We start from the raw sequence: 57671 nt of genomic DNA on the forward strand, positions 1-57671 counted from the left end.
TCGGTGGCACCCGGGGTTTTCGACTTCAGCGTGGCGAGCCTGCGGTCGGCCTGGTCGTAGGTGTAGGTCGTGCGCACCCCGTTACCGGCCTGCTGCAGCACCTTCTGGCCGAACTTGTCGTAGTCGAGGCGACCGAGGTAGAGGTAGTCGGTGCCGTTCTTGGCCCCGCTGGCCCGGGTGACCTGGCCGCCGGTGTCGTAGTCGTAGCGGAGGACCTCGCCGTCGGGGTAGGTCATCTGCAGGACACGGTTGAACGCGTCGAAGCGCCATCCGGTGGTGTAACCGCGGTCCGCCTGCCCGGCGATCTTGATGGTGCGGGTTTCCCGGGTGGTCTCACCCAACGGGCCATAGCCGCGGGTGACGGTGCCCGCCGCGTCGCGGATCTCGGTGATCCGGCCGGCGGCGTTATCCGGCGCACCGGGCGCGCCGTGGGTGTAGGTGACGTTGTTGGCCGGGAAGGCCGGGTAACGGACCGCGGTGAGACGGTTGTGGTCGTAGTCGTACTCGACCTGCCTGCCCGTTGCCTTCAAGTTCGCGGTGATCTTCACCGTCGGATTCCCCGCCAGGTCGTAACGCGTTTCGGTGCGGCCCGCGTCGGGGCTGTCGAGCACGGTGCGGCGGCCGAGGGTGTCGTAGTCGGAGCGGGTGGTGTTGTTCTTGTCGTCCACCACGGTGGTGAGCTGCCCCAGCGGGTCGTAGGCGTAGCTGGTCCAGATCACCGGCTGCCCGCCCGCCGGGTTGAACTCCTTGATCGCGGTGGTCTTCTGCCGCAGGTCGGTGTAGCTGCGCTTCTGCTTGCCGTTGCCGTCGGTCGCGGTGGTTTCGAACCGGGTGACACCGGCACGGTCGGGACCGAACCCGTACGCCATGGTGGTCGTGACCTCGTCCGGCTGGACCGTCTTGACCGGACGGTCCAGCGCGTCGAACGAGACGCGAGTCGGGGTCACCGTATCGAAAGCGGCGTTGAACGTGGTGTTGCCGTCGCCCTTGGGCTCGGTCACCGGCTGGTACTGCTCCACCGCACGGCCGAGGAAGTCGAACTCGGCGCGACCGGACACGGTCATGACCTGTTCGGGGGTGTCCCCGGCACTGTCCGCGACCGACGCGTCCTTCTTCGTCTGCAGCACGCGTTTGAGGCCGTCGGAGAAGGTGACGGTGTCGATCGTGTCCTCACGGACACCGGTGGCGTCGCGATCGAGGTGCCGCGTGGTGGCGTAGGGAACGGTGGCTTCGGGGTGATAGTCGAAGTCGATCGTGACCTTCCACGAGCCGATCTCATACGGTCCGGTGACGGTGTCCAGCCGCCCGACGCTGTCGTAACCGCGTAGCACCTGCTGGCCGTTCTGGTCGGTGGTGCGCTCCGGCTGCCCGTACTTAAGGTTGTGCGCCGCACTCGAGCGCAGTCCGAAGCTGTCCACCATAGACTCGATGTGCACGCCGACGACGGTGTCGTAGCCGTAGTCCAGCCGGTACCGCTGGCCGGTCTTGTTGGCCGGTTTGGTCACCGACTTCAGGTTCCCGTCCGGGAAGTACTCCAGATCGACATTCGACGAAACGGTGTCGGTGAGGTATTGGCGGACCTGCCGCACCGTCCCCGTCTTGCAGTCCACTGTGGATTCCCGGTGCCGCGAAACGGCACCGTCGGCGGCGCCGCGCTGCCTCACCAGATTGGCGGTACCGACAATGTTGCGGTCACGGCAAGCCGGGTCGGACGCGCTGTAGCCGTAGGTGGTCTCCACATCGTCGGCCGTGCCCTCGTCGGCGGCGTCGAACGAGCGGATCAGGTTACCGAAATCGTCATAAACCATTTCGGTGTAAGTGGACTTGCCAGGTTTCTCCGCACCTTCGTAGAAGCGTTTGTCCACTCGGGACAGAGCGGCGAACGCACTGCCCGGCGCGGTGTCGCGGAGCTGATAGCTGTTGACGGTTTCAGTGAGCGGCCGCCCGGCGTTGTCGGCGGTCAGGGTGCGGGCGACCAAGCCGGTCGTGTACAGGCTGTCGGTACGGTACTCGTCGGTGGTCGAGCGGTACAGCGCGTCGGCCGCGCCAGGGTCGCGCTGTTCGGTGACGACCTTGCCGAAGCCGCGGAATTCGCGTTCGAGCCGGTCGTATGCGCCCTGTTCGTAGCGGTAGGTGGCGAGCTGGGTGTCGGCTCCGTCTCCGCGATGGCCGTCGGACACAGCGGTGCGGGAGAGCACCCATCGGGATTCGGGCATGGCTTGGGTGTTGCCGGTGCGGGTGTAGTCCAGCTCGACCCGTCCGCCCATCGGACGGGTCATCGCACGGAGCAGGTTCGTCCGGCCGGTCTGGTTGGCCGCGACCATCAGCTCGTTGTCGCGGGTGGATTTGACGTGGTCGGCGAGGCCGTCGCCGTTGACGTCACGCAGGCCGATCTCGGCACGGCCGATGCCGGTGGAGACATTGGCGCCGGGGTTGAACACGAACGTGCCGACCGGAGTGGGGACAGGGAATGTGAAGTAGACGCCCGCGCCGAGAGTGGCGTTCTTGTCCACGGCGATGTCGGCGAAGCTGCCGCGGAACGGAGTGGGAGCGGTGAAGCCGGTGCCGGTGTTGATGGCCACCTTGATCGGATTGGCGCCATCGGTGAAGACGCGGTCGGTGAGACCGTCGCCGTTGACGTCGAGCATGCTCGCGTTGGTGAAAGAGGTGCCGAGTTCGGCGGAGAGACCACCCGCGAAGCCGTAGTTGTCGACGTTGAACCCGAGGTTGACGCCGAGGTTGCGAGTGGAGGCGTCGTTGATCGGTCCCGCTGACCAGGGTTCCCTGGCAGCGAAGCTATAGCCGAGGTTGAGCTGGGCGTCGCCGTTGGCGAAGACCTTGTCCGGAAGGCCGTCACCGTTGATGTCGATGAGGTCGACCCGGGTATCGGACTCACCACCGCCGAGGCTGCCACCGATCCCCAGCGCCGGTTGGACCGGGCCGTTGGTGGCGGTGTTGTTGCTGCTGCCGGCTTCGGGCGCGGCCAGGCCCAGTGCGCTGGCCAGTGTCGCGGCCTCGCTGCCCGCGGAGTACGACACGTTGCCGGACAGGTTGTCGGTTTCGCGGACGTTGCCGCCGAGCGTCCCCCGTCGGGAGCCGAGCGCGCCGTTCATGTCCGTGAACTGGATCTCCTTGGCGCCGACCACATCCGGGAACCGGTCACCGTTGAGGTCGACGTAGTCCACCGACCCGGCGGTGATGCCACCGACGACGGTGCCCCCGAACGGACCAGCGGACAGCGTGCCGGACACCTGACCGGTGACCCCACGGCGCATCACCGTGCGGTCGCCTGCGACATCGGCATCGGTGACCACGTCGATGGTGTCCGCGCCGAGCCGGGAACTGGTGGCCATGGTGGCGGTGAACCAGGACGACTCGTCCTGCGCGGCCCAGCCGCCCTTGGCCGGGTTCGGAGCGAAGATCGCGAGCCGGGGCATGGGGATCCGCGGGTTCGCGGCGAACCCCGCGATGTCGGCTTTCTTGGGTTCCCGGGGAAGGGCGTCCTTGAAGCTCTGGTCGATCGCGAGTTCGGCCTGTTTGATGGGCTGGGTGGCGCGGTCGCGGTTGGCCTGGTAGCCGATCACGCCCCAGCCGCGGTAGGGCTGCGGGAACGCACCCTGCTGAGCGGAGCCGTGCATCGCGCTCGGCGCCGGGCTGAACGTCGGCCATGGGGACGAGAGGTCGTAGGTGACCTTCGCGGACTGTTCGGCGACCAAGCCGAACAGGTTGGGATCCGTTGTGGAGTGGTCGAAATACAGCTCGTCGCCTTCGGTGACCGGGACGACCACGTCGAGGTCCTGGCCGGGCGAGCCGTACTGCCCGTTGACGATGTCGACGACCCGCTTGCCCAGCAGCTGCCCGCCGCGTTTCTTGACGGTGAACGCGATCTTGCTCCCTGCGGTCAAGCCGAAGTCGAGTTTCACGCCCGGCCGGACCCGCAGCTTGCCGGTCTTGGTCACCTTGTAGGTCTGCTGCGGCGTGGTGAGGGTGTCGGCGGGGTACATGTCCACGTCGAACGGCGGGCTGATCACCAGGGTCGGCTGGCCCTTGTCGTCGACCAGCGACTCCACCCCCGGCGCCTCCGTGTAGTGCGCCTTCGGTACCCAGGACACCGCGGAAACGTCGATCGGGGAGTCGGTTCTGATGTGCCATGACATCTTCTCGAACTGGCTGACCGGGAGGCTCATGTCGATCTTGGTGGTCCCGGTCGACGCAGCAGGCAGAACCTTGCGGAGCACCTCCGCCGGAGCGTGCACCCCGTTGCCCTTCGTGATCACCACGGTCACGTCGTCCGAGGTCACCTTGCTCTTGACCACATCGCCGGTCAGCTGAAGCTTGCCGGTCACCGGCACCATCACCTGCGACGAACGGCCGCCGAGCGTGAAGTCCGCCGACGCACGGAACACGGTGCTCGCCAGCCCGTTCACGTCCGTGCCCGCCGCCAGGTCGGTGTAGCTGATCGCCGGATCCCACGCCACCGTGTCGTACTTGCCGTCCAGAATGGACTGCGTGCGAAAGTAGAGCGCGTCGCCCTTCTTCACCGCGATGGCCGACACATTGGCCGGGGTGAACTCGGTGTGGTCGTCCGGGCCGATCCGTTGCGCCCAGAGTTCGGTGTCCTTGGCCTGGATGGTGACCCGCACACCGTCGGCTTTGGTGTACGCGGCGCGCGCGGGCGAGGGGTCCACGGTCAGTTGCACCCGGCCGTCGACGCGGACGGTGCCGTCGAACGGCGCGACCCACCGGCGCACCGAGTCCAGCAGCGGCGAGTTGTCGACCTGCTGGTTGAACTGCGCGGTCTGGTCACCGACGATCTCGCCGGTCACCGCTCCACCGCCGACGGGCACCGGGGTGCGGGTGGAGTCCGCGCTGTAGGCGGGCTGCCCGTTGGCATCCAGGTAGCCGAACAACACGCCACCGTTGTCGACCAGGTCCGTGATGCCGTCACCATTGACGTCGCTGAAGAACCGATCCGACGTGGTCGTGGTCCCCACGAAGTCCAGCTGCGCGGCTACAGCGAGGACGAACGCCTCGACACCGATCGTGCCCGACAACGTCCGCTCGGTCGAGATCCCCGGGAGGTCGCGCAACCTGACCGGCGGGTCACCGAACTTCGGCTCACCCCCCGGAGTGCTCGAATTGGGGCGGTAATACACGTCGTTGTTCTTGCGGAACACCTTGTCCGGCAGGTTGTCACCGTTCACGTCCACCAGCGCCGACAGGCCATCGGACTGGACGGCGTTGAACCCGACCTTCAGCCCGACGCCACCCTGCTTGACCGGCCACCCCTGCACGTTGTAGCCAGCGAACAAGTGCGCACCGAACCCGACGGAAGTGCTCGCCGAGATCGCACTCGCCTCACCTTCACGGATGTTCACGCCCAGATCGTCATCCGGGACCGACCAACCCGCCGCCTTCCCGAACCCGGTGTAGTTGCCGTCCTTGTCCCGGACATCGTCGAAGTAGTCGAACGAGTGGGTGTTGAACAGCTTGTTGTCCTCACCGAACTGAGACACCGACGCCAGCAACGTCTTCGCGAACGCGCCTGCCCGGTAGTTCAGCTCGTAAGCGCGCACCAGCTGGTCGTCCAGCTTGACCTCCACCCGGCGCAGCAGGTCCGCGGTCACCTTCTTGAAGCCGCCCCGGGCATCGATCTGCACATCACCGCGACGGGGTTCGCCCCGGTCCCGGTCACGCAGGAACGTCACCGAGTACTTGCCCTCGACGTCGCCGTGGCCGGTGTAGGTGATCCGCTGCGGATACAGATTGCTGCCCGGCACCGTCGACTTCTCGGTACCGCCGTCGTCCACCCTCGCATACCGGTAACGCATGACATTGTCGTTGGTGTCACGGACTTCGCGGACCGCCCAGGTGGCGATGCTGCCCGCCTTGTCGGCGAGCGTCGTATCGGGTGCCCCGCCGAACACCATGCGGGTGCCCGCCTTGTCGGTGACCTCCCACCAATAGCCCGCCGGTCTGTCCCCGTGCCGGACGATCCGGTCGAACCGGCTCTCCGCCCGGACGTGGAAGACCTTTTCCGCAGTCCGGGCCTGCAGCTCACCCCGATGGGCCACCGGGGTGAGCTGCTCACCGTTCAGCAGATAGGTCTCGGTCTCCAACCCCGCGTCATACCTCGGCACACCCCACCGGGTGTCCACCGTGATGGACGGCAGGGCGACGTCCCACCCCACACCCAGCCAGCCGTTCGCCCCCGAGGAGTTGTAGGCCACCGACAGCTTCGGCTCCAGACCTGCCCGCCCTTGGGGGACTTCCAGCGGGTAGGACAATCGCGCGTCGCCCCGGTTGTTCGCCGACGGCAGTCCGATCAGGTTCACCCCGGCCCCCGGATCGGCCGCCTTGATGTCCTTGATCTGGTTCGGATCGAAGGACGTCCCCTCCGGATGTTCCGGCGCCGCGACTGCTCCATCCGCGCCCGATCCTTGCGCCGCCCAGCGCACCGAAGGCGGTGCCGCGCCCGGGACCGTCACCGCCACCAACGCCAAGATCAGCGCGACCACCACGGCCCGGCGGTGCTGACGAACCGGACGAGTCCATGCGAAGGCAGCCATGCCCCCGACCCCCTTTGGATCGATGAATTAGGCCAAATGGTCCCGTCCGGCGACAATGACCGTCGCGCACGGGATCGAACGGTGATGCGGGAGCGAAGCACGCAGCGGACAACCGTGACCAGATAGCGCATCCGGGCGAGTATCGATCTCGGCGACGGTATCGACCGTCGATGAAATCCCGATGAAACACCACTTCCGTGAACTTCTCTTGCTACGGGTGGGTGTTCCCTTCACCGGGACATACGGGGATCCGGGCCAGTTCCGCCGGGCACGGGCCGGGGTGTACCACGCCGAGCCGCCGTGTCGCGCGGGTCATCGCCACATAGAGATCGTTGTGGCCCAAGGGTCCGGCGGCCATGACCGCCGCCGGGTCGACGATCAGCACCGAGTCGAACTCCACTCCCTTGGCCTCGCCGGGAGTGAGCAGGACGACCGGCTCCGTGAGGTCCGGCGGGACCGTGGCCGGCAGCGCCACCGCGAGCCGATCCCGGTGCACCGGCGGCGCGATCACCGCCAGGCTGCCCTCGTCGTGGCGCGCGACGAGGCGAGCGACGACGTCGGCCAGCTCGGCGGCCGTGGTGCGCGACCGCCACGGCCGCTCCCCGGTCGAGCGGACCGACCGGAGAGGCCGCGACCCCGGGTGACGCGCGCTGAGCAGGTCCTCGGTGGCGGCCATGATCTCCGCCGGGGTGCGGTAGTTGACGGTCAGCCGGGCCAGCCGCCACCGCTAGGGCCTGTTTTCGATGTGCTGACCAGGGATGTTCTTGAGTTGCGTTGTCAGCATGGCGTGTCATAGATCGCATAGACGAGGTCTCCGGTAGACCGATCAACGACCAAGCTGATCCAGAACACCGGAGACCTCGTGTCCAGCCTAGCGGCGACGGGGCGAGCCGACCTGACCGACGCGCAGTGGGCGATCCTGGAGCCGCTGCTGCCCGTCGGTAAGAAACCCGGCCGCCCACCCTTGTGGACCAAACGCCAGCTCTTGGACGGTATCCGCTGGCGGGTTCGTGTCGGTTCCCCGTGGCGTGACGTCCCACCGATGTATGGCTGCCGGCAAACCGTCTATGGCCTTTTCCGGCGCTGGCAGCGTGCTGGTGTGCGGGCGCTGATCTTGGCGGCGCTGCAGACCCGGGCCGACGCCGCCGGGCTGATCACCCGGGAGGTGAGCGTGGATTCCACGATCAACCGGGCGCACCAGCACGCAGCAGGAGCCCGCATCGACAGCGAACTGCAGAAAGAACCGCCAGGTGGTATCGGCGAGCCCGAACCCGCCGACCACGCGTTGGGCCGGTCGCGGGGAGGCTGGACGACCAAGCCGCATCTGGCCACCGAGCAAAACCAGAAACCGTTGTCGTTGCCGGTGACCGCCGGTCAATGTGGTGATTCGCCGCAGTTCGAGGCGGTGCTGGCCAGGGTCCGGGTCGCGCGTGCTGATGGTGGGCGAGCCCGGACCCGGCCGGATCGTGTCCTGGCGGACAAGGCCTACAGTTCCCGCGCGAACCGGGCCTATCTGCGGCGGCGCGGGATCGCGTGCACGATCCCGCAACCCTCTGACCAGGTCCGGCATCGCCGCAACCGCGGCCGGGCTGGTGGCCGGCCACCAGTGTTCGACCCACAGATCCACAAGCAGCGGCATGCGGTCGAGTGCGGCATCAACCGGCTCAAACGCAACCGAAGCGTGGCCACACGATTCGACAAACTCGCCGTCCGCTACGAAGCAACCATCCACATCGCAGCCATCAACGAATGGCTACGCCATTGAAACACGCCCTAGGTCGAACCCATGCGTGTGCTGCTTAACGCCGGAGCCATACCTGGTCACCGTGCCGAGTGGGTAGACGACGACGCCCAGGAGGGCGGTCACCGGAAAATAGCCAATACGTCGTGAGTCGAAACTGAGCCTGGTGTTGTCCCCGAGCAGAAGCAGCTGCCGCGGGGGTACCGTGGCATCGGTGGTCGGGTACACCTGTGGGGGCACGGGGTCGCCGCTGACGGCGGCGACGCGTTTGACCAGCCATGCCGGGTCACCTGGTACCTGCGGATCGGGCATGGCTATCACCGCGACCCGGCCTCTGGTCACGGTGCGGCAGCGGCGCACCAGAAGACGCTGGCCTGGAGGGTACGTAGGTCGCATGCTGTCGCCCTCGACAGTGACCACTATGAAGGTCCTGCGCAGCACCAGCAGCAGTAGCGTAGAGACGAGCACGAACGTCCTCATGGCAGCGCCCCCCGGTAGCCTTCGGCCTGAAGCTGGAACAGTCGTGCGTAGACACCACCACCAGTTCGTAGGCTGTCGTGAGTGCCTTGTTCGACGATGTGACCGTCCGCGAGCACCACGATGTGGTCCGCATCGCGCACAGTCCCGAGACGATGGGAAATCAGAACGCTCGTCGCGCCCGTGCGATAGGTCCGCAGGCTCCGGTGGATCTCGTGCTCAGCGAGAGCATCAAGGCCGGAACTCGGCTCGTCCAGAATGAGCAAGTCCCGGTCACCGCGGAGATACGCGCGCGCGAGCGCGATCCGCTGCCACTGGCCACCGGACAGCAGCACTCCGTCGGTGCCCGTACTCACGTGGCTGGCATCGGCATCAGCCTCCGGGTCGGCAAATGATCTGGACAGCAACGTGCGGTAGCCGCGCGGCAGGGCCTCGATCATCGAGTCGACACCCGCGCGGCCTGCTGCGGAGTGGATGGCGGCATCATCGGCGAGCAGGGCGAGGTCGCCGACACCGATGTTCTCCCCCGCCGTCAATTCGTAGCTCACGTAGTCCTGGAAGACGACACTGAGCCGGGCCCGCAGGTCCTCTGGCCGGAACTCACGGATATCTACACCGTCCCACAGGATACGGCCCCGATCTGGATCGTAGAAGCGACACAACAGCTTCACCAACGTGCTCTTTCCCGCGCCGTTGAGACCGACGAGTGCCGTTGCGGTGCCGTGGCGCAGCACCAGGTTCATCCCGCGAAGCACCCAGTCGGTGTTCTCCCCGTAGCGGAACCAGACATCGCGCACCTCGATACTGTGCCGCAGTCGCGGCAGTGGGCGAGGATCAGGGGCCAGTGGCAAGTCTGGTTCCGCGTCGACAATGGCGAGGTAGTGCCTGTAGACCAGGAGGGCATGGTGCGCGTCGACCAGGCCGCCGACCACGGTGGACAAACCCGCTTGGAGTCCGGCGAGTGCCGCGACGAACGCTGACACGTCGCCGATCGAGAGCTTGCCGGCTACCGCCGCGCCCACTGCCCACCAGAGCCCCGCCCCAGCGGTGGCCGCCGACAGCGCCCCCAGCGTCAGCTGGATGCGTAATTCTCGGCCGTCAAGCCTGCGAGCGGCACTGTCGATCACGCTCAGTTCGCTGAGCATTCGCTTCCGGAAAAGGCTTCCCAGCCCGAGCAGGCGCAGCTCTTTGGCCGCCGGCAAATTCGTGAGCAAGTCGGCGTAGAAGAACTCCTTGCGCTGTCGGGGGCTGAGCTGCCATTCGGTCTGACTGCGGGAACGGGATAGCGTCAGTTCCGCAATCATCGCCGGTACCACGCTGAGCAGCGCGACGAACGCCATCCCGGGATTCACGGCTGACAACACCGCGAGGAATCCCCCGAGGGTAACGCAGGTGCTGACTACCGTGACCGAGCTATTGACCACAGCACCCGGTGCGGAGCCACCCGACAACTGCGCGAGGTGCAGGTGGTCGCGGAACCGGGGGTCCTCCAGTCTGCGGAGTCCGGCGAGCCGATCGGTAGCGACATACAAAGCCGCTTGCGCGGTGCGGCTGAGCTGCCGGTCGAACTGCCCGCGGACGTAGCGCCCGAACAGCGGTATGACCGCGGTCCCCAAACCCGCCAGCACAAGCCCAGCGACAGGCCAGACAAGCTCGTTACCCGCCTGGATCCGGTCGAGGACTGTTTTGAGAAGCACGACCGAGACGACAGGGAATGTGGCCGCTGCGACTGTCGTGACGAGATGCGCGCTCAGCCAGCCCGGCGCGGCACTGACGGTGAACCTCAGCGCACGCGTCAGCCTCCGCAGGCCTCCCTCGGGCGGCTCGGAGGTCACGCGGTGGCCGTGTTCGCCACGTCGGAGACAGCGGCAAGAGCGCTTCCACTGACGTGCAACGCCCCACCGGCGTCCAGCACGGCGAAAGCGGGGAATCCCCGCACGCCGAACGCGGACGTCAGCACGCCACCATCGTCTTCTCGCACGACACGTGCGACCGGCATGAGCGCCTCGACGATCGGCACGGCCGCTGCATCGTCGCTCGACACGACGACCGCCAGCACTTGTCGCCGACCACCCGACCATCCCTCCGCGAAGGCAGTGAAGTCCGGCAGCTGTTCCCGGCAGGATGGGCAGGTCGGCGTGAAGAATCCCACCAGTGTTCGCTTGGTGACGAGATCACGCCCGACCTGGTCACCATCCACAGTGGTAACGGTGAAGTCATCGGTGAATTCGCCCGCGGCGCGCATCACGAGCATCGGTTCACTGCCGACACCGCGCGCAAGCAGTGTCGTGTGCTCCCGCAGTCGCCGGATGACACCGAAGGTGAACAACAGGTTCGTCACTCCGATCAGCCCGACGAGAATCAGGCCAGCGGTGAGGTAGGGCATGTCAGTTCTCCGAAGATGAGCGCCCGACCGTCGGGCTGGTGACGAACAGGTCGACTAGGTTGTCGAGGTGCACAGCGACCAAGCCGCCCAGGGCACCGACGCCGGCGGCAAGCAGGCCGTCGCCGGATGACATCCCCGATGTCCCGACCAAGCCCGCCAGCGCCACCACGATCAGCACGCCATTACGGATCAGGTGCCGGAGACGCAACGGCCGCTCCTCGTCGCCGAAACAGCGGCAGGACCCACCCGTTCCGCGTCGCATCGACAACGCCATCCCCCCGGTGAATCCTGTAAGCAGGACCACGCTGCCCGTCAGGGCGATGGTGCCGACCACCCCTGATCGCCCCATGGCACTGGTGGCTGTTGTGAACATCAGGCAGAGGACGACGACACACTCGGCGGCAGTGACAACGAATGCCACGGGAACCACAAGAGGTTCCGGCAACACGCGCCACTGCCGCAACGACGCGACGAATGCGCGACGGGTGGCGGAACTCCGAGTTCTCGTGATCACCGACGTGCCGAATACGACGGCAAGTAGTGCGGTGGCCCCGATCGGCACGGCGGTCATCGCATGCCTAGCAGAAGCTGCCGGACGAGAAACACGTGCTGCTGCAGGTCGTGGTCTGACAGTTGCAGCTGGTCCAGCACTGCTGAAGCATCCGCATTCCGGTAGCCGGGTTACACGGCATGGACGGGCACGTCCGCACATAGCTGTCACCGCAGGGACACGCCCCCGCTCGAACCTTCGGGAGGACCAGAGTCACCATGCGGTCGGCAAGGGCTGCGAACATCGTGGACATGTATCACTCCTGGGGGGGTCGTCGGATAGAGGGATGGCAATGACGTGTCAGCAGGACGCGAAGCTCAACCATGCTCACCTCGACACATTGCCATGGGGAAAGATGGCTAGCCGCCAGAAACTCGCAGCATCAAGATAAGCAAGCTAGCCGCCAGAATGGCGATTGACCAGTCATTCGCGGCACGCCGGTCCGCTTCAACGGCACCGCAGCACAGCCTGCAGCACGACTGGGTAAACCCCGTTCCCCGCCTCGGACGGAAAGAAAATTATGCAGACCGAGCGACTCAAACACGACCTGACCAGCGGTTATGCCGCGCTTTGCACGATGCGGACGTGTCATCGAGCACGCCCCTATTGGCGTGGCGCACAAGCGGCTGGAGCGATACGCGAAGCAACATTACGCAGATTCGAAATCGCATCACCGCCGGTCTGGCCAGACCGGGACACGAGTTCATATCGCAGTGATACCTCGCCCGGCGCCGTTGTATTCAGGTGCCGGGCTCAAAGCCACCACGCAACTACGGCTGCTCCAGGCTCAACCGCCCACCGCCGAGACCACACCATTTCAAGTGAGATCGTCGCGGCACGCCGGCAGCGCTGCCATCTCCGCACTCCGCGCCGCTGTCCGAACAAGCTTCTGTCCAGCCTGGCAATATTCCCCACAGAGGACGCGGCGGCGCTGCCGGACTCGGGTACCCGCCAGAGGCGGCGACCAGTTCCTCGCTCAGTATCGGATTCCTCCCAGGCCGCTCACCGGTTTCCCGTCCGAGAACCGCTAGTGGATCCGGGCCACCTACACCGGCCGCGGGCGAGAGGGCCGGCACAGGACGGCCGGCTCGTTCGAGCCGACAACACCGCTTCCCTTCGACGGATAGGTTGTATACATTGCATGCATGGACGTTTACGAGGCGGTCCGTCATTTGATCGTGCTGGGCACGTATCCCGCCGGGCAGCCGGTCGCCGAAGTGGAGCTGTGCGAACGGCTCGGCGTCAGCCGCACGCCAGTTCGGGAAGCGTTGCGGCGACTGGAGAGTGACGGCCTGGTGCAGGCCGCGCGGCGCGGTGTCACCGTGGTTGAGCTGGACGCCAAGGCACTGCGGGACGCCTACCTCGTGCGCGCCTGCATGGAGGAGTTGACCGCGGAGTTGGCCGCATGCCGGCAGCGGGACGGTGAGCTGTCTCCAGCGAGCCTTCTCCGGCTCGTCGAACACGCTGATCTGGCTGGTCAAGCCACACAACGCGGAGACCTGGCCGCAGGTGTCCGACACAATCAGGCGTTCCATCAGTGCATCGCGACGCTCGCGGACAACCCGACAGCGTCAGCGGTTCTGGACCGAATCTGGGATCAGATCACCATTTCAACACGAGCCTCGCTGACCTCGCCTGCCAGGCCGGTCCGTGTAGACGACGAGCACCGTTGGTTGATCGAAGCGATCACGGCCGGTGATCCGCAGCAGGCTGCCGCTCACGCCCGTGAACACGTCCTCTCCACGATGTCCGTTCTTACCAAGCAAGGAGAAAAAGCGTGAGCAGGCAACACGACTATCGGGTCACAGTGCGCTGGACCGGCGACACCGGGGCTGGCTACCGCGATTACGAGCGGGGCCATGACGTGGTGGCGGAGGGCAAGCCGGTGTTGAAAGGCAGCGCCGACCCTTCGTTCCGTGGCACGCCCGAGCGGTGGAATCCGGAGGAGTTGCTGGTCGCCTCTCTGTCGGAGTGCCACATGCTCACTTTCCTGGCATTGTGCGCTCAGGCCGGCATCGGGGTGACCGGCTACATCGACGCCGCCAGCGGTGTGATGCGGGAAACGCCAGGCAACGGCGGCCGGTTCACCGAGGTCGTGCTGCGGCCGGTGGTAACCGTCGCCGACGCAGCTGCGATCGAGCGGGCCGAGGGGTTGCACAAGCAGGCGCACGACACGTGCTTCATCGCGAATTCGGTGAACTTTCCAGTCCGCCATGAGCCGACAACAGCGTGTGCCAGGCTGTCGCCGACCACGTCCTGAGTCACGCCATCGCGACGAGCACCTGCCGTGGGCCGGTATAGGCGGCCCGGCCGTGCATCGTGAGCCAGTTGTCGATGACGAGGACGTCACCGGGCTGCCAGCGAACCGGCCGGGCCAGCTCGTGGCAGACGCGGCGGATCCCGTCCAGATCCGCGGGATCGATGGCACTCCCGTCCCCGAACGACGCGTTGATGGGCAGATCGTCCTCTGCGAACACATTCAACATCGCCGCCCGGCTGGATTCGTCCAAATTGGACCAGTGCCACTGGTCGGCCTAGTTGAACCAGACCGGCTCCCCGGTGACCGGATGCGCCGCGACGGCGTTCCGGATATGCGTCACCCGCAACCCCCGTCGGGCTTCCACACGAACTCGGCCCCGCCTTCTCGCAGGAGTCGCATAACCTGTTCGGCGTCTTCCGTCTCGAAGGTGTCCTGCCACGACTTCCCGAACCCGGCACCATCGGGCAGGTTCTGCGTGTACCTGATGGTTCGTGCCAGGAAACAGGTTCTCACCTGCCTGGTCACCTCCTCGAGTAGACGTCGTCCGTCCGCCATGAGGGTTTCCCCGCCGACGGCGGCGGGAACGAGGCAGCAGAACATGAGGTAAGAAGGTGGAGACTTGGTGTAGGACAATTCGTTGTGCAACGTGATGGGGTACTCACTCGGATATTCGGTCGAGGTGTACACCCGGTCGGTCACCCGGCGCCGAGGAGAGTTTCCGTGCACATAGGAGACAAGCTCGGGCATGAAGGCGCGAGCGACGGCGTGGAACCGCGCCGCCGACCCGACCTCGAATCCGCGAAACAACACAGCACCCCGTTCGACGACGAGATCACGCACACCGAGCCGATGCCGATCCAGGTGCTCCATCAGATCGGGCGGCCGGACGTCGTCCGCCAGGATCACGGCCGGGCCAGTCGACGGCATCTGCCCGGCTACGCCACCCCGCCCATTGTCTGCCCTACGTCGGGAAGCGCCGGGTCCACCAGCTCGCCGACCACGATCGCGAACTCGGCATCCCTACTGGACCAAGAACTACCTGACCAGCGTAGACAGGGACAACGTCGCCAACGCCGACGAAGCCCTGCAACAGCGCTACCCCGACTACGACCCGATCTCCACCCTCCCCGAAACCGGCCGGCGATGGGTGGCACGACCAGCCCGCCAGGCGGGTCCCGGAGGGAACGTTCAGGCTCACGTGCGAGCTTGAAGCACCCCCTCCGCCGTACCGGCCGTTCGTGCCGGTCAGGACCGGTTGCCGGAAACGGCCCAGAAATTCCGAGTGGACAGTCAGGCTGCCCGGAAGCCAATCGGAGTGGGTCATTCGAACGGCATGCCTCTCGTCTGCATCCGGACCCATTCGCGTTGCACGCATCACGCGCCTCGGTGATCGGAAGTCGCGATCATCACTCGAAGGACGTGTGCCGTATAGCCCATGGCGGAACTCCAGCCAGCGTCAAGGACATCTGGACACCACCGCGCCGGCCACCCGTTGCCGTGGACCTCTTCCACCTTCATGCCGCGCTGGTGACCACGACCGGCGGCACGACGACCGTCTGGCTTGGTGTCGAACTCGGTGGTCTTGCCACCACTGGAGATTTCGCGGAGATGGTGGCGACACAGGGCGCGCGGCCGCAAGAGGTCCCCGGCGAGTTGAGCACCAGGTGCGTGGATACCGATGTATCGGGGCCGCTACCCGGGGAACACCTCGGGCACCAGGTCCAGTGCTCGTTGCCGCTCCTGCGGATCGCCCGCCGGAGCGGCGATCAAATCGGTCACACCCGCGTCGGCGTACCGGCGCAGTTCGGCGGCCACGGCCTCCTCGTCCCCGGCGACCACCGTGTCCCCCGGTCCGGACAGCCCGCCGCGATCGAGTGCCGCGCGATAGGCGGGCAACTCGTTGACGATGGCGAGGTCACGGGCGAAGTTCTCGCGCACGCCGTCGGGATCGGTGGTGACCGAAACGGGCACCGACATCACCACTCGTGCACCGTCACCGAGCCGCGGCACCAGGTAGTCGGCGACCAGGCGCGGCTGGAGCCACAGGCCGATGGTGCCGTCAGCCAGTTCGCGGGTCACCTCCAGCATGCGCGGGCCGAGCGCGGCGACCAGCACCGGCGGCTCGGGTGCGGTGATCGCCAGTTGCGTGTCGATGGTGAAGAACCGGCCCGAGTACTTGACATGCTCACCACGCAGCAGCGGGCGCAGGACCTCCAGGTACTCACGGGTGTGACGTGCGGGCGCCTCGTAGGGCAGTCCGAACTGGCCGGTCATCACCCATTCGTGGCTGGGGCCAATCCCCAGGGTGAACCTGCCGCCGGTGAGCGCCTGCGCGGTCAGCGCCTCGGTGGCCATCACCACCGGGTGGCGCGGGTAGGTCGGCACCACCGCGGTGCCCAGTTCCGGCGGGGAGTCCGGCATGGCGGCCAGCACGGCGATGGGGTCCCAGCCGCCGGGCTGCTGATTGGTCCACGCGCTGTGGTAACCGCGGGCCTTGGCCTTCGCGGCTTCCGCGGTGAGGTCGGCGGCGGTGAACGCGCCGGAGGTGACGAGGAGTTGTCCGATCCGCATACGCCCAGTCCAGCGTGAAACCCGCGGTCGAGCGAGATCCACTTCGCCCGTGCAGCGATAACATGTGGTGATCGATGGGGAGGGATGATGGAGCTGCGGGCGTTGCGGTACTTCGTCGCGGTCGCCGAGGAACTGCACTTCGGGCGCGCGGCCGAACGGCTGAGGATCGTGCAGCCCGCGGTCAGCCAGCAGGTCGCCCGGCTCGAACGGGAGCTGGGCACGCGGCTGTTCGACCGCACTTCGCGCACGGTCCGGCTGACCGAGTCCGGGCGTCGCGTGCTCGCCGCCGCCAGGGAAACCCTCGCCGCGGCCGAACACGTGCGCGCGGTGGTGCACGAGCCGAGCGACCTCGTGCGGATCGGCACCGCGGCCGGCCTCACCGCCCGGCTCGAACGCGGCATCGATGCGCTGCGCGAGCTGAACCCGGGGTTCGACCTGGTGCTGGTGGACCTTCCGGTGATCGAGCGTGTCCACGCCCTGCGGCGCGGCGAACTGGATCTGGCGCTGGTGCGGGGCCCGGTGTCGGCGCCCGGGGTGCGGGTGCTGCCGGTGTGGTCGGAGCCGCTGCACGCGGTGGTCTCCGCCCGGCACCCGGTCGCGGAGCGCGGCAGCGTCACCGTCGCCGAACTGGCCGATCACGTGCTGCGAGCCCCTTCGGACCCGCCACTGCACGAAGCCGTCACCGCGGCGCTGGGCAGCACTGGCACCCGCTTCGGCCGACCGGTGGGCACCGCACAGGACACCATCGTGGAAGTCGGCTCGGATCCGGGGAGTTGGGCGCTGATGCCCGCCACCGAGGTAGCCGCCATCGGCTCCACGCGCGTCCGCTCTCTGCCGCTGCTCCCGCCGATCACCATCACCGGCAACATCCTCACCCCGGACGACGACATACCACGCCAGTGCACACACGCCATCACGGCCGCCTTCGAAGACGCCTGACCCACTCGCGTCGTCAATGACAACAGCCACCTGAGGAAACAAGTTCGCGTGCTGACAAACGAGAACACCGAGCTGCAGAACAAACTCACTGCGGCACGAGACAACGTCAGGCACGCCGACGAACGCTTCGCCGCTCTCGAAGCCGAGCACGCGGCTACGGTGCTGACCTGATGCACGACCAGGACCACGGCCACTTCCACCCCGTCCGCTTCCACGCTGACGCCGTCTTCGTCGGCATGACCCCATCGACGGTCCTGAGTGGACAACTATGCTCGGCGAGGGGGCCGCGCTGCTCGGCAACGTCGTCAACGCGGCGGACCTGCGGGACGCGGTGGCGCCGCTGCTGAATGATCCGCAGCGGCGCAACGCCATGGCCGAGTGTGCGCTCGGGCTCGGGCGCCGGGACGCCGCTGATCGGCTCGTTGACGACGTCCTCGACGTCGCCGGGGAGCGCTGAGCGCTGGCGCCAGGATTTGTGGTCGCCCGGCACCGACTGCGCACCGGGGTAGCGAGCATGCTGCTGACCGCCGCCGAGGACATGTCACGGAAATGGGGTTGTGTACGACCGGAACTGACCACGACACGCACACGCAATGCCGCCCAGCACTTCCACCGGACGCTCGGCTACCACGAACCTGGGGCCGCTCTGGTTTCTCGACTCCGCGGTACTACTGCCGCTCATCCGTGACCGCCTGGCACCGGGTGGAAAGCTGGTGTTCTCCCATGCTCCCCCGGTTCCCGGAGCCTACGGAATTCATGGAATGTACGGCGCCGCGTTCGCCGAGGAACCCGTATGGATTTTCCGGTGGTCGCTCGAGCCCGACATGTGGTCCGAGCTGTTGCGCCGCAACGGCTTCGGAAACATCCGCACACGCCTCGAGACCGCTCTGAAATCTGGCGAGCCAGCAACGCTTATCGTCGAAGCCGAGCTGCGAGCCGGCTCGGCGAGAGTCGTCGCCGATGGCTGAGGGACATCGGCGTGGCTGAGCCGGCGGTACTGCGTCATGAACTGCTGCGTCGCGCCGAGATAGTCCGGGCCGCCGCCAGAAGCTGGTTCCCCGGTCTCCCACGCCGTAGCAGTGGAAGCGGATGAATGAGGCCGACGCGGACAACACCGACTTTCTGGAGGCTGTCCTCGACCGTCTCGGCTGGTCCGGCACAGACCTGGTGGGCTCGGCGGCCGCGCATGCGGCGTGGTTGATCGCCCAGCACGCTCCCGCCGAGTTTCGTACCCGCTGTGTTCCACTGCTCGCCGCCGCCGTCGACGCCGGGGCCATGCCCGGGCCCGTTTGCGTCGCGAAGGCTTCACACATGGCGCTGACCGGGCCGCTGGGCGCCCGATGTCGTCGGACACGATGGCGGCCATGACGTGTTCGACGTCCGATGACGTCTCCTCGATCGATGTCGTCTGCTACCCCCGATCGTCCAAGACAGGTATTCCACTCTCCGGAGACATGGATACCCCGGCCTCGGGTCAAGGCTATTTGCCGCCGATACCGTTCGCCGACGTCGGCACTCGGATCGGGCGTGTCCTGGAATGCTGGAGTGAATCGCCGGCCGTGAAAATCGAGCTGCGGAAAGAAGATCCGGTGATGGGGCCTATTCTGGCCCCGCCGGAATTCCGTTTCGCCGCCGGTCAGGTGTAGTACCCGGCCAACGGCACACGGGCCTCGTGAGACATAACCGTGAGTTCGGAGGTCCCTCGTCGGGGACGCGAGGCTCCGATCCGCCCAGGACCAGGGCATCCCCACTCCTTTGGGTGCCATCTGCCGTTCTGACCCGACTTCAGCTTCCGTGAACCGATCGGCGCCGCGCCGTCCGAGTTCCGCGCCTCTGCCGCGTCGTTGTAAACCACGCTGCCCAGCACCCATTCCCGACCCTCGTCGTTCGCGGAGCCGGCCCCTGCCCACCGAGGCCGGGGTTGCGGTGACCTCACGTGGGGTGGATCAGGCGGCTTTCATAGGCGAAGATCACGGCCTGGATCCGGTCGCGGAGTTCGAGTTTTTGCAGGATCCGTCCCAGGTGCGACTTCACGGTCGCCTCCGCGAGGTACAGGGTCGCCGCGATTTCGGAGTTGGACAGACCGGCGCCCACTTGGACGAGCACCTCGTGCTCACGAGCGCTGAGCCGGCTCAGCCGCTCGTCGCGTTCGGTGCCACCCTCCGGAATGTGCGGGCGGAACTTCACCAGCAGACGATGGGTGATCCGCGGAGAGATTACCGCGTCGCCCACGGCAATGTGGCGGATCGCGGTGAGCAGTTCCTCGGGCCGGGTGTTCTTCAGCAGGAAACCCGAGGCTCCCGCCTTGAGCCCGGCGAAGGCGTACTCGTCGAGGTCGAAGGTGGTGAGGATCAGCACCCGGGTTCGCGGGCAGCTCCTGACGATCCGCCGGGTCGCCTCGATCCCGTCGGTCCCGGGCATCCGGACGTCCATGAGAACTATGTCGGGACGCAGTTCCCGGGCGAGGCGGATGGCTTGGGCGCCGTCTTCGGCTTCGCCGACCGCCGCCATGTCTGGCTGGGCTTCCAGAACCGTGCTGAAGGCCAAGCGGAGCAGCGCTTCGTCGTCGGCGATCAGGACGCGGATCGTCACGCGGACACCGCCTCGCTGCCGACGAGGAACAGGCGGGTGTGGACGCCCCAGCCACCGTCCGGGAGCGGCCCGGCCCGCAACGTCCCCCCGTAGGCGGCCGCGCGCTCTCGCATGCCGGTGATGCCGTGGCCGGACCGGCCGGCGGCGAGGGATGGCGGGCGGGGTCCAGTGTCGGTGACGTCCACGGTGAGGGACTCGGTCGAGCACTCGATCCGGACCTTCGCCTGAGTGCCGGCGGGGGTGTGCTTGAGGGTGTTGGTCACGGCTTCCTGGACCAGGCGGTAGACGGCCAGTTGCGCGGTGGCGGGTACGTGGGCGTGACCGCCGTGGATGTCGATACGGGTCGGCAGTCCGGCGGCGCACATCTGGTCGGCAAGGGTCGTCAGCTGGGCGATCCCGGGCAACGGGTGGCGCAGCGCGTCCGGCTCGCCGGCGCGCAGAACGCCCAGGGAACGCCGCATGTCGGTCAAGGCCTGCCTGCCCGTCTCGGAGATCCGGAGCATCGCGGTGGTCGCCTTGCCGGGCGACCGGTGCTGTGCGTAGACGGCGGCGTCGGTGAGCGCGACCATGACCGACAGGTTGTGGGTGACGATGTCGTGCATCTCCCGGGTGATCCGGGTCCGCTCTTCGGCGACAGCCACCCGCGCCTGCTGATCGTGGTCCCGCTCCAAGCGCACGGCGCGTTCCTCGACGGCCGCGAGGTAGGCACGGTTGATCCGCACATGCACACCGAGGACACCAACCGCGACGATCATCGCGGTGACCGCGACGAACGGGGTGAGGAACGCGCCGTCGGTGGCCCAGCGCAGGCAAGCCAGCAGCCCCCCGACCTCCAGAACTGCCCCGGCCACCAAGGTATCGCGCAGGCCCGCGCGCACGGCCACCGTGTACAGCGCCACCAGCAGGGCGATGTCCGCCGGTAGCTGGACGTCCAGTAGCCACTGGACCGAGGCCGCGGCCGCCACGGTGGCGAACACCGTACGTGGAGCCCGGTGCCGCCACATCAGGGGCAGCAGGAGAACGACGGTCAAGGTCACGGCCACCGGCAGTTCCCGCAGCGGCCGGGTGGTCACGACGTTGAGCAGGAGCAGCGACGGCAGCAGCGAACTCCGCACCGCCGGCGGCAGCAGGGAAGCTCGGCGCCAGGCGGATTTCGCCAGTTGCACCGGCCAGAAGGCTGTTCTCGCGGAGCGCACCGGGTGATCGTAGGCCGCGGGCACCGCCACGCACATGAGCCCGGCGTCTGACCGCGTCCGGCCGGATTGCGACCTGAGGAGGAGTTCCACTACCTCCTGCGGTCGCAACCGAGCCGTCGATCCACCTACCTTGCTTGCCACTCCCGTCGCACAGCACGTGCTGCGGATTGCGCTCCCGGTAGCCCGTGCTGACGACCCGGGAGCGATGTGGTCGTGCCCACCCGGCAACGACGATGGCCGGGTGACCGAGATCATCACGGGACTGGACCTGTCCCTCCTGGAAATCCTTGCCTTGCTCGGTGCCGTCGCGCTGGTGATGGCGCGCTGGCTTCCGCCGGCCGCCCGCTCCCGTGCCACGACCGCGGCGGGGGCGGTACTCCTGGCGTCCGCGATCACGCTGACCGCGACGGGGATCCGCTGGCAGATGCTGCCGGTACTGGCAGGCGCCGTCCTCGCGGCGCCGTTCGCCTTCTCCTCCTCGTTGCGACGTCGTACCGGCCGGCCGGTACGACGGACCCGCTGGTGGCTCGCTTTGCCGGGATCGATGGCCTGTGCCGGGCTGATCACCGCGGGCGCCGTGGCCGCCTGGGCCTTTCCCGTCCCCGTGTTCCCCGTTCCCTCGGGGGCATTCGCGGTCGGTACCCGCATGCTGCAGTGGACCGACTCGCTCCGCCCCGAGACCTTCACCGCCGATCCGCTCGACCGGCGCACTGTCGTGGTCCAGCTTTGGTACCCCGCCCAGAAGAGTCCCACTAACACACCGCAGGCCCCGTACCTCGGACGCACGGAGGACGAAGCACGCACCGTCTCCGAAGCCCTCGCCCGCGCAACCGGCCTGCCAGGGTTTCTCTTGGACGACATTCCGCGTGCCCGCACCCGTTCGGTCTTCGGCGCCCCGGTCGCCCGTGAAGGAGGACGGTTCCCGATCGTGCTGTTCTCCCCCGGATCCAGCGGAGTTCGCACCCAGAACACGGCGTGGGCAGAGGAGCTGGCCAGCCACGGCTACGTGGTCGCCGCCCTCGACCACCCGTACGACTCCGCCGCCGTCGTCCTCGCCGACGGCCGGACGATCACCACCGAGACCGTCTCCAGCGGCGACCGGGAAAGGGACGAGGAACTCGCGGCCGGCTGGACCGCGGTGCGGGCCGCAGACCTCATCTCCGTCCTCACCCGGCTGGCCGATCTGGACCGGGCTGACGGCGCCGACCCGCTGACCGGACGCCTGGACACCGGCCGGGTCGCCGCGGCCGGTCACTCCCTGGGGGGCGCCGCTGCCTTGCAGGCCGTCCGGCAGGACCGCCGGTTCACGGCCGTCATCGATCTGGACGGCTACCCGCACGGCCCGGTATCGCCCGCCCTGGACCGGCCCGCGCTCGCGCTCACCCAGGCCATCACCCCGGACACCGACCCGCGCTACTTGCCCCGCCTCACCGAGGTGCTCGAGCGCAGTATGGCGACGAGCTATCGGCTCACCATCCCCGGCGCGGCCCACCTCACGTTCACGGACGGACCACTGTACCTGCCGCCGGTGCCGTCGATAGTCGGTTCCCTGGGCCGCACCGAAAGCTCACGTGTCGTCACCGCGGCCACTCTCGCCTTCCTCAACACCGTTCTCCGAGGCGTCTCCACCGACCTGTCCAGCGTGTTCGAGGCCTACGGCGACCTCAACATCCACCACCCGAACACCACCCGATGACCGGCGCCGGTCATCATCCCCGGCCCCGCCGTCGCCGTGCCACCTGACCAGTGGCGCGATGGCCTGGTGATCAGCATCGAGAAGACCAGTGACGTACCTGACCTCGAAGTCTTTCTCCCACAACGAGGCTGGGCACAATGGACTCCCGGGTGAGCACGGTCGACCGGATGCTCGACCGCGGCTGTGGCCTCCTCGATCTGATCGAGTTCCTCCGGGCACGCGAAACGTTTCAGCTGTCTCCGCTGTGAGCTTCCCCCGGTTGTCCGGACACCTCACCTGAGGTGACCGCCGGTCGCCAGGGAGAATGTTCTGGTGCCTGCACCACACCCGCCTGAGTTTCGTCAGCGTGCCGTCGAGCTGGCCCGTCTGGGCGACAAATCGGTCGCCGGGTCCGGGCGTGACGCGCAGGGGCGCGACACCGAGCGCCGCCAGGGTGGAGGCGGTGGCGTCGTCGGCGTCCTCGATGCAGGCGTAGGCGGCGACGGCGTGGTGCCACGGCCCGGCGGCGTCGAGCAGCGCGGTCATCCGGGTGCGCAGGGCTCGTCGCTTGGGCCGGAACCCCACCACGTTTTCCAGGTCGACCAGCACGACCCGATCTGTCGGCAACATGCTCGGATCACTTCCGCTTCGGCTTGCGTTTTTCTTTCCCTGCTTGGGTTTCGCGCCTACCGACGGCGTTCGGCGGCCGCCGATGAGATCCCGCCCGCCATTCAGATACGAGCTGAGCGTGCCCTGCCAGCAGTTCGACAGCTCGTAGGCCAGCCTGGTGCCGTGCTCGCACGCGACGCGACGGAGCGCCAGGTGCTGCAGAGCCGAGCTCGACCGAAATCCGGTGCGGGCACGAGCTGCTCACCTTCACCCAGGGCGACACGCGGGTGTGACCATCGAGTTGGCCGGTTGCTGCCGAGTTGCGGATAGGAGTGCGGGCATGCACTAGCGTGCGTCTGCATGGCTATGGCGGAAGGCGCGTCGGGCGAGGTTAAGCGAATTCAGGTGTACGCCGGGCCGACCGGCTTGCTGCTCGTGCTGTTGTTGTTCCTGGTGCTGCCCATGGCCACGGCGTCGTGTTCGGTGCCTGTGAGCCGTCCGGGGCAAACGGGGGCCATCAATGTGTCGGTGACGGGTGCTGATCTGGTCCTCGGCGATGATCCCGGCTACTCGGCCAGTGGAATTTTCGAGCTGTCTCCCGCGGGGAATGCGGGCATGGCGCGCGAGGCGTCGCCACGGTCCGTGGTGCGAGTGTTCGGCATCGCAACGGTAGTCGTCATGAGTCTTGGTCTGCTGATCGCGCTCATCCAGGTTCGGCGCCTGCGGGCGCTTGTCACGGCGGTGGTCGCGTCGGTGGCGGCCGTGCTGTTGGCGGTCACTGAGTTCGCGCTGGTCAGCCAGTGGGTGTCGCTGGCGGAAGAGACCGCGGAATCCGCGCAATACCTTCCCCAGGCACAGGGCATCGACGTGGTGGGCAGAGCGGACGAAGTGGTCGCCGCCGGGTGGGGCTTCTGGCTGACACTCGCGGGGCTGGCGCTGGTGGCGGGCATCAATGTGTTCCTGCTCGTACGCCCGGGAACCAGGCGACGACCGTCCGGATGACGACGCCCCGGTCGGCTCAACTGGTGTGCCGTTGAGCAACGAAATCCGGCGGAGTGCTCTCCCGGCGCAGCATCGCCCAATCGCGGACGTCGCTCCATGCAGCTGAGCAGGAGCTGGCGGCGTCACGCGACGAGCTGGCGGGCGTCACAGTGTTGATCTTCCTGGCCCCTGATGTCCTGGTCAGGATGGCGCCGCAGTGGTAAGTGGTCTCGCTGTTCGGCTTCACCGGAGTGATCCTGACCGATTTCTGGGCAGGCACTTGAAACGGAGAGCTACCAAGAAATCCAGCACCGTCCGATGAGTGGGGACGATGCTCTCCTCGGAGGTGGTTTGGGCCGCCGGCGGCCCAGGCAAGCCCGCCGAACAGCACCGCGGCGCCCGCCAGGGCCAGTGCCCACTTGGCAGCGCGACGCGACACGTGGCTCACGCATTGGCATGTACCTGTGCGCTGCCATGCCGTCATCCTGCCGAAGCGCCCTCGCGTTAGCGATAGAGCCCACGTTCACGATCGACCGGTCAGCGGCATGAGTGCGCGGTTCGTGGGATCGTTCGCCTCGCGCTGTTTTTTGCGACTCGTGGCTGGTCTACGACGTGACCACAACACCGCCGATGCCGCTACGACCGGCCGGTGAACCCACTAGTTCGACATTCACACCGGATCGGACGGATTCACCGAATACGGCCACGATCGCGTCGGTCACTCCGGACACCAGCCGAGCGACGATGTCCTCCGCGTCCGGCCGGCTGAACGCGGCCTCCTTGATACCGAACAACACACTCGGCGCCGGCGACGGCGCCGGCTTGCCGCCGATGCCCCATCGACTCGCCGGCAGACCGATCAAGCGCACGACCACGATGTCCCGCGCCCAGTCCCCGTACACCGCGACGACCGCGTCAGTCAGTGCCTCGATCAACTCGGCCTCTCGACCGACCAGGTCGTCTTCAAGGACGTGCACGGTCAGATGCGGCATGATGCCCCCAGAATCACATTTGAAGGCAAATAACCTTTGCGAACAAAGGTAGTAGGCGAGGTTGGAGCATGTCAACGCCCGATGCCACGGACGACGCCGTTCGGGAACTGTTGCTGCTGATGCCACGGCTGGTCGGCCGGGTCAAGCGACTGCCGGTGCCCGGGCAGCTGCGGTCGTTCGACCTGGCCCCCAGGCATCTCTCGTTGCTTTCCCTGCTGCTGCTCGACGGTCCGCTGACCGTCTCCCAGCTGGCCGGGAAACTGGACGTCGCCCCGACCACCGTGAGCCTGATCGTGAGTGACCTGAGTCGCAAAGGGGTCCTGGAACGGCGTGAGGACGAGGCCGACCGGCGCCGGCGCATCGTCGACATCAGCCCCGGTAGCCGCCCGGCCATCTCCGAGTGGCTCTCACCCGGTGCGCACGCCTGGCGCCGAGCCCTCTCGCCACTGACACCCGCACAACGACGAACCTTCGTCGACACCCTGCTCGCCTACGAAACCGCCTTCTCCGACGCGTCCGACCGAGCCGCAACAACCGGAGAACCCGCCGACGTCGACCGGATGCTCCCACCAGTCACATGACGAGAACCGCCCCTTCACCACATCGCTGCTCGAGCAAGCAGGACCCCGACTCGATACCAGAAGATGCCACCCGACCACGGAGCGCGTACTCACGTCGGCATGAGGGGACGTTCGCGGGGTTTGACTCACCGGCTTCACCAGCAAGGCGATGTTCGAACGAGGACGTTTGGGCACGGTCATCCGTACACGACTGAGCAAACAACTCAGGACGTCGACAACTGCGACAGCTTGTCTGTTTACCTAACCAGCGGCGGGCATCTCGCCGTCGCGGCCGGCCTGCGGTTGCGGGCGTTCTCGAACCGGAGATTCCGCCGTTGCCCGCTCGTCGGACCGAGCTGCCGATTCCGTTCCCGGTGCCGGAGGGAGTGGCTGAAGGTGGCAAGCCACTTACGACGTGGATCAGCTATGACGCTCTGGCCGAGCCGCACCAGTACTTGCGGCTGGAGTGGCCGGCGTTCACCGACGGATCGGACTGGCGTCCGGGAGGCCGCGAGGGTGCGCTGCTGGTCACCGAAGTCGATTCGCGCGGAGGGCGGGTCAACGGCCGCCGCGTGAGATGGGCGGGGCTCACTCCGGCCGAACGGCGCCGGCTGGTCGCTCCTGGGGCGGCAGCCAACTGCCGTTGCAGTACTGGAAGGACGATGATCACAACCCCGTCCGGCCAAGACTGACGTAGGCCGTCCTGGACGTCGAGGGACGACGTCACGGCAGGCCACTGCTCTCTGACTCCGTCGCGGCGAGGTGCAGGATCGGGTCGAGCAGATCCGGGAAGCGGTCACGCAGCTCGTCGGCGCGGACCCGGATCCGGCGATGCCTGCCGTCCACGGTCATGGTGATCAGCCCCGCCTCGCGCAGGATCCGCCAGTGGTTGGACAGCGTCGACATCGGCACCGCCAAACCGTCGGCGAGAGCGGCGCAGGTCGACTCGGGATCGGCGACGGCCCGCCGTACCAACTCCAGGCGCACCTGATCGCCGAGCGCGTGCAAAACCGGCGCGAGCGTCAATGACTCGCGCGCGGGCTGGGGTAACGGTCGCATGGCTTCACGATACCGTACTATTCGACAATTCGGGATTATCGAACTATCTTGAGGCAATATTCGCGTCTTGCTCGGGAAGGAACGGCGTTGACCACACACGACGATGTGACGAAGGCCGGCTCGGCGGTGCCAGGAGGGAAGCAGGCGAGCGGGGCGGCGTTGCTCACGGTGACCTGTCTGGGGCAGTTCATGGTGCTGCTCGACAGCACCATCGTCGGTGCGGCGTTGCCCGACATGCAGCAGCGGTTACACACCCAGCTGACCGGTCTGCAATGGATCGTCGACGCCTACGTGCTGCTGGTCGCCATGCTGTTGTTGTCCGGCGGCGTCTTCGCCGACCGCCTCGGCCGCAAGCGGGTGTTCCTGGCCGGGGTCGCGGTGTTCACCATCGCGTCCGTGCTGTGCGCTGTCGCGCCCTCGATCGGCTGGCTGATCTCCGGCCGGGTGCTGCAGGGCATCGGGGCCGCGGCACTGAGCCCCGCCTCGCTGGCGCTGCTCGTCGCCGCGTATCCCGTTCCGCAGGAACGAGTAAAGGCGATCGGGCTGTGGGCCGGATTCAGCGGAATCGGCCTTGCCGCCGGGCCGGTGGCAGGCGGCCTGCTGGTGGATGCTTTCGGGTGGCCAGCCATCTTTTTCGTCAATGCGCCCATCGGCGCGGTCCTGTTGCTGGCCGGCCTGCGCATCCTGGGTGAGTCCCGTAACCCCAGCGCACCGACGATCGACACACCTGGAACGGTGCTGTCGGTCCTTGGCGTGGGGGCGCTGACCTACGGGCTGATCGAGGGCGGTTCTCTCGGCTGGACCTCCCCGGTGATCCTCGGCAGCTTCGCCGCCGCTGTGGTGGTGGGCACCGTCTTCGTCGCCGTCGAAGGACGTCGTTCGACGCCGATGCTGCCGTTGCGGCTGTTCCGGCAGCGACTGTTCACGGTGTCCAACACGGCCATGGTCGTGGTGGGATTCGGCTTGATGGGTTCAGCCTTCTTCTTCTCCCAATTCTTCGTTTACGTCCAGGGCAGTTCGATTCTGCGCGCGGGCCTGCAAACCCTGCCGGTCTCTCTCGCCATGGTCGTGGTCAGCCCGTTCGCGGGCCGGCTCGCCGCCAGGTACGGATTCCGGATCGTGGTCACCGTCGGCCTGGCGCTGGCCGGGATAGGGCTGCTGGCGCTGGGCTTCACGCATGCCGGCACCGCCTACGAAAACGTGTGGTGGCGGCTGACCACCGTCGGGATCGGCTTCGCCCTGACCATGTCGCCGCTGACCGGCGCCGCCATCCAGGCGGTCAGCCCGCAGGAGGGGGGCCTCGCCTCGGGCATCAGCAGCACCACCCGGCAGATCGGCGCGGTGCTCGGCGTGGCTGTGCTCGGAGCCATCGTCCGCGCACGGGAATCCGGTGGCGCGTCCTTCGAGGCTGGTCTCACCAGCGCCTTTGTCGCGGCCGGCGCCGTCACCATGGCCTGCGCCGTGTTCACCGGGCTGTGGCTGGTGAAGTCCGAGCCAGGGGAAGGCGCCCGGCCGCGGGCCCAGCCCACCGACTCACCCACGGGCACGACACATTCCTGAGCCGCCCTCCCCGTCCGGGCTCTGGGAGCGCGACAATCGAGAGAGCATTGCCAGGGTCGGCACTACTTCTTAAGCAAATTCTCGCTGGCGGGAGCCAGGGTGCTGCACCCAGACAGCCCAGCGGCTGTCCCCGAGGCCCGAGCGAGACAATCTGCGCCGGATAGAATCTCATCGCGACGTCGCATACGACGTGCGTACGACAAGATTACGAAATCAGTGCAGATACTCAGCCCCACCCGACATGTCGATCTTGAATGACCTGCGGTTTCTCGGTTGTCTCACGGCGACGTCACTCAACATCAGTCTCGAACTCGTGGCATTTCTCGCGCGCGATCGTCTGGTGCGACCGAGTACGTCATGATGAGCCGTCGTGAATCGACGCCGGACGCAGGGTGTTGGGTACGCCGCAGTGGCGGTGGTTCGGCCTGCTCGGCGCCGGAACGCACAAACGCCATGTGCGCTGCGGGAAGTCAGACTTCCATCTCCTCCAGCGACCTCCGGGCGCGGACCGCGGCCACCCGTCACCAAGCGGACCGCGGCCGGGGTGGGCGTAGTCGACGTTGTTCGTCGCCACCGTCACCACCCCTGCCGCCTCCGCCATCGCGGCCAGGGTGTCGTTGTAGGTCGAATCCAGAGGCAGGGAGTGATCGACCAGCTCCACCGCCACGTTGTCCCGCCCGAACTTGTCCACTAGGGACACCAGCTCCGACATCGCCCCAACCTTGTCGCCCGCGGCTTGGGGGCTATCGCCGGTTGTGCCGGGTGATCTCCCGCGCGTAGCTGGTTATGGTGCCGCATCGGTCACGCGGGGTGTGCCGTTGCAAGGCCAAGGTGGATCAGGGACGCGGCCAGGTTGTGACCGCGTCGCCGGTTTGCTCGTCCTCCTCTACGGCCGGACACCGGCCCGGATCGCCGGCCTCACCGTCGACGGCGTCACGCGAGGACACGTTCTGGGCCTGAACACCGGATCGGCGATGGTCTTCATCAGGGCTTCCCGGCGGCCGGGACGTCGTGGCCGCCGGGAAGCTGCAGCAGGTTGGGGGTCGTCGGCGTCGGGTGTTCAGCGTCTAGCGCACCGTCACCTAGTGTCGTGGTGATCTTCACGATCCCCGCCACGGGACCGTTTTGTCAGCGGATGCGCTACGGCAGCGCAGTGCCCGCGCGGGAGCGCAGTATCCGGCGGCGGATCAGGAAAACAGCGAAGGTCGCCGCCCAGGCGGCAAGGCCCAGGAAGAGCTGTGACCGGGTTTCCGCGCCGAGCCCGATCAGCACCAAGATCATCGTGATCGCGACGACGGTCAGGATCGAAAGCCAGGGGAAGAACCACATCTTCAGGGTCAGATCCTTCTCCGGTGTTCGGCGGCGGAGGATGATCTGCGAGATGCACATCAGGAGGTAGACGAAAAGAATCAGGGCGCCGGAGGAGTTCAGCAGAAAGAGGAAGACTGTGTCCGGCGAGATCGCGGCGGCGATGACCGACAGGAACCCGACGAACGTGGAGACCAGGATCGCCCGCGCCGGAACCTTGCGCTTGTTCAGCTTGACCAGCCAGGACGGGGCCTCGTTCCGGCGAGCGAGCACGAACAACATCCTGGACGAGGTGAAGATGGCGGAATTCATGCAGGAGAGCACGGCGACGAGAATGAGGCCGTTCATGACATTCGCCGCGTAGGGGATTCCGAGCACGTTCATCGCGGCGACAAACGGAGATTCGCCTGGCTTGATCGAATTCCAAGGCACAATGACCGCGAGCAGGAAGATGGCTCCAACGTAGAACACGATGAGCCGGTAGATCACGGATTTGGTCGCTTTGCTCACCGAGAAGACCGGGTCCGTGGACTCGGCGGCTGCGATGGTCGCGATCTCTGGGCCCATCATGGCGAACATGACCACGACGATTGCGCTGAACAGCGACGGCACACCGTTCGGCAGGAAGCCGCCGTGGCTGGTGAGGTTGCTGAAGTCGAGCGAATGCCCTGGCCACAGTCCCACAGCGAAGGCCCCGGCAAGTACGATGAACACGGCGATCGCGGCGACCTTGATTCCGGCGAACCAGAATTCGAATTCCCCGAATGACGTGACGGAAACCAGGTTCGAAATCGTCAGGGCGCTCATGAGCACTAGACTGAGCACCCAGAGCGGCAGGTCGATCCAATACTGCACGATCGCCGCGCCGGCGACCGCCTCGAATCCGACGACGATCACCCAGACATACCAGTACAGCCAGCCGGAACAGAAACCTGCCCATTCGCCGAGGGCTTTACGGGAGTAGTCGACGAACGAACCGGTAGACGGGTTCGCCACCGCCATTTCGCCCAGCATGCGCATCGCCAGTACGACGACGAGGCCGGCGAGGAGATACGAGATGAAGGCTGCGGGGCCCGCCGCGGCGATCACCGATCCCGAGCCGACGAACAGGCCGGCGCCGATGATGCCGCCCAACGCAATCATGGTGACGTGCCGGTTGCGCAGGCCCTGCTTGAGACCGTAGTCCGTATTGGTCATCTGTTTGCCCTTTCCTTTCGCGGTGACCACAGCGCCGATGCTGTGGCAACCCCGTGGCACGGGACAGGACACCACGTGGCAGTATCCCAGTCAATATCCCAAGTGAGATCCAAGAAGAGACATCTTGCTGAGTCCTCTGAAAACTGCAGGTCAGCAGGCTTCTGTGCAGCCGGGGCCGCAGCCGGGCTCTGCCTGTGCGGCGCGAGCTGGGCCGGCGTTGTCATCGGCGATGCACTCGGGCGGAGGGTGCCGCAAGGAACCGTGTGAGCAGGCCGTAGACCGCCGCCCCGTCGGGCCATTGGGTTACGATCCGGCCGGTTTTGGCGGACTTGAAGTAGTTGTCGCCGGCTGCCCAGGAGCTTTTCGCCAGCCGGTTCTGCAGCCATTCGTTGAAGGCGATGAAAAACGACTCACGGCATTCGATCGCGGTTCCGCGCTCCTTGACCATTTTTCGCAGTGTGCGCACTGCGAACTTTGCTTGGGACTCGAATCCGTGTACTAGGGCGTAGAAATTCGTGTTCGGTCCGTAGAGCATGAAGAAGTTCGGGAAATTCGGCACCGTGACGCCGAGGAAGGCCCGGGGTTCCCCGTCCCAGTAGTCGCGCAGGGCGAGCCGGTTCCGGCCGATGACGTCGAGGCGGGCCAGATAGTTGCTCGGCTGGAACCCTGTCGCCATGATGACGATGTCGGCTTCGTGTGGTTCGTGGGCGTCGTCGACCACAGCGGTATGCGTCATCGCCTGCGCCGCGCGGGGAATAAGGGTGACGTTGTCGCGGACCAGTGCTTCGAGAAAGCCGCTGGCGTGCACCGGACGGCGTCCCTGGTATGGGATGTCGGGTGTCATCGCGGCGATGAGATCGGGCCGGTCCTTGAGCGTGGCGTGAATGTAGTCGCGACTGATCTGCAGGGAACGCTCGTCTGCCTTCGTGCCAGGACGGATCAGCCGTCCGCCGAACCACAGTTTCTCGCCCTGGTAGAAGGTGCGCAGCCGTTCGAGGAGATGCACCGGCCGAACGGCGAGCGCGGCGCGGCGCTTTCGCGAGTACGGCTCGTTCGCCTTCGGGTCGACCCAGGACGGCTGGCGCTGGAACACCGTCAGGCTCTTCGCGGCCCCGGCTACCGCCGGTACCAGTTGAGCCGCGGTGGACCCGGTGCCGATGATGGCGACATTCTTCCCTGTCAGGTCGACGGCAGGGTCCCACTGTGAGGAGTGGAATATCTTGCCGGTGAAGGAGTCCATCCCGGTCAGCTGCGGGATGCGCGGTTCGTTGAGCATGCCGACGCAGCTGATCACCGCGTTGAAATGGCGTACTTCGCCGTCGCTCGTGCTGACCTGGTACTGCTGCCGATCCTCATCCCACGTCGCCCGGTCGACTTCGGTTCCCAGGCGCAGATGCCGTCCGAGGCCGTGGTCAGCGATCGTCTCGTGGAGGTAGGAACGCAACTCCGCGTGCCCGGCGTAGGGTCGTGACCAGTCGTAGGTCTTGAACGAGTACGAGTACAGATGCGAAGGCGTGTCGACTTCCCCGCCGGGGTAGCGGGTGTGCCACCACGTCCCGCCCGGCCCGGCGGAGCTTTCGTAGATCACGAAGTCGCGGCAGCCGGCTTCACGCAGGTATACGCCGGCGGCGATGCCGGAGAAACCCGCGCCCACCACGGCGACCGAAACGTCACGCAAAGAGACTTGCCTGCTCAAACCACACATATTGTCCTCGAATCGGGAAGAGTGCCGCACTGCTCAAGCGGTCGACAGCATAGAATCCTATTTGGAATATTACGCAGGATACGACGCTGTGCCGCTCAGACGCCGGCTCCATCTGATACTTGGGGCGAGGTGCGAGACCAACGACTACTGGGCGATCCACCCTCCGTCGACACTGAGGCAGTGTCCGGTGATGAAGCTGGCCTCCTCCGAGGCGAGCCAGTGCACCGCGTGCGCGACGTCGTCGAGAGAGGCGAAGCGGCCGGTCGGGGAACTGGCGTAGTACCAGTCCCGCACCGCTGCGCCACGCCGTGCGAACGACGCGTCGAGCATGTCCGATTGGACCGGTCCGGGACTGACCGCGTTCACCCGGATACCGTGGGGCGCGTATTCGATCGCGGCGGTTTTGGTCAGGCCGACGACGCCGTGCTTGGCGGCGGCATACGCGGCGGCGTTGCGGTAACCGATGTGTCCGGCGATCGAAGCGGTGTTGATGATTGCGCCAGTGCCCTGCTGCAGCAGCACCGGGAGTTGATATTTCATGCACAGCCAGACGCCGGTGAGATCGACGTCGAGCGTGTGCTGCCAGGCCTTCAAGTCAAGCTCGTGGGTGTTCGGCCCGGAGCTGGTGACGCCGGCGTTGTTGTGCGCCGCGTCGAGCCTGCCGAACTCCTCGACAGTGGCCGCGACCGCTGCCCGCACGCTCTGTTCATCCCTCACGTCGGCGACCACCTCGATGACGCGTTCGCCCGTGGGATCGGCCTTCTTGCGCGCTGCGTGCAGTCGGTCGGCGTCGAGGTCGACCATCGCCACGCGATAGCCGCCCCGAAGAAACCTCGCCACGACGGCTTCGCCGATGCCGTTGGCCGCCCCGGTGACAAAGGCGGCAGGTGAGGCAGAGGAGGAAGAACCCATGCTGATGCTCCGATCGTGTGCGGCTATGCCCTGCGGAGGCGGGACGGCCGTGATGCGTAGGGTTCCGGCATGCCGCAACCCTCGTAGTACACCAAGTGATATCCTATGAGCGTCCGGGAAGCCACCCAAGGAGCCTTCATGCCGTCGAACCCCGTGCTTGCGGATCGTGCCTACCAGGCACTGCGCGATGCGATCGTGCGCGGCGAATTCCGCCCCAACCAGCGGCTGGTCGAGTCCGAGGTGTGCGAGTCCATCGGAATCGGCCGCACCCCCGTGCGCGGCGCGCTGCAAATGCTCGAGGACCAGGGAATGCTGGTCAAACAGCGACAGAGCTGGACCGTGCGGGAATTCAGCGCCGCGGACATCCGGGACGTTTACGAAACGAGGATGGCACTGGAAGGCTACGCGGCAAGACTGGCCGCGCACCGGGCCGGCGACGCCGAACTCGCAGCGGTCATGGCAGTTCTGGACGAACACGCGCACCTGGAACTGCTCCCCCCGGAGGAACAGGTGACCTTGAACAGCACATTCCACGACGCGATCGCGCGGGCCTCGGGCAACGACCATCTGATTCGGTTGATCGGACGCAACCGACAGTTCTCCTTCGACTTCAACGCGGCCAGGAGATGGTCGATCGAGGACTACCGCGCCGGACACCAAGAACACCGCGACATCGCCGAGGCTCTGCTACGGCGCGACGCCGACGGCGTGGAAGACCTCGTCCGCGAGCACTACCGCGTCGCCATGGAAGCTTTCGTGTCACAGCTAGGCCGACCCTAACGCGCCAGCTAGCCACCGACTCAACGCCGACCGACACGAAGGCTTCGTGCGCGGACATCCTGCAACCGCTGCACACCTACACGGACAACACTCGAGGGCATTCGACAAGTTCGCATATTTCGGCCTGCCAACACCCGGTCAGGGCAACCGGGAACGCCGCATCGGCGCGCTGCTGCTCGGTGCCCACGACACGAAGGCCCGCCTGGTCTACATCGGTGACGTCAGGACTGGCGCCGCCCTTGAGGACCTGGCCACGAAACTCGGGCCGCTGGAACGGAAAACGAGTCCGTTTCCCGCCGGGGAAGCGCCGTTGGAACACCTTCACTCTGGGTTCGAACCCCACCGCGAACGTGGAGACATCCCCGTCTCCATCCCAACGTCAAGAGGCTCGTCAGCCAGATAGTCGCCCTGCTGGATGTCACGGCACGGATCAGCGGCGGATTTGCTCCACTAGGTCGCCCCAACGCTGGGCGTTCATGGCGGCGTCGAAAGCCGGCTGCAGGTCAGGTGTGAGCACCTCGATCATGAGCCGGTTCTCGACCGCTTGGCGAGCCGCTGGCAGTAGCCGAAGCCGATCCACGGCACGCACCGCAGACAGGTGATCCAGTAGCTTCCCTCGAGAGATCCCGGTTGACGACATGGGTCTCGCTGGGAACCCAGGGAATTCCCGGTCGAACGTTTCCAGCGCGCGCAGATAACGCAACACGGGACCGTCCGCGTCGCCGGTGCTCTCGCCGGGCATGAGCACCGGGATTCCCGGTGGGGTGGTGACGACCTGCGTCGCGACGGTACGTCCGGCGATGTCGACGAGGCGCACCGGTTCCGTTCCACCGCGGATGAGGCGTTGGTAGGTCTGCGCCGGGGTGAGCACGGCCGGGGTCGGATGGGTGAACGCCTCGTCGAGCAACGCGGTCAGCTCGCTCTTGCTGAGCTGTGTGTGCATCTGTGCGCAGAGCCCGGACAACGTGAGGTCCTGATACCGGTCGGGATGGGCTTTCACGAGATCCGGCAGGACGTCGGTCCGCACCCCGGACACCGGCGGCCTGACCGCGGTGGAGGAACGCCTGCGCGCGTGGCCATTCGACGTCCGCAGGCCCTCCCCCTATCACCTCGTGGTCCGGGGCGCCCCGCCCGAGCAGATAGGGAGCTTCTGCTTCCAGCAGGGGGTCCGCGTGCACAAGCTGGAGACGAAAAAGACCTCGTTGGAGAACGTCCACATGTCACTCACTGCGGGCGCCGCGGAGTACGCGGCACCGGTGGTCCCCGGCGGTACTGAGGAGGTGCGGGTGTGAGCAGCGCGGCCGTTACCGACCACCCGCGCGGGCCTGCTCGGGACTGTCCGTTCCGAGTGGACGAAACTGCGCACTGTGCCGTCCACCTTCTGGTCTGAGAACCTGTTTGCGCTCCTGTTCATCGCTGAGGCGGTGGTGTCAGGTCCGACGTGCAGTGAAAACTCCGTGCTTGTGTGTCCGCGTGCTCCTAGAATTGGATCTTGTGCTCTCCCGTCCTTCCTTCATCAGTGACGAAGCGATCGCGCATGCCGTCGCTGCGCATTGGATGCCCGAGATTGCCGATGTCAGCTACCTACCGTGGGGTTTCGGCGCGCACCACTGGCGCGCGGCCGATGGTGCTACCACTCTGTTCGTGACGTTGGATCAGTTGGAGCCTCGGCACACCGCCATGTCCCTAGAGGCTGCCTACGCTGGGGCTGCCGCACTGGCCTCCTCTGGTCTGGACGTGGTGTGTGCGCCGGTGCCCACCCGGTCCGGGCGGTTCACCGTCGACGTCGGGGCCGGAGCGCTCAGCGTGACGCCTTGGTTGGAGGGCCGGAGCCCGACCGAGGCGGAGACCCGCGAGCCCCGGCATGTCCGTGAGGTCGTTCTCGCGCTGGCCGCGCTGCATCACGCTGCCCCACCCGACGGCCTGCGGGCTTGGACTCCGCAGGTCGGCCCCGAGTTCGCCGATGAGTTGCGAGCTCGCACCGCCAAGCCCTGGACGAGCGGCCCACTGGCGGAGCAGGCACGGGTCGCCCTTGCCGCACACGACGATGCGATCGAGTGCTGGACGGGCCGCTACCTGGAACTGGCGGAAACAGCATTCTCCCGCCGGGACACATGGGTACCGACACACGGCGAGCCGCACAACGACAACCAGGTCATGACCGCCCACGGGATGAGGCTGGTCGATTGGGAGTCGCTGGCTCTCGCACCGCCCGAACGGGACTACGCCGACCTGCTCGCTGCGGCGGACGACCTCTTGCTCCCCGACCCCGAGATGGTCGAACTGTTCGCGCTGGACTGGCGCCTTTCCGAGATCGCCGAGTACGCGCGCTGGTTCACCGCTCCGCACACCGGTACCGACGACGACCACACCGCCCTGGAAGGGTTGCACGAGGAATTGGCAGGAGGCGTGGAATAAGCCCGCGCTCCCTGCACCACCGAATGGCTACGGCCTCGAGCTTCACCAACTCTGGTGCTCTGCGGCCCCCACTTCGGCGAGCAGGACGCCAAAATGTCTCGTCGGTGAACAGCGTGCGGCTCCAGCCAAGGTGTTGGTGCTGGCTCAGTGGCATCGGGTTGGCCGTGCTGACACGCGGGACCGGTCCCCGTCAGGCTGTGGCATCCTTCCCCGGCGTCACGTCGACGGCACCGCCCTTCCCTCGACGACGAGAAAGGTGGACAAAGTGCGCAGGCTGCGAAGTACCGCATGCGCGATCTGCGTGATCGTAGCCGCCGCCCTCACGACGGCGTGCGGTAGCGCCGAGCCGTCACAAGTGCCCTGCCCCGCCGGCGACCGTGCGTGGGAGACGACTCAGTGGACCGGCGGTGAAACCGTTGTCGGTCGCCAGGCATCCCCCTACGCTGGACCAGGTCCGCACGCCCTGCTGGTGGTCTACGAAGCCGAGCGTGAAAACACCCAGAAAGTCGTGCGGACGCCGGGCGAAGACAGCGACCTCGCACTCCCCGACGGCTGGTCCACCGCGAACACCGGCGCACAACTGGTCCTGTGCCGGTACTTCATCGAGCGCCAGAGCGGTCCTGCCGTCGGCAGTTGTGAATTCCTTGGTTCAGAGGGCGGAAGAGTCACCGCGCCGGCCGTGCCGACCATGTGGGCGTTCCGTCTGTGGGAGGCGAAAACGGCGCGCTTCGTCACCGGTTTCGAACTACCCGGCGAATACGCCCGCTGCCCGCAGCTGAACAGCATCGAGAACGGCCGAGCGAGTGATCTGTTGTCGGTGCCCTCCGACAAGAGGGTGACAGACCGCCTGCGGCCGTGGGTGGAAAAGCTTCTCCCGTGACACCGAAAGCACGAGAACTGCAGTGGCGACAGCGGTCGACGTGCCGAGTGGCCACAGGTCATTGACCTAGTCGAGCTCCGGCCCGCACGGGACTGGTGATCACGACGAGTGGGTTCGCCGCGCGCTGTGCACACATCCGCCGAAGGGCACTGGGGCCATGAATCAGCCGAAGCACCGCGGTTCCGTACCTCAGGTCGGTGTAACGGATCGACCGCTTAACCTGGCATGCGCGGCACCGTGTCCCGCCCGAAGGCGGCAGGGACTCCGTGAAGATGTTGGCGTGTGGATGAGAGGGACTTCGGCCCGATTTGTCCTACAAGCCGGGGTATACCGTGTGGATTTCGCCGTCGAACAGGCTCCAGTAGAAGGCGTTCATCTTCGCGGCGGCGGGTGCGTGGCGGGTCAGGATCGCGGACGCGACTGGCGGCACGTCGTCCGGGATATGACCGGTGGCGCACTGGAGTACGTACTCGTTGCGGGCGGCCGGGCCGCCGGTGGCCGGCACCGGCACGCCGCAGACGTCAGTGACCAGCCAGTTGACCAGTCGCATGGCGGCATAGCCCTCGTCATGCGTGGCATGACGTTCGGCGAAGTCGCGCTCGGCAGCTGACAGGTCAAAACGTGGCGAGGTAGCCAGCCCGAAGTCGGTGAGATGGATCCGCTCCCCGTCAATGCGCATGTTGCCGAAGTGTCCGTCCATGTGCAGCAGCTGCCGGCTGCGCAGGAACTTCACGATATGCGAGAACTGCCGCTCGACGGTGGCGGCCTTGTCCGCCGGGTTCTCACGCAGCCAGTCCAGTGCCGGGTGCGGGATGTATTCGCAGAACAGCACGAGGCTGCACGATGCGGCGGCCAGCGCTTCGAGACGGGCACGCACGGCCGGACTGCCACCAAGGGCGGCGACAACCGTGTCGATGTCGGCGTGTTCGGCCTCGACCGGGGAACAGCCGGGCAGTACGCGCCAGTGATAGAGCATCGAGAACGCCTGTGTCTCGCCGGCCAGCACGGCGTCGGTGACGATGCTGATGCCTCGGGATCCGCTCGCCACTGAATACCTGGAACAGGCCGAACCGGACGGTCGGCAATGCGTAGATTTCCGCACTCGACCGGCGTCTCCCCCGCGCACAGTCTCCAGCTACGAATACCACGCATTCCTGTTCAGCTCATCAACCTGTTCCCATATCACGTCCAGATCATTCAGCGCCCTTCAAGGGCGGGCTGATGCAATACCTCGCACTTTGATAATCATGTGTATATCGATGCGCGACAGCAGCGGAATTCCGGCGCGGCGACATGGCCCGCTGACCAAGCCCCGTCCGCCCCCGCAACCGGCACCCGCAACGGCTTCGGCGAAGCCAGCTCGGCGATGATCGGCCTGTGCACCGACTTCGACCCGGCCCGCAACGCCGCCCCGCCCTACGCCGCACACCCACCACGGCACTGCCCGGGCAGGCAGCCCGGTCCAGAACCTGAACACGATCAGTTCGACGGCTTCTGACACAGTTCAGCGAGTACTCGCAAGAAGATCACCGCCGTGCTACGCTCCAATTCTCCACCCGAATCGGCCATCTGATTAACCGATGCCTGTGGCGAGGTAAGCCCTCGCGACCGAGAGGAGGGGTCGATGAACAACCGTGAGTACTGATCGTTCCGGCAAGTTCGAATCAAACAACTCTGTTCACGCACTGGGGGTTACACAATGAGAAAATTGATTTTCCTGGCGGTCGCACTGCTGTCGCTCGTGCTGGGGGCGCCGGTGGCCGGCGCCGCCTCCGATAACGGAGCCGGAATCACCTCGGCCAGTGGTTGCCTTGATGCCCACGGCCCAGGCACCTGGAACAAGCACTGTATCGTGGTCGAAGGTTCCGGTCTCGACGTCGCGTCCGTGGAGGGGCACCTCAATGCGACCGTCGCACCTTACTTTCCCGCGGACATCTGCGGGGTCCACGTGAAGGTCTGGGGCACCGAACTGGGTGGCTATTACTTCGAGCGCAGCCAGCCCAACAACGGCTGCGCCCTCGGCACACTCGGCGTGCGGTGGAACCTGAACATGAAGTTCCAGCCCGGTTCCCAGCTCTGCGCGCAGACTTCCTACGCCGGCCGGGTTCCCGGCCCGGTGTGCGTGCAGATCCGATACTGAGCGCGGTCAGGTTCATGACAACCGAACGGCGAGGCCTCCGGTCTCGCCGTTCGGTTGTCGCAGCGTTTCGCGTCGCTGCTGCAGGTCACCACGCAGCGGGTGATGCTGCGGCGAGGGCAGCTGCTGATCGCCGATCAGCGCCGTGTCGCGCACGGCCGCACCGCCCTCGGCTCGCAGGACACGGTCGCGCCACCGGCGCGGCGGCTGTGGTGCCAGGCCAAGGCCCGGTTCGACGCGGGAGCACCGGTGCACCAGGTCCTGCGGCCGCGGAGCGCGGCATCACCGGCCACATGGTCGACGTTGCCCGTAGCGGCCTTGAAACTCGGTATCTGTCAGCTCCGGGTCAAGGGGTGCCGGCGGGCGCCTCGGGGTTCCTGGCCGATGGTTCAATCGGTGTCGGGAGATCCAGTGCGCGGGCGAGGGCTGCGGCGACCGGGGCGGCGTGGCGAGGCAGGTTCTGGGTGGCCCAGTCGGCTACCAGCGCGAGAAAGCCGGCGAGGTCGTACTCGGCTTCGGCGAGGAGGCGCCGGAGATCGATGGCGGGCAACTCGATCACCGGACTTCGTTCTGCTGAGGTGTTGACCGACGGCGACACAGTCCACCCGGACTCGGTCACGGCAACGACACCCATGTCGCCTTCGCCGCCCTTGACGGTACGGGTTCCGCCGACGTTCCAGGTGCCGATGCGGTTCTGGTTCCCGCTCTGCCCGTAGGTGGGCTGGTTGGCGTCGTTCGTGCAGTGACCGGTGGTCAGGAAGTGCTTGCCCCCGCTGCTGTCCGTCGCGGGGAACCCGACCGAGCAATTCCACTCACCCTGCGGCCACCAGGGGTTGCCTGGCCGAACCTCCCCGCTTTGCTGCCGTGGCTCTCTGCCGAACTGCTCCCCCCGGACACCGTCGATCGTCGACACCACCTCGATGAACCGCCGTGTGGCCGTGTTCATCCGCGTCCGATTCACCGTGACCTCGTTGGCGCGCTGATCGATGCGAAGGGTGGTGAACGCGACCTCCGGGGTGACCATTGCGCGAACACGATCTCGCAGCGCCGCCAAAGCGCTCGCGTCACGGGCCACCACGACAGCTTCCGCACCGCTTGCCCGCGCGGTGGCCGCGTCAATCTCACTGGTCACCGCCACGGTAAGCATGCCGCTCGCCGCGTCGAACCAGGTACCTGCCGGATTCAGTGACTCGGGAAGCGCCGCCAGCGCCCGGTGGGCGTGTTCTTGCCACTCAAGGCGCTTGCGCGCAGCCGATTGGCTGATTCCGAGACCTTCCGCGAGGGCGGACGCACCAGGATCGACCGCCTCAGCGGCCGATATCCCACCAGGGATAAAGCCCTTGGCTCGATCTTTTCCTCTGTCGCAAGAGGAATGCTCAACCAAGGGCTTCACTCATGACCAACGAGGGTGTCACCCAGCCGTCCAGACGTTAAAACTCAAGCTAGGGTATGTCTGACAGAGGTATCGGCTGGGGCTGAGATGCTGCGGGTGTGTCGCGTTTTCAGTTGCTTTGACGATAAGTGAGCGTTGATCTATCTGCTTTCCTGGCGATCTGCGGAAGTGGATTCGTCACCAGATGTTCGTTCATCTGGCCTTTTTCGCCCGGCCGAACAAGCGGGAGAGCCGTTTTGTGGCCGGTGCGAGTTCTTCGATCCGCAGCGCGTAGAGCACGCCGAACGCGATCCCCAGCCCGGTCACGCTTTGCAGAATCACCCTGGCGCAGGCGATGATCCGCCCGCCGCCGTCGGGCAGGGACAGCCCGGCGACCACCGCTGCCAGCACCCCGAGCATGCTGGCAGCGACCGACCACAGGATGATCCCGAGCGCCCGCTTGCTGCGCAGGTGCCCGAGGCTTACCCAGAGCCAGACCTGGCCGACGATCGCGCCGATGACGAAGGTCAGCGAGTTGACCAGCATCACCCCGAGCACCACCTGGCTGTCCTCCAGCAGTGCCGGGCACAGGTACAGCAGCGGCACTTTCACCACGGTCATCACGACCATGATCAGGGTCGGCGTCCGAGCGTCCTTCATCGCGTAGAACACACGGAACTGGAGCATGACCAGCGCGTAGGGCAGCAGGCCGAAGGCGGACACCGCGAGAGCCTGCCCGAGCCCGGCGGCGTCCTCGGCGGAGTTCGCGCCGCCGTGGAATACCGCGACGCCCAGCGGCACACCGATCACGGACAACACGGCGGCGATCGGGACCAGCAGCACGGTCGCGATCCGCGAACCGTAGGACAGGTCCGCGACCACTTTGCGGGTGTCGCCGTCGGCGGCGTTGCGGCTAAGCCTGGGCATGATCGCGGTCAGCAGCGAGACGCCGATCACGCCGTAGGGCAACTGGAACAGCAGCCAGGCGTTGGAATAGATCGATATTCCGCCGGGGTCGCCGGTGGCGAGCACGCGGGTGGTGACCGTGACCGCGACCTGGCTGGCCACGACGTAGCCCAAGACCCACAGCGCCAGTCCTCCGAACTCCTTCGTCCTGGCGTCGAGTCCCCAGCGCCACCGGAACCGGAACCCCGAGCGAACCACCGCGGGCACCAGCACACCCGCCTGCACCGCGATGCCAGCGGTCACGCCGATGCCGAGCACCAGCAGCTTCGGCTCCCCCATGCGCACCGGATCGAGGCTGACCTTCCCCGGCATCGCCATGAACACTGCGATCGTCGCGATGACCACCACGTTGTTCGCCACCGGGGCCCAGGCGGCCTGCCCGAACAGGTTTTTCGCGTTGAGGATCGCCGACAGCAGCGCGAATCCCCCGTAAAAGAAGATCTGCGGCAGAATCAGTCGCGCGAAGGCAGTGGTCAGCTCGGCGTTGGCATGGCTGCCTTCGGGGATGTACAAGGAGGTGAACGCGGGCGCCGCGAGTACCGCGACGACAGTGCCGGCCAGCACGACCACCAGCCCGAGTGTCAGCATGCGCTGTGTGTAGGCCTCGCCGCGGTCGTCGTCGTCCTGCGCACGCACCAGCAGCGGCACCACGACACTGGTCAGCACTCCCCCGAAGAGCAGTTCGAAAAGCATGTTCGGCATCGTGTTGGCGATAGTGAACGAGTCGTTCACCGCGCCGGTACCGATCGCCCACACCAGCATGACCTTCCAGAGGAACCCGGTGATCCGGCTCGCCAAGGACGCGATCGCCATCGTGGCGCTAGACTTCGCCAACGATGGCGCGACCGGTACCGCGGTCGTCTCGGGAGCCGGGGCGGGCGGCAGCATCCGCGGCAGCATGCGGGTGGCGAGGTCCTCGTACGGTCGCAACGCGTCCGGATCGGCCACCGGCCACCGCGGACTGGTCGGCAACCCGCCAAGGCGCGGAAGGAACACCGTCGCGTCCGGATCGTCGGGCCTCAATGGTGGTGCCCCGAACGGCATCCCGTTCAGCCCGATTCCGCGGGACCACTGCGGCGCCGGGGAGAACGGCAAGGTGGGGTGCTCGGCCGGTTCCGGCTTTCGATCCGACAAACGTATCCCATCCTCGACGCCGACTCGGCACCATCGTAATCAGGACGCACTGCCCGCCGGCGAAGGCAGGCAGCGCGCAACGGTGTCCCCGCCGTGGTCACCGGGGCGCCTCTCCTATGCAACGGAGGTGATGGATAGCTCGGTGACGCCGGCCTGAGCAAGCACGAAAACGACCACGCTGGTGTCCAAGGCGCTGAACATGGCGCTGTGGAGACGCGATCACCACGGACACCCAGTCGCGCCAGGACTGATCCACCACTCCGATGCAGGGTCTCGGTACACATCGGTGTCCTTCACCGATTCCCCTGCCCTGCAAGGCTTATCAGCTCCATCGGCTCGGTCGGCGACGCCTACGACAACGCACTGGCAGAATCGATCACCGGGTTGTTCACAACCGAGGTCGTCAACCGGCATGCCCCGTTCATAAACCTGGCCGAGCCCGAGTACGCGGTGATGGAATAGGTCGATTGGTACAACAACTCCCGCCTGGACTACCTCACCCCGACCGAGTACGAGACCACCTATTACGCTCAACACCTGCCACGCCGACCGGCGCTGGTCTGACAACGAAGCCGGTCCCTTACCCGTGACGGTTCAGGGTACACTCGTCATCATCTTGTGAGACGGGTTGCGAGCAGCGGACTTTCGCCCAGTTCGGGCACCAGAGCCACGCTGTGCGGCTCGAACCCTGGTGTCCACAAGGACGGTCGGGCAACCTCGGTCGTCCCGGCACGTCCTTGTGATCGTCACCGACCTTGGGAGTCGCCGTGCGGGCGTGGAGTCGCCGCTGGATCGCGCTGGGCGCCGGTGCCGGATGCCTGCTCGCCGGCACAGTGGTCGCAGTCGTCCTCCTGACAGACCACGCAGAGCCGGAACTCGACGAGGACCTCTGGCGAGCGGTCGCTCCAGTCGTGCACGCCGAGCTTCCGGCGAACCGGAAGCACACCTGGCCGGGCTCGCCGGCCGGGCGCTGGTTCTGCGCCGAACGGGCGGTCGAGACCCGGCGCGACGGCAGTGACGTGCGGGTGGGGCTGATTGCGAACTGCTCGGAGTATGTCGGAAGGGACGGCGTACTGGTGCAGAGCAGCGGGCGCAGCGGCGCACTGGTCGTCACGCTCGCGTCCGGTCCAGACGGGTACCGGGTGCGCGACATCGAGGCGCCGGTGGACGGCGCCGGACACGACGAATCGCTACGGCGCATGTTCAGCACGGCCGGGTACGAGGAAGTGCGGCGGTCGGCGAGCCGGGCGGGCCCGGATCCGGCACCCGAGGCGCGGGCGGCGTTGGGGCTGCCCGCGGACGCACCCGTGGTCCTCCGTTAGCCACGTCATACGGTCTGTCCATATTAGACAATAAAAGGTCCGCGAGAGTGCGGACACCATGGAACCCTGACATGACACCCATCCACTATGCCGAGAAGCGATCAAGGTGGCGTTGTCGGACTCGGTATCGGTGACGCCGAGGACAGCCCGATTCCTTTGGCGACCCGCTTCCACTGAACGGGCACTCCCGGAGCGTGGATGCTCAACTAAACGCTGTCTCGTAACTGATCTTGAGGTTTTGCCGGGGATGCCGTGGTCAGCCGGTGAGGATGATGTTGTGCAGGTTGGCGATGCCGGATGCGGTGTCGCCGAGTGTGCTGGCGGCGCGGCGGTAGTCGCGCAGGATGCGGGTGAGCCTGCCCGGGGTGATGCCGGGGTAGGCGGCGCGGGTGGGAACGGGGTCGGTGGCGCTTTCGGTGAGGAGGGTCCACACGTCGTCGAGCGGGGTCCAGGCGAGGTCGCGGGCGAAGTGGATACCGTCGGGGTTGTCGGTGCCCTCGTCGAGGCCGAACTTCGCGATGTAGTGCTCGATGCGCGAGAGCCATTCGGTGGGTGACTCGAACTCGGTGCCGTCGGCGTGGGCGACCAGGGCGTCCAGGCAGGTGATCCAGCCGGGGACGTCGCGACCAGCGGAAAGCTTCGACGAGACCACGGCGGTCAACACCAGCAGGCATCCGTCGGCCTGCGGGAGAATCTCGAAGCGCAGCACGTCGTTCGCCCAGCGGAAAGCGAAGACCTGCGGCGGGTCGGACTCGAGCAGTTCGCCCTCGCCGCCGTCGGCGTCGACCGGGGCGGCGTCCGGGAAGGTGAAGCGCAGGATGCGGCCGTCGATCGTGACTTCGGCCGGGAACCAGTGCTTCATCTCGGCCGGTTCGGTGATCACCCGCCAGACCTTCTCCGGCGAATGCCGCAGCCGGCGCTCGAAGCGCAGCACGGGCTTGCCCTCGATCATCTGCAGTTCCGCATCCACGGGTCAGTCCCCTTCGATCTCGTCGAGTCGGCGTTCGAGCGCGTCCAGGCTCTTCTCCCACATCGCGCGGTAGGGCGCGAGCCAAGCCTCGACCTCCGCCAGCGGGCGCGGGTTGACGCGGTACCAGCGGCGTTGAGCGTCCGTGCGCACCACGACCAGGCCAGCCTCGCGCAGAACCTTGAGGTGCTTCGACACGGTCGGCTGGGTCAGCGTCAGCCGCTCGACGAGGTCGCCGACCGGCTGCTCGCGTTCACGCAGCAGGTCGAGAATCTCCCGGCGACTCGGATCCGCGAGCACGGCGAAGGTAGATGCCATGTCAGCAATATAGCCGAAAGGGCATATGCGTGCTCGGGGTGCCCGTCACGTGAGCTCGACGCGGCGATTCAGTTGTTCACGCGGATGGTGACCTCGACGAGCAGGTCCGCGCCGTCGCCGATTTCGTGGTTGTTCTCGTCAACGATCACCCAGATCCATCACCCCGGAACGCCACGGAAAGCAGCGAGTCCGGCGTGACCGCCGGCCGGTCACCTTGACGATCAAGCTCTGAAAGGTGTCGGCGCCGAACTGTCCGACTCGGCCGTGTCCTGCGGGTCTTCATCGGAGGTGACGGACGATGCAGGACAGGATGATCTCGGAGCGGTGGTAGGCGGCTCGTTTCGCGAACCGTGTCGCCAGGCCCCGGAATTGCCTGAGGCGGTTGAAACATCGCTCGACGACGTTGCGGAGCTTGTAGAGGATCCCAGCCGGGACAGGGATGAACTGCGGGCTGTCGCCACGCTGCCCGCCGGTCAGCACGATCGACAACAACTTCTGCCCCTGCTCACAGCCCAGATCCAGCTTCATGGTTACCCGCCCCGCAACCGGCCCAACGCGTGATCATCCGGTTCAGCGGTGATCCCGCCCGGCAGCTCGGCCTGCAGACTTCCCTTTCCGCGCACCCCCAGCATGCCGATGCGCCCGCGCCACCGTGGAATCCACACTGACATCCCACGTGATACGCCCAACCGCATCGGCCAGCGCCTGCGACCCTGTCAGCATCGCCTGCCGTCATGCCCGACGTGTCACATTCCAGCTTCGTCGCGAAGGGCAGGGGGCCACCCTTCTCGCGTCCGATCCACCATCGCTGAACCTCATGGTGTTTCACCGGGTCGTCCTTTGTCCCGCCGTGGGAAACGGCGGCTACGCTCTTGCGGTGCCGAAGGATTCCATAGACCGCATGGTCGACGAGTGGGCCGCCAGCGACGGCGGGCGAGACGTCAGCGCGCTCCAGGTGGTCGGCCGGTTGTTCCGCAGCGCCGGGCACGGTCAGGCCGCCGTCGTCGACGCGCTCCGCCCGTTCGGCCTGAGCTACGGCGACTTCGACGTCCTGAACACTCTCCGGCGACGCGACGATCCCGGCGGGACGCATCCGCGGGACCTCGCGGAAACCGCGCTGATCACCTCCGGCGCCATGACCGCCCGGCTCGACCGGCTGGAGCGGAGCGGCCTGGTCAAGCGCCGCCCCGACCCCGAAGACCGCCGCGCGGTCCGGATCCGGCTCACCAAGGCCGGGGCGAACCTCGCCGCCAAGGCGCTCGACGCGGTACTGGTCGCCGACGAGGCGATGCTGGCCCCGCTCACCCCGGCGCAACGGCGCACATTGGCCGCGTTGCTGAAGAAGATGCTTCTGCACGCGGAGGCCAGTTGACGTCGGTCAGGCGTTTTCGGCTTCGAACTCCGCCTTGAACGCGGCCGCACGTTCGATCGAATCGACCGGCCACGCGACCAGGCTCACCGGCACCCGGTCACCGACCGCCGCCGCGACAGCGCGAGCCACCCCCAGCGAAGTGCCGCCGCAGATCTCGATCACTTCGGCGCCGTCGTCGACCAGTTTCCGGGCGACCGTGACGGCGGTCCAGGAGTCCGGCACCGACACGGTGGTGGTCTTGCCGCCACCGCGGTGTTCGCGGACCACGCGGTGCCTGGCCGGGTCGGCGCTGGGATGCCCCACGAAGATCGTGGCGGAATCGCGGATCGGGTGCGCGGTGGATGTTCCGAAGCCGAACGCCGCCACACCGACCGCCGCCCGTCCGTCGACGGCGTCGATGACCTGACCGGCCGAGGCCAGATCGAACCCGCGATACAACTCGATGAGCTTGACACCGGCGGCTACCGCTTCCGACGCGACTCGCGCGGCGGCGGCACCGTCCGGAACCCAGGCAAGCAGCGCTTCGGCCTCGCCGAGGTCCTGGACCACGCGATCGTTCTCCGGGTCGGACCCCGGTTCGAGGAACAGAAACAACTCCACGCTCTCGCTCATGACACCCTCCAGTTAGCTTGCCATTGAACTACACGACAGCAAGCATAACCTGTCTCGGGTGGGCGATATTCCGCTCGCCGGTGTCCCCTGAAAGTCCGGGCTCTAGAGCCTGTATCGAAGTTGGCAGGCGGATTGGTTTGAGTTCGCGCTGTCAGGCGTGTTGGTGACCTGGGATAAGTGAGGTCTCCGGTAGTTGGTTCGTCGATCAAGAAGAACCTGAACACCGAGGATCCCGTGACCTACACATGGGGCGTAGACAGCCACGGCCGATGGGGCCGACGACTAGTACTCCAGCCGCAATTCATGATTGATCGCTTGTCTTCGCTGGTAGTGGGCTTGTCGTGTTCGGTGTTGGTGGCGTCGGCGCCAGTGTGACCATGTCCAGGTCGGGCGCGGTGGCGATCAGGTGTGTCAGGAGACGCTTGACCTCTCCCAGCGTGACTGGAATGAGGTCGCTGCCAGGGCTTTTGGGGCGATCGCGGTGGTGACGGCGAGGTAGATATGGGCGAGCGGCAGCTCACAGCTTAAGAGCGTGTCTTACGTGGTGAGCTTTCGGAGTTTCTTGTGGCAGGTGAGGGCGGCTCCGAGGGTAAGGAAGGCGAGGAAGTGTTCGGCTGTGCGTTCGTAGCATCCACCGGAGCCGTGCCACCGCCCTGCGGACGCGGCTCGAACACCGGGATCAACGGCTCAACCAGGTTCCACAGCGCATCCGGAACCAACCGCAACGACAACTGATCAGCCACAGCAACATCATCACTCATCAGCGACAAATCACCACGTAAGACACGCTCTAATACTGCAATGACACTTCGTGATGGCCGCGCCGGCGGTAGTGGCTGGTTCGGGCGCGGGCTTGGCTGGTTCGTCGCCATCGTGACCAGTGCATAGCGTGCTGGATTGTGTGCTGGACCCGCGTGGACCGTAGTTTCCTGGCCTCGGTGAATGGTGGCCGTTCATGACTTTCGTTCCCCCTGTGGGCCGGCATAGCTGTGGATCGGTATGCATTCTGTATGGTCGCGGTTCGCGCCGAGGCGCTACGGCTCGGAGTTCCGGGCTGACGATTCCGCCGGGTCAGTTCGTCTACGAATCGGCTTCGGCAGTGAATCGACAGAGGGATGGAGTCCGACGTGTCCGACGACGACCTCGTACAATTCGACGCTCGGTTCCTCAGTGATCCGGACGCCGCCTACGCGACGCTCCGTGCCGAGAAATCTGTGCACCGTGCGGTCACGCCAGACGGTTCCCTCGTGTGGCTCGTGACGCGGTACGACGACGTCCGAGTAGCGCTCGCGGACTCGCGCCTGTCGCTGACAAACGAAACGCGGGCAACGGGTACAAGGGATTCGCCCTGCCGCCGGAGCTGGACGCGAACCTGCTCAACATGGACGCGCCCGACCACACCCGCTTGCGACCGCTCCTCGGACGCGGATTCACCCGTGCCCGCGTCGAGGGTCTGCGCCTGCGGATCCGTGTGATCACCGACGGCCTGCTCGCCACCCTCCCCGATACCGGCGAGGTGGACTTGATCGAGGCGTTCGCCGCGCCGCTGCCGATCACCGTGATCTGCGAACTGCTCGGGGTGCCCGCCGAGCAGTTCGCCCCAACTTCCGCTCCTGGACCGATCGGATGCTCGCCCCACCAGCGCCGAGGACATTGGCCTCGCGGTGAAATCCCTGTGGCAGTACCTGCTGCGGCTCGCGGAGACGAAACGCGCGGCCCCAGGTGAAGACTTCATCAGCGCGTTGATCGACGAACGCAACGTCGAGGCCCGGATATCGGAACCGGAGCTGATCAGCGCACTGTTCATTGCTTCCCCTTAACGGTGGTGATCTCTCGTGTCCGAACGTACGGCCGCCAAGGGGGTGGAAACGATCCCGCGTGAGGGAAGACTCGGGGTAGCGCAGGCACCACCATGCGGCGTGACGCCGTTGAGGGACCGGTCGCGCCAGGGAGCAAGAATGGTTCGGGAGCCGGATGGAACAACGAACCCGAGGAGCCGCCGAACCGCTCCCGGACGGCGCAACGCTCCCCGGACGTCCGTCGCCGGGCCGGGCTTTGCGGCCGGCGGGCGCTGACGCTGGTGCACGCCGCCGTCCCGGGAGGGGCAGGGCACCACCATGAAGGTGTCCGCACCCGGATGGGAGACTTGTCGGGTGATCACCCGGCTCCGGTCCAGTTGGTCCGCGATCCGGTACCTGGCGATCGGCGCGGCTTCTTCGATGGTCTCCTGGTTCGTGCTCGTCGGCATGCTGTTCGTGCTGCTGATGTGCCCGTTCGGCGTCGGGATCCCGGCAGTGCCGCACGCGCTCAAGCTGATCAGGTACCCGGTCAACTTCGAACGCCGTCGCGCGGCGCGCCTGCTCGACGAGCCCATCCCGGAGCCGTACCGGTCCGGGAACCCGGTGACCGACCCGGCGTCGCGACGGGACCTGGGGTGGCTCGCCTTCCACGCCGCCACCGGTTTCGTCATCGGCATCTTCGCCATCGCCTTGCCGCTCGGCGGGCTCCGTCAGATCGTCGCGGCCATCGTCTGGCCGGCGGTGGACGGCGGAGTGGAAAGCTCGTTCGGCTTCATGGTGACGTCGTGGCCGCTCGCGGCGCTCAGCGCGGTCACCGGCGCCGGCATGATCGCGCTCCTCTTCCTGTACCCCCGCTTGGCCCGGTGGCAGGCGTCCGTCGCGCGCAAGCTGCTCGCACCCGCGCCCGGTGTGGTGCTGACCGACCGCGTCGTCGAACTGGCCGCGTCGCGTGCCGCCGCGCTGGAGGCGCACGGCGCCGAACTCCGGCGGCTGGAACGGGACCTCCACGACGGGACCCAGGCGAGGATCGCCGCGGTGGTACTGCAGCTGGGGATCGCCGATTCGCTGTTCGACAAGGATCCCCAGCGGGCCAGGGAGTTGCTGGGCAAGGCGCAGGACACCGCGACCGGCGCGCTGGCCGAACTACGCAGCGTCGTACGGAGCATCCACCCGCCGCTGCTGACCGATCGCGGCCTCGACGGCGCTGTCAAGGCGCTCGCCGACCGCTGCCCCGTTCCGTGCACAGTGGACGTCCTGAGCGACAGCCGTCGTCCCGCCGCGGTGGAGGCGGCCGCCTACTTCGTCGTCGCCGAGGTGCTGACCAACATCACCAAGCACTCCGGCGCCGAACACGCCTGGATCACCCTCGACGGCACCGCCGACACCCTGCTCATCGAAATCCGCGACGACGGCCACGGCGGCGCCGACGAAGCCGGCGGCTCCGGCCTGTCCGGGATCCGCAAGCGCGCCGAGGCGTTCGACGGGACCTTGCAGTTGTCCAGCCCCGCCGGTGGGCCGACCGTACTGAAAGTGGAGTTGCCATGCGGGTCGTGATCGTCGAGGACGACGCGCTGCTGCGCGAAGGCCTGGTGATGCTGCTCAACACGTCCGGCATCGACGTCGTCGCGGCGGTGGACGATGTGGACGAGTTCCTCGAACTGGTCACCGCCGACCGGCCCGACGCGGTGATCACCGACGTCCGGCTGCCACCGACCCACACCGACGAAGGTCTCCGTGCCGCCGTCAAGGCGCGGAAACTGCATCCCGGACTGCCTGTGCTCGTGCTGTCCGCCCACGTCGAAACCGGTTACGCGGCGGAGCTGCTGGCCGACGGCAAAGGCGCCGTCGGTTATCTGCTCAAGGAGCGGGTGGGGAAGGTCGAGAAGTTCCTGGACGCGCTCGACCGGGTCGTCAAGGGCGGCACGGCGATGGATCCCGAGGTGATCACCCAGCTGATGGCACACCGCCGGGCGACCGATCCCCTCGAAGGGCTGACCGCGCGGGAACGTGAGGTGCTCGGGCTGATGGCGGAGGGCTACAACAACACGACCATCGCCGAACTGCTGGTGGTGAGCGATGGCGCGGTGCACAAGCACATCCGGAACATCTTCGCGAAGCTCGGGTTGCCGGAGGACAGCGGGCATCGGCGGGTTCTGGCGGTGCTCGCCTACCTGGGCGGGAAGGGCTGAGCGCCGGTAGGACTCGTGGGTGATGCGGGGAGGCCTAGCGCTGAAGTACCTGAAGGCCCCCTTCCTTGCGCTAGACGCAACGAAGGGGGCCTTCAGGTACCTGGCAGAAGGTTCGCCAGAACCGTCCTTACCACTCATGGGGCCGGCAAGCGGTACCGCGATGCTCCGCGATGATCTCCGCGTACCGGTGGCCGCTCGCCTTGACCGTGCGGACCTGGGTGTCGTAGTCGACCCGGACCAGCCCGAACCGTTTGCCCAGCCCGCTGTCCCATTCCGGGCCCTTGCCGGAGGTGGTGGCGGCGAGGATCCGGTTGAGCAGATCCGTCCACGGGACGACCTCGAGCTTGATCTTGATCCCGGAGGCCTTCTCGAACTTGTCGAGTTCGGGCCGCAGGACTGCCTTGTCGTTGTCGAGACTGATGCCCTGGTTGGACGCCCCATACACGAGCTCCTGGGGAGCACTGGACGGCGTGTCGCCGCCGCCACACGCCGCCGTGGCGACGGCCGCCAGCGTCAGGACGAGGGCGAGAGCGAGCTTTCCGATTCGCATCGATGGTCCTCGGGGTGAGTGGCCAAGCCGCGTCCGGACCGTGTGATCCGGGACACGTCTTATTTCAGGGCTTGAGTTAAGGCTTGGCCAACTTCGCCGTCAAGACCTGGGCCACCCCTTTCACCCGCCTCGTTCACCAGGAGTTCCCACCTAGGACCGAGGGGCCGCGATCGACGGTGATCATCTTCTCGGGCCTCAGCCGTCGAGACCTTCGTTGAGCCAAGTTTCCGGCCGGGCAGGAGGAAACCGGAAAGTCCTGTTCGCGCCGAAGACGCACCGTACCGACACCGGCGCGGTGCGGGCCCTTTCGAGCGCGAACCCGAGCACCGTCACCTTCCGGCGAGCACGTCGAAGGCTTCGCCGCGGTGAACGGCGAACAGTTCGAGCGCCTTCTCACCGTCACGGGCACGAAGAGCGGACGCCAGCCGTCGATGTTCGGCCGGGATGCTCGCGAGGTAGCCGTCGGAGCTCACGCCGATCCGGGTCAGCAGGAACAGGTACACCTGGGACCGGATCGACTGCCACGCCCCGATGAGCCGTCGATGCCCGGACGCCGCGTAGACCGCGTCGTGGAAGTCGACGTCGCAGCGGACCATCTCGTGCTCGTCGCGTGCCCGGTCCATCCGATCGACGACGTCGTCGATCGCGGCCAGATCCGCGTCCGACGCCTTCGCGACGACGAGCTGAACCGCCAGCCGTTCCAGCGCCGACCGCAGGCTGTCGAGTTCGGCGACGTCCACCTCGGACAGCGTGGTGACGATCGCGCCGCGGTGCCATTCGCTGCGGACCAGCCCCTCACGTTCGAGTTTGAGCAATGCCTCGCGCACCGGACCACGACTGACCCCGAGCGCCACCGAAAGCTCGACCTCGCGCAACTGCGCGCCCGGCGGATAGGCGCCGCCGAAGATGGCGTCCCGAACCCGGTCGGCGACCTCGTCCGCCAGCCCGCGACGACGCGCCGGCACCACCCTGCCGGGTTCGTTCATCCTGATCCCTTTCGCTGGAACGGCCGATCGTAGCGACTTGCCCGCTTGTCTTAATGTTAACATCACGACAACTACCCGTCCGCCGGAAAGGATTTTCCGATGACCGTCCTCGACTCCCCCATCCCGCGCTTCCACCTCGCCATGCCTGTCGACGACCTCGCCGCCGCGCGCACCTTCTACGGCGAAGTCCTCGGCCTCGCGCAAGGCCGCAGCTCCGACACGTGGATCGACTGGAACCTCCATGGCCACCAGTTCGTCACGCACCTCGCGCCGGAGCGGCCGCGACAGATCCACAACCCCGTCGACGGGCACGACGTGCCCGTCCCCCACTTCGGCCTGATCCTCACCGTGCCGGAATTCCGCGAACTGGCGGACCGGTTGCGCGCGGCGAACACGTCGTTCGTCATCGAGCCCTACGTGCGCTTCGAGGGCCAAGCCGGAGAACAGTGGACGATGTTCCTGCTGGATCCGGCGGGCAACGCGCTGGAGTTCAAGGCGTTCACCGACGATGCGCAGGTCTTCGCCGCCTGACCCGCCGGGTCGGTCATAAGGGGCAGGAAATCCGACGTCCTCAAGACACGCGGTCGCCAGTCCTGGGCATGACACGTCTGCCCTTCGACTCATACGAGCCAACTCACTTAATCAATAACCCTCATGTTATTGATTTATGGCGCCTTCCGCGTTGATCGAGGCCTGGTGCCGGGAGAAGCTTGTCCTGTCAGCGAGCCTGCTGCACAAGGAAACCAAGGAGACACCACCATGTTCGACCCCATCCTCCTCCGGGCCGCCGACGCCGAGATCGTCAGCGACGCGCCGGGCAGCGAAATCACCCTGCTGGCCGATTCGGACACCACCGACGGGGGCTTCACCGCGAACCGCGCGACCTTGAAGAGCGGCGTCTTCGGCACCCCGGCCCACTTCCACACTCGCGCGACCGAGTTCTTCTTCGTGCTCGAAGGAGAACTCCAAGTCCTCGTCGAGGAAACCCTGCACACGCTGGAAAAGGGTGACTTCCTCGCCGTGCCGCCGAAGGTGCCGCACGCGTTCGGGCCCGCCGCCGGCTCGGACGCCGACGTTCTGGTGACCTTCACACCGGGCATGGCCCGCTTCGACTACTACCGGCTCCTCGACCGGGTCGCGCGGGGCGAGGCCGACCCGTCGGAGATCGCCGCGTCCTCCAAGCAGTACGACAACCACTACGTCGACAGCCCGATCTGGCGTGCCGCGCGCGGCCAGTGAGCCTCAACCGATGACCGCGGTCGCCTCGATCTCGACGAGATGTTCGGGTACGTCGAGTGCCGCGACACCGATCAGCGTGCCCGGCGGGACAGGGGTGCCACCCAGTGCGACGGCTGTACCGCGTGCCGACGATGGAGGAATCGGGACGTTGAGTGTCCCGATTCCTCCATCGTCGAGAGGGCGTTCCGGATTCATGGGCACGCAACTGAGAATCCGCCAAGGAAGCCCTTCACGGACCACCGAGCCGGCGTGACGTGAGCGGGTCCGTGAGTCCCGAGTCCTACGGCAGCCGGACCACCCGCAGGAAGGCGGGCAACAGCCACGGCCGCGGACCGCTGACGACGATCTTGCGCGCCAATGCGGCACGCGCCTTGCCGACCCGGTGGAACAGCATCAGGTTCAGCGTCGGCGGGTCGAACGAGATCCGCACGTCGACCGGCCCGCCGGGCCGCTCCACCGTGACCTGGCCCCGGTGCAGCACCAGCACGACCGGGGACGTGTACGCCGACCGGAACGCCACGGCGATCCGTCTTTCCCGCGACGGTTCGTCGGTGTCGAGAAGGTGGCCGGTGTCGTGGGACAGCACGCCCACCATGAAGAGGTCGAAAAACAGCGCCGCGTCACCCGGTGGCACCGTCCACGGCAGCTTCAGCGCCTTGGCGATGTCCCAGCCGTGGACATGCAGCTCGTTGACCAGGTGCGCGAGGACTCCCGCCAGCGGCACCTTCGAGTCCCCGAGCCAGTCCAGCGGGGTCGCCGGATCGGCGTCCTCGGTCACCCGCAGCACCTCGTCGATGTCAGCGAGCAGTCCCGCCACCAGGACGCCGATGTCGCGTTCGGGAAAATCCCGTAACACCATGGTGTTCAGCACGGAAACGGTGTCCACGGTGGTCTTTTCGAGCTGACTCTGCCCGCGGGCGGCCAAGAACGGAGTGCTGTCCGGACGCGCCAGTGACGTGTACATCTTCGCGATCGTCGCGACGTGGGCCACTGTGTCGGCCACCGTCCAGTCCGCGGTGACCATCGCGTCCGGATCCGGAACGCGGGCCACCATTTCCGCGAATCGCGCCCCCGTCACCCGATAGGCGCGCCGCACCGACTGCCATCGATCCGTCGTGATCGCTGTGGTCACGAGTCGATTTTACCGGTCAGGACCGGAAATCCTTCCGCTCTCGTGCTGTCCCGGCGCGCAGTGACCGTACTCACTACGGAAATAGACGTGACACGCACCGACCCGCCCAGGCAGACTGAACGGCGAATCAGCCTCGCCTTCGCTGTCACCGTTGCCGTCGCCGAAGGCGGCCAACGCGGACTTGCGCCCTCCCAGGAGCCCTTCACAGATGACCGAGACCCTGCCCGAAACCTCCCACGACCAGGAAAGGGCACCGGCGAAAGCCGGGCTCCTGATCGGGGTCCTGGTCCTGTCCGCGTTCGTGATGATCCTCAACGAGACCATCCTGAGCGTCGCGCTGCGTGACCTGACCGTCGACCTCAAGGTCCCGACCACCACCGTCCAATGGCTGACGAGTGGCTTCCTGCTCACCATGGCGGTCGTCATCCCGACCACCGGGTTCCTGCTCGAACGGTTCACCCCGCGCCAGGTGTTCCTCGCCTCGCTGATCCTGTTCAGCACCGGCACCCTGGTCAGCGCGCTCGCCCCCGGCTTCACGCTCCTGCTGACCGGCCGGGTCATCCAGGCCTGCGGTACCGCGGTGATGCTGCCGCTGCTGATGACCACGGTGATGCGCCTGGTGCCGGTGGAGAAGCGCGGCGCCACGATGGGCACGATCACGATCGTCATCGCGGTCGCCCCTGCCATCGGCCCGACCATCGGTGGTGCCGTGCTCTCCTCGCTCGGCTGGCGCTGGATGTTCTGGATCGTGCTGCCGCTCTCGCTCGCCGCCCTGGTGGTCGGCATGCTGCGGCTGAGGTTGGCGAGCGATACCCGCAAGGTGCCGCTGGACGTGCTGTCGGTGATCCTGTCCGCCATCGGTTTCGGTGGCGTGCTGTACGGCCTGTCGGTGTCCGGCGAGTCCGCGGGAGGGCATCAGCCGGTGCCGCCGTGGGTGCCGATCGCCGTCGGCGCCGTGGCACTCGTGGTGTTCACCTGGCGCCAGCTGCGCCTGCAGAAGGAAGATCGCGCGCTGCTGGACCTGCGCCCGTTCACCCACCGCAGTTTCGTCGTCTCGCTGGTGCTCACGGCGCTGCTGTTCATGTGCCTGCTCGGCGCCGCGGCGATCCTGCTGCCGCTGTACCTGCAGACCGTCCTGCACACCAGCACCTTCGTCAGCGGCCTCGCGGTGCTTCCCGGTGGCCTCGCCCTCGGGTTGCTCGGCCGCCCGGTCGGTGCGCTGTACGACCGCTTTGGCCCGCGGCCCTTGGTCATCCCCGGCGCCGCCGCGATGGCGGTCTCGCTGTGGCTGTTCGCCCTGCTGGGCGCGGGGTCGCCGCTACTCGCGGTCATCGCCATCCACGTTCTCCTGATGTGCGGGCTGGGCCTCATGATGACGCCGCTGATGACCGAATCCCTCGGTTCGCTGCCCGAGCATCTCTATTCACACGGCAGCGCGATCCTCGCCACCCTTCAGCAGCTCGCCGGCGCGCTCGGCACCGCCATGTTCATCGCGGTGGCCACGGCGAGCACGACCACGCCCGGGGCGGCCAGCCCCGACGCCGCGGGCATCCGCACCACGTTCATGGTCGCCGGTTGTATCGGTCTGGCCGCGTTCGCCGGTTCGCTGTTCGTGAAGAAGAGCGCCGGAGCCACCGCGGTGGCCGCGCACCACTGACG

General features: G+C 66.8%; 54 protein-coding genes and 6 pseudogenes (1 of these 60 cut by a window edge). 28 read left to right on the plus strand and 32 right to left on the minus strand.

From position 1 onward, the window contains the following. Positions 1-6569, minus strand: partial view of a SpvB/TcaC N-terminal domain-containing protein gene (locus tag P3102_RS20565; RefSeq protein ID WP_276360966.1) — the 5' portion only. 1843 nt of this gene lie to the left of the window's left edge; only the first 6569 of its 8412 coding nucleotides appear in the window; the start codon lies at positions 6567-6569; the stop codon falls past the left edge of the window. A gap of 211 nt (positions 6570-6780) precedes the next feature. Further along, entirely contained in the window at positions 6781-7245 is a 465-nt protein-coding gene (locus P3102_RS20570; RefSeq protein ID WP_346660135.1) for an ATP-binding domain-containing protein, read from the minus strand. Between the two features lie 186 nt (positions 7246-7431). Here P3102_RS20570 and P3102_RS20575 point away from each other — a divergent pair, with 186 nt between their 5' ends. After that, positions 7432-8334: an IS5 family transposase gene (locus P3102_RS20575; protein ID WP_276360968.1), complete on the plus strand. Its 903-nt coding sequence runs from the start codon at positions 7432-7434 to the stop codon at positions 8332-8334. Here the strand turns inward: P3102_RS20575 and P3102_RS20580 are convergent. Genes P3102_RS20580 through P3102_RS20595 form a run of 4 tightly spaced genes read right to left on the minus strand, consistent with a single transcriptional unit; the run spans position 8323 to position 11744 of the window. Further along, positions 8323-8790, minus strand: a complete 468-nt coding sequence (locus P3102_RS20580; protein WP_276360969.1) for a S26 family signal peptidase — start codon at positions 8788-8790, stop codon at positions 8323-8325. The genes P3102_RS20575 and P3102_RS20580 overlap by 12 nt on opposite strands. Further along, positions 8787-10622, minus strand: coding sequence for an ABC transporter ATP-binding protein (locus P3102_RS20585; protein WP_276360970.1), 1836 nt, complete (start codon positions 10620-10622; stop codon positions 8787-8789). Before P3102_RS20585 ends, P3102_RS20580 begins: the two co-directional genes overlap by 4 nt. After that, positions 10619-11173, minus strand: coding sequence for a TlpA disulfide reductase family protein (locus tag P3102_RS20590; protein WP_276360972.1), 555 nt, complete (start codon positions 11171-11173; stop codon positions 10619-10621). The genes P3102_RS20585 and P3102_RS20590 overlap by 4 nt, the downstream gene beginning before the upstream one ends. Position 11174: 1 nt before the next feature. Further along, positions 11175-11744: a MauE/DoxX family redox-associated membrane protein gene (locus tag P3102_RS20595; protein ID WP_276360973.1), complete on the minus strand. Its 570-nt coding sequence runs from the start codon at positions 11742-11744 to the stop codon at positions 11175-11177. A gap of 1124 nt (positions 11745-12868) precedes the next feature. On the opposite strand from P3102_RS20595, the gene P3102_RS20600 reads away from it, so the two are divergent. Then, positions 12869-13504, plus strand: a complete 636-nt coding sequence (locus P3102_RS20600; protein WP_276360974.1) for a GntR family transcriptional regulator — start codon at positions 12869-12871, stop codon at positions 13502-13504. Continuing rightward, a complete protein-coding gene (locus P3102_RS20605; RefSeq protein ID WP_276360976.1) occupies positions 13501-13983 on the plus strand; it encodes an OsmC family protein in 483 nt (160 codons plus the stop codon). The genes P3102_RS20600 and P3102_RS20605 overlap by 4 nt, the downstream gene beginning before the upstream one ends. Before the next feature lies 1 nt (position 13984). Here P3102_RS20605 and P3102_RS20610 read toward each other — a convergent pair whose 3' ends face one another. Both P3102_RS20610 and P3102_RS20615 read right to left on the minus strand, forming a co-directional pair. Further along, positions 13985-14209: a TauD/TfdA family dioxygenase gene (locus tag P3102_RS20610; protein ID WP_276360977.1), complete on the minus strand. Its 225-nt coding sequence runs from the start codon at positions 14207-14209 to the stop codon at positions 13985-13987. Positions 14210-14319: 110 nt separating this feature from the next. Next, positions 14320-14910 carry a TauD/TfdA family dioxygenase gene (locus tag P3102_RS20615; RefSeq protein WP_276360978.1) on the minus strand — a complete coding sequence of 197 codons (591 nt, stop codon included), beginning with the start codon at positions 14908-14910 and terminating at the stop codon, positions 14320-14322. On the opposite strand from P3102_RS20615, the pseudogene P3102_RS20620 reads away from it, so the two are divergent. Beyond that, positions 14908-15193, plus strand: a pseudogene (locus P3102_RS20620) (hypothetical protein); the annotation flags it as partial. The gene P3102_RS20615 and the pseudogene P3102_RS20620 overlap by 3 nt on opposite strands. A 482-nt stretch (positions 15194-15675) precedes the next feature. Here P3102_RS20620 and P3102_RS20625 read toward each other — a convergent pair. Further along, positions 15676-16554: a TIGR03564 family F420-dependent LLM class oxidoreductase gene (locus tag P3102_RS20625; protein ID WP_276360979.1), complete on the minus strand. Its 879-nt coding sequence runs from the start codon at positions 16552-16554 to the stop codon at positions 15676-15678. A gap of 84 nt (positions 16555-16638) precedes the next feature. Between P3102_RS20625 and P3102_RS20630 the strand changes: the two genes are divergently transcribed. From P3102_RS20630 to P3102_RS20655, 6 genes are all read left to right on the plus strand, one after another. Beyond that, complete coding sequence (locus tag P3102_RS20630) at positions 16639-17493, plus strand: LysR family transcriptional regulator (RefSeq protein WP_346660136.1); 855 nt, start codon at positions 16639-16641, stop codon at positions 17491-17493. A 48-nt stretch (positions 17494-17541) separates the two neighbouring features. After that, positions 17542-17664 (plus strand): hypothetical protein, encoded by a 123-nt coding sequence (locus P3102_RS20635; RefSeq protein ID WP_276360981.1) that lies wholly within the window; start codon positions 17542-17544, stop codon positions 17662-17664. A 97-nt stretch (positions 17665-17761) separates the two neighbouring features. Next, the gene (locus tag P3102_RS20640; RefSeq protein ID WP_276360982.1) at positions 17762-17950 is read left to right on the plus strand and encodes a hypothetical protein; all 189 of its coding nucleotides are present in this window, start codon (positions 17762-17764) and stop codon (positions 17948-17950) included. Positions 17951-18254: 304 nt separating this feature from the next. Then, a complete protein-coding gene (locus tag P3102_RS20645; RefSeq protein ID WP_276360983.1) occupies positions 18255-18461 on the plus strand; it encodes a hypothetical protein in 207 nt (68 codons plus the stop codon). 121 nt (positions 18462-18582) lie between these two features. Then, positions 18583-18861 (plus strand): hypothetical protein, encoded by a 279-nt coding sequence (locus P3102_RS20650; protein ID WP_276360984.1) that lies wholly within the window; start codon positions 18583-18585, stop codon positions 18859-18861. 86 nt (positions 18862-18947) lie between these two features. Further along, positions 18948-19139, plus strand: coding sequence for a hypothetical protein (locus tag P3102_RS20655; protein WP_276360985.1), 192 nt, complete (start codon positions 18948-18950; stop codon positions 19137-19139). Positions 19140-19425: 286 nt separating this feature from the next. On the opposite strand, the gene P3102_RS20660 is transcribed toward P3102_RS20655, so the two are convergent. After that, a complete protein-coding gene (locus P3102_RS20660; protein ID WP_276360986.1) occupies positions 19426-20085 on the minus strand; it encodes a response regulator transcription factor in 660 nt (219 codons plus the stop codon). After that, positions 20082-21281 (minus strand): histidine kinase, encoded by a 1200-nt coding sequence (locus tag P3102_RS20665; RefSeq protein ID WP_276360988.1) that lies wholly within the window; start codon positions 21279-21281, stop codon positions 20082-20084. The genes P3102_RS20660 and P3102_RS20665 overlap by 4 nt, the downstream gene beginning before the upstream one ends. Positions 21282-21522: 241 nt before the next feature. Here P3102_RS20665 and P3102_RS20670 point away from each other — a divergent pair, with 241 nt between their 5' ends. Then, a complete protein-coding gene (locus tag P3102_RS20670; protein WP_276360989.1) occupies positions 21523-22977 on the plus strand; it encodes a hypothetical protein in 1455 nt (484 codons plus the stop codon). A gap of 948 nt (positions 22978-23925) precedes the next feature. Beyond that, positions 23926-24567: a hypothetical protein gene (locus P3102_RS20675; protein ID WP_276360990.1), complete on the plus strand. Its 642-nt coding sequence runs from the start codon at positions 23926-23928 to the stop codon at positions 24565-24567. 584 nt (positions 24568-25151) lie between these two features. Here P3102_RS20675 and P3102_RS20680 read toward each other — a convergent pair. Then, positions 25152-25538 carry a tautomerase family protein gene (locus P3102_RS20680; protein WP_276360991.1) on the minus strand — a complete coding sequence of 129 codons (387 nt, stop codon included), beginning with the start codon at positions 25536-25538 and terminating at the stop codon, positions 25152-25154. A gap of 68 nt (positions 25539-25606) precedes the next feature. On the opposite strand from P3102_RS20680, the gene P3102_RS20685 reads away from it, so the two are divergent. After that, a complete protein-coding gene (locus P3102_RS20685) occupies positions 25607-26119 on the plus strand; it encodes a MarR family winged helix-turn-helix transcriptional regulator (RefSeq protein ID WP_276360993.1) in 513 nt (170 codons plus the stop codon). 702 nt (positions 26120-26821) lie between these two features. On the opposite strand, the gene P3102_RS20690 is transcribed toward P3102_RS20685, so the two are convergent. Continuing rightward, positions 26822-27157 (minus strand): helix-turn-helix domain-containing protein, encoded by a 336-nt coding sequence (locus tag P3102_RS20690; RefSeq protein WP_276360994.1) that lies wholly within the window; start codon positions 27155-27157, stop codon positions 26822-26824. A gap of 87 nt (positions 27158-27244) precedes the next feature. Between P3102_RS20690 and P3102_RS20695 the strand changes: the two genes are divergently transcribed. Continuing rightward, positions 27245-28717, plus strand: a complete 1473-nt coding sequence (locus tag P3102_RS20695; protein ID WP_276360996.1) for an MFS transporter — start codon at positions 27245-27247, stop codon at positions 28715-28717. A 355-nt stretch (positions 28718-29072) separates the two neighbouring features. Here P3102_RS20695 and P3102_RS20700 read toward each other — a convergent pair whose 3' ends face one another. From P3102_RS20700 to P3102_RS20715, 4 genes are all read right to left on the minus strand, one after another. Then, complete coding sequence (locus tag P3102_RS20700) at positions 29073-29429, minus strand: hypothetical protein (protein ID WP_276360997.1); 357 nt, start codon at positions 29427-29429, stop codon at positions 29073-29075. A 428-nt stretch (positions 29430-29857) separates the two neighbouring features. Then, positions 29858-31252 (minus strand): amino acid permease, encoded by a 1395-nt coding sequence (locus P3102_RS20705; protein WP_276360998.1) that lies wholly within the window; start codon positions 31250-31252, stop codon positions 29858-29860. 190 nt (positions 31253-31442) lie between these two features. Then, the gene (locus tag P3102_RS20710; RefSeq protein ID WP_276360999.1) at positions 31443-32927 is read right to left on the minus strand and encodes an NAD(P)/FAD-dependent oxidoreductase; all 1485 of its coding nucleotides are present in this window, start codon (positions 32925-32927) and stop codon (positions 31443-31445) included. 144 nt (positions 32928-33071) lie between these two features. Further along, positions 33072-33839 carry an SDR family NAD(P)-dependent oxidoreductase gene (locus P3102_RS20715; protein WP_276361000.1) on the minus strand — a complete coding sequence of 256 codons (768 nt, stop codon included), beginning with the start codon at positions 33837-33839 and terminating at the stop codon, positions 33072-33074. A gap of 138 nt (positions 33840-33977) precedes the next feature. Here P3102_RS20715 and P3102_RS20720 point away from each other — a divergent pair, with 138 nt between their 5' ends. Both P3102_RS20720 and P3102_RS20725 read left to right on the plus strand, forming a co-directional pair. Beyond that, complete coding sequence (locus P3102_RS20720) at positions 33978-34619, plus strand: GntR family transcriptional regulator (RefSeq protein ID WP_276361001.1); 642 nt, start codon at positions 33978-33980, stop codon at positions 34617-34619. Positions 34620-34665: 46 nt separating this feature from the next. After that, on the plus strand, positions 34666-35022 hold the full coding sequence (locus tag P3102_RS20725) for a hypothetical protein (protein ID WP_276361003.1): 357 nt from the start codon (positions 34666-34668) through the stop codon (positions 35020-35022). A gap of 27 nt (positions 35023-35049) precedes the next feature. Here P3102_RS20725 and P3102_RS20730 read toward each other — a convergent pair whose 3' ends face one another. Beyond that, positions 35050-35646 carry a hypothetical protein gene (locus P3102_RS20730; RefSeq protein ID WP_276361004.1) on the minus strand — a complete coding sequence of 199 codons (597 nt, stop codon included), beginning with the start codon at positions 35644-35646 and terminating at the stop codon, positions 35050-35052. Positions 35647-35671: 25 nt separating this feature from the next. Between P3102_RS20730 and P3102_RS20735 the strand changes: the two genes are divergently transcribed. From P3102_RS20735 to P3102_RS20745, 3 genes are all read left to right on the plus strand, one after another. Then, complete coding sequence (locus tag P3102_RS20735; protein WP_276361005.1) at positions 35672-35911, plus strand: hypothetical protein; 240 nt, start codon at positions 35672-35674, stop codon at positions 35909-35911. Positions 35912-36176: 265 nt separating this feature from the next. Next, complete coding sequence (locus tag P3102_RS20740) at positions 36177-37037, plus strand: phosphotransferase (protein ID WP_276371270.1); 861 nt, start codon at positions 36177-36179, stop codon at positions 37035-37037. A gap of 469 nt (positions 37038-37506) precedes the next feature. Next, positions 37507-37917 carry a hypothetical protein gene (locus P3102_RS20745; protein ID WP_276361007.1) on the plus strand — a complete coding sequence of 137 codons (411 nt, stop codon included), beginning with the start codon at positions 37507-37509 and terminating at the stop codon, positions 37915-37917. A gap of 313 nt (positions 37918-38230) precedes the next feature. Here the strand turns inward: P3102_RS20745 and P3102_RS20750 are convergent, their stop codons facing one another. Then, on the minus strand, positions 38231-38965 hold the full coding sequence (locus P3102_RS20750; RefSeq protein ID WP_276361008.1) for a hypothetical protein: 735 nt from the start codon (positions 38963-38965) through the stop codon (positions 38231-38233). A 660-nt stretch (positions 38966-39625) separates the two neighbouring features. Between P3102_RS20750 and P3102_RS20755 the strand changes: the two genes are divergently transcribed. After that, positions 39626-40057: a hypothetical protein gene (locus P3102_RS20755; protein ID WP_276361009.1), complete on the plus strand. Its 432-nt coding sequence runs from the start codon at positions 39626-39628 to the stop codon at positions 40055-40057. A 12-nt stretch (positions 40058-40069) separates the two neighbouring features. Here the strand turns inward: P3102_RS20755 and P3102_RS20760 are convergent, their stop codons facing one another. From P3102_RS20760 to murJ, 3 genes are all read right to left on the minus strand, one after another. Next, positions 40070-40210: a hypothetical protein gene (locus P3102_RS20760; protein ID WP_276361010.1), complete on the minus strand. Its 141-nt coding sequence runs from the start codon at positions 40208-40210 to the stop codon at positions 40070-40072. Positions 40211-40400: 190 nt separating this feature from the next. Further along, positions 40401-41438, minus strand: coding sequence for a hypothetical protein (locus P3102_RS20765; protein WP_276361012.1), 1038 nt, complete (start codon positions 41436-41438; stop codon positions 40401-40403). 201 nt (positions 41439-41639) lie between these two features. Beyond that, positions 41640-43436, minus strand: a complete 1797-nt coding sequence (gene murJ, locus P3102_RS20770) for a murein biosynthesis integral membrane protein MurJ (RefSeq protein WP_276371272.1) — start codon at positions 43434-43436, stop codon at positions 41640-41642. A gap of 857 nt (positions 43437-44293) precedes the next feature. Here murJ and P3102_RS20775 point away from each other — a divergent pair. Continuing rightward, positions 44294-44848 (plus strand): hypothetical protein, encoded by a 555-nt coding sequence (locus P3102_RS20775; RefSeq protein WP_276361013.1) that lies wholly within the window; start codon positions 44294-44296, stop codon positions 44846-44848. A 256-nt stretch (positions 44849-45104) separates the two neighbouring features. Here P3102_RS20775 and P3102_RS20780 read toward each other — a convergent pair. The 4 genes and pseudogenes from P3102_RS20780 to P3102_RS20795 form a co-directional block, all read right to left on the minus strand. Beyond that, positions 45105-45197, minus strand: a pseudogene (locus tag P3102_RS20780) (IS5/IS1182 family transposase); the annotation flags it as partial. 240 nt (positions 45198-45437) lie between these two features. Continuing rightward, positions 45438-45800 (minus strand): annotated as a pseudogene (locus tag P3102_RS20785) (SRPBCC domain-containing protein); the annotation flags it as partial. A 21-nt stretch (positions 45801-45821) separates the two neighbouring features. Further along, on the minus strand, positions 45822-46133 hold the full coding sequence (locus P3102_RS20790) for a metalloregulator ArsR/SmtB family transcription factor (protein WP_276361014.1): 312 nt from the start codon (positions 46131-46133) through the stop codon (positions 45822-45824). Between the two features lie 279 nt (positions 46134-46412). After that, positions 46413-46661: a hypothetical protein gene (locus P3102_RS20795; RefSeq protein ID WP_276361015.1), complete on the minus strand. Its 249-nt coding sequence runs from the start codon at positions 46659-46661 to the stop codon at positions 46413-46415. 349 nt (positions 46662-47010) lie between these two features. On the opposite strand from P3102_RS20795, the gene P3102_RS20800 reads away from it, so the two are divergent. Continuing rightward, positions 47011-47505: a MarR family transcriptional regulator gene (locus P3102_RS20800; RefSeq protein ID WP_276361017.1), complete on the plus strand. Its 495-nt coding sequence runs from the start codon at positions 47011-47013 to the stop codon at positions 47503-47505. Positions 47506-47511: 6 nt separating this feature from the next. Here the strand turns inward: P3102_RS20800 and P3102_RS20805 are convergent, their stop codons facing one another. Next, positions 47512-48117, minus strand: coding sequence for a DUF6506 family protein (locus P3102_RS20805; protein WP_276361018.1), 606 nt, complete (start codon positions 48115-48117; stop codon positions 47512-47514). 626 nt (positions 48118-48743) lie between these two features. Then, positions 48744-48860, minus strand: a pseudogene (locus P3102_RS20810) (IS5/IS1182 family transposase); the annotation flags it as partial. A 921-nt stretch (positions 48861-49781) separates the two neighbouring features. Between P3102_RS20810 and P3102_RS20815 the strand changes: the two are divergent. The 3 genes from P3102_RS20815 to P3102_RS20825 all read left to right on the plus strand — a co-directional run bounded on the left by P3102_RS20815 (position 49782) and on the right by P3102_RS20825 (position 52105). Next, complete coding sequence (locus P3102_RS20815) at positions 49782-49937, plus strand: hypothetical protein (RefSeq protein WP_276361019.1); 156 nt, start codon at positions 49782-49784, stop codon at positions 49935-49937. Positions 49938-50270: 333 nt separating this feature from the next. After that, the gene (locus P3102_RS20820; protein WP_276361020.1) at positions 50271-51470 is read left to right on the plus strand and encodes a sensor histidine kinase; all 1200 of its coding nucleotides are present in this window, start codon (positions 50271-50273) and stop codon (positions 51468-51470) included. Beyond that, on the plus strand, positions 51458-52105 hold the full coding sequence (locus P3102_RS20825) for a response regulator transcription factor (protein WP_276361022.1): 648 nt from the start codon (positions 51458-51460) through the stop codon (positions 52103-52105). Before P3102_RS20820 ends, P3102_RS20825 begins: the two co-directional genes overlap by 13 nt. A gap of 127 nt (positions 52106-52232) precedes the next feature. Here the strand turns inward: P3102_RS20825 and P3102_RS37835 are convergent. Continuing rightward, positions 52233-52379: pseudogene (locus P3102_RS37835) on the minus strand (family 1 glycosylhydrolase); the annotation flags it as partial. Positions 52380-52984: 605 nt separating this feature from the next. Further along, positions 52985-53641: a GntR family transcriptional regulator gene (locus P3102_RS20835; RefSeq protein ID WP_276361024.1), complete on the minus strand. Its 657-nt coding sequence runs from the start codon at positions 53639-53641 to the stop codon at positions 52985-52987. A 99-nt stretch (positions 53642-53740) separates the two neighbouring features. On the opposite strand from P3102_RS20835, the gene P3102_RS20840 reads away from it, so the two are divergent. Both P3102_RS20840 and P3102_RS20845 read left to right on the plus strand, forming a co-directional pair. Then, positions 53741-54172, plus strand: coding sequence for a VOC family protein (locus tag P3102_RS20840; protein WP_276361025.1), 432 nt, complete (start codon positions 53741-53743; stop codon positions 54170-54172). A 228-nt stretch (positions 54173-54400) separates the two neighbouring features. Further along, complete coding sequence (locus P3102_RS20845; RefSeq protein WP_276361027.1) at positions 54401-54880, plus strand: cupin domain-containing protein; 480 nt, start codon at positions 54401-54403, stop codon at positions 54878-54880. Between the two features lie 3 nt (positions 54881-54883). Here the strand turns inward: P3102_RS20845 and P3102_RS20850 are convergent. Further along, a pseudogene (locus tag P3102_RS20850) lies at positions 54884-54985 on the minus strand (RidA family protein); the annotation flags it as partial. A 175-nt stretch (positions 54986-55160) separates the two neighbouring features. Beyond that, positions 55161-55958: a maleylpyruvate isomerase N-terminal domain-containing protein gene (locus P3102_RS20855; protein ID WP_276371274.1), complete on the minus strand. Its 798-nt coding sequence runs from the start codon at positions 55956-55958 to the stop codon at positions 55161-55163. 262 nt (positions 55959-56220) lie between these two features. Here P3102_RS20855 and P3102_RS20860 point away from each other — a divergent pair, with 262 nt between their 5' ends. Further along, positions 56221-57669, plus strand: coding sequence for a DHA2 family efflux MFS transporter permease subunit (locus P3102_RS20860; RefSeq protein WP_276361028.1), 1449 nt, complete (start codon positions 56221-56223; stop codon positions 57667-57669). Positions 57670-57671: the final 2 nt, after the last annotated feature.

It is taken from the genome of Amycolatopsis sp. QT-25 (genome assembly GCF_029369745.1).
In the GTDB taxonomy this organism is placed as follows: Bacteria; Actinomycetota; Actinomycetes; order Mycobacteriales; family Pseudonocardiaceae; genus Amycolatopsis.

Coding starts and splice junctions, on each gene's coding strand:
- P3102_RS20825 (WP_276361022.1), top strand. CDS start 51,458: ATGCGGGTCGTGATCGTCGAGGACGACGCGCTGCTGCGCGAAGGCCTG.
- P3102_RS20715 (WP_276361000.1), bottom strand. CDS start 33,839: ATGGGTTCTTCCTCCTCTGCCTCACCTGCCGCCTTTGTCACCGGGGCG.
- P3102_RS20590 (WP_276360972.1), bottom strand. CDS start 11,173: ATGCCCTACCTCACCGCTGGCCTGATTCTCGTCGGGCTGATCGGAGTG.
- P3102_RS20840 (WP_276361025.1), top strand. CDS start 53,741: ATGACCGTCCTCGACTCCCCCATCCCGCGCTTCCACCTCGCCATGCCT.
- P3102_RS20570 (WP_346660135.1), bottom strand. CDS start 7,245: ATGGCCGCCACCGAGGACCTGCTCAGCGCGCGTCACCCGGGGTCGCGG.
- P3102_RS20600 (WP_276360974.1), top strand. CDS start 12,869: ATGGACGTTTACGAGGCGGTCCGTCATTTGATCGTGCTGGGCACGTAT.
- P3102_RS20645 (WP_276360983.1), top strand. CDS start 18,255: ATGTACGGCGCCGCGTTCGCCGAGGAACCCGTATGGATTTTCCGGTGG.
- murJ (WP_276371272.1), bottom strand. CDS start 43,436: ATGCCGTTCGGGGCACCACCATTGAGGCCCGACGATCCGGACGCGACG.
- P3102_RS20845 (WP_276361027.1), top strand. CDS start 54,401: ATGTTCGACCCCATCCTCCTCCGGGCCGCCGACGCCGAGATCGTCAGC.
- P3102_RS20740 (WP_276371270.1), top strand. CDS start 36,177: ATGCCCGAGATTGCCGATGTCAGCTACCTACCGTGGGGTTTCGGCGCG.
- P3102_RS20595 (WP_276360973.1), bottom strand. CDS start 11,744: ATGACCGCCGTGCCGATCGGGGCCACCGCACTACTTGCCGTCGTATTC.
- P3102_RS20580 (WP_276360969.1), bottom strand. CDS start 8,790: ATGAGGACGTTCGTGCTCGTCTCTACGCTACTGCTGCTGGTGCTGCGC.
- P3102_RS20710 (WP_276360999.1), bottom strand. CDS start 32,927: ATGTGTGGTTTGAGCAGGCAAGTCTCTTTGCGTGACGTTTCGGTCGCC.
- P3102_RS20630 (WP_346660136.1), top strand. CDS start 16,639: ATGATGGAGCTGCGGGCGTTGCGGTACTTCGTCGCGGTCGCCGAGGAA.
- P3102_RS20860 (WP_276361028.1), top strand. CDS start 56,221: ATGACCGAGACCCTGCCCGAAACCTCCCACGACCAGGAAAGGGCACCG.
- P3102_RS20610 (WP_276360977.1), bottom strand. CDS start 14,209: ATGTTGAATGTGTTCGCAGAGGACGATCTGCCCATCAACGCGTCGTTC.
- P3102_RS20795 (WP_276361015.1), bottom strand. CDS start 46,661: ATGAAGCTGGATCTGGGCTGTGAGCAGGGGCAGAAGTTGTTGTCGATC.
- P3102_RS20650 (WP_276360984.1), top strand. CDS start 18,583: ATGAATGAGGCCGACGCGGACAACACCGACTTTCTGGAGGCTGTCCTC.
- P3102_RS20675 (WP_276360990.1), top strand. CDS start 23,926: ATGGCTATGGCGGAAGGCGCGTCGGGCGAGGTTAAGCGAATTCAGGTG.
- P3102_RS20640 (WP_276360982.1), top strand. CDS start 17,762: ATGCTCGGCGAGGGGGCCGCGCTGCTCGGCAACGTCGTCAACGCGGCG.
- P3102_RS20790 (WP_276361014.1), bottom strand. CDS start 46,133: ATGGCATCTACCTTCGCCGTGCTCGCGGATCCGAGTCGCCGGGAGATT.
- P3102_RS20625 (WP_276360979.1), bottom strand. CDS start 16,554: ATGCGGATCGGACAACTCCTCGTCACCTCCGGCGCGTTCACCGCCGCC.
- P3102_RS20835 (WP_276361024.1), bottom strand. CDS start 53,641: ATGAACGAACCCGGCAGGGTGGTGCCGGCGCGTCGTCGCGGGCTGGCG.
- P3102_RS20615 (WP_276360978.1), bottom strand. CDS start 14,910: ATGCCGTCGACTGGCCCGGCCGTGATCCTGGCGGACGACGTCCGGCCG.
- P3102_RS20720 (WP_276361001.1), top strand. CDS start 33,978: ATGCCGTCGAACCCCGTGCTTGCGGATCGTGCCTACCAGGCACTGCGC.
- P3102_RS20685 (WP_276360993.1), top strand. CDS start 25,607: ATGTCAACGCCCGATGCCACGGACGACGCCGTTCGGGAACTGTTGCTG.
- P3102_RS20655 (WP_276360985.1), top strand. CDS start 18,948: ATGGATACCCCGGCCTCGGGTCAAGGCTATTTGCCGCCGATACCGTTC.
- P3102_RS20700 (WP_276360997.1), bottom strand. CDS start 29,429: ATGTCGGAGCTGGTGTCCCTAGTGGACAAGTTCGGGCGGGACAACGTG.
- P3102_RS20680 (WP_276360991.1), bottom strand. CDS start 25,538: ATGCCGCATCTGACCGTGCACGTCCTTGAAGACGACCTGGTCGGTCGA.
- P3102_RS20690 (WP_276360994.1), bottom strand. CDS start 27,157: ATGCGACCGTTACCCCAGCCCGCGCGCGAGTCATTGACGCTCGCGCCG.
- P3102_RS20805 (WP_276361018.1), bottom strand. CDS start 48,117: ATGAGCGAGAGCGTGGAGTTGTTTCTGTTCCTCGAACCGGGGTCCGAC.